The following is a 54,739-nucleotide window of genomic DNA, read 5'->3' as shown; positions in this document are numbered from 1 at the left end:
CGCTGGCCGAGAGGCCCGATCCCGGGCAGGGTCAGGTGCCGTGCGTAGCGTTCGAGCTCCTCCCGGCGCAGCTCGGGGCCGGGCTCCACGAGCGGGGGCAACGGGCTCACGGCCGCTCCCCCAGGGGGGCCCAGTCCCCGCGCGGGACGTCCGCCGGGCCGGAGGCCGGCGCGTCCGGATCGATCCGTCCGGCCATCGGCGAGGACGCCTGGGCGTGGCGGCGGGCGGGGATGCGCCCGGCACGGGCCGCGAGCCGGCCGGCGACCACGGCGTGGCGCATCGCGGTGGCCATCGCCACCGGGTCCTGGGCGCGGGTGACGGCGCTGGCCAGCAGCACGGCGTCGCAGCCCAGCTCCATGGCCAGGGCCGCCTCGGAGGCGGTGCCGATCCCGGCGTCGAGCACCACGGGCACCGACGCCCGGGCGGCGATGAGCTCGATGTTGTGCGGGTTGAGGATCCCCAGCCCCGTGCCGATGGGGGCGCCCAGGGGCATCACCGCCGCCGCGCCCAGGTCCTCGAGGCGGCGGGCCACGGCCGGGTCGTCGGAGGTGTAGGCGAAGACCTTGAAGCCGCGGGCCACGAGCTGCTCGGTGGCGTCGAGGAGCTCCACGACGTCGGGCAGCAGCGTGTCCTCGTCGGCGATGACCTCGACCTTGACCCAGTCGGTCTCGAGGGCCTCGCGGCCGAGCTCGGCGGTCAGGAGCGCGTCCCGGGCCGTGTAGCACCCGGCGGTGTTCGGCAGGATCCGGATGTCGTTGCGCTCGAGCAGCGCGAAGAGGGAGTCGCCCTGGCCGGGGGCGTAGCGGCGCAGCGCCACGGTGGTCAGCTCGGTGCCGGAGGCTGCCAGCGCCTGCTCGAGGATGTGCAGCGAGCTGAGGCCGCCGGTGCCCATGATCAGCCGGGAGGACAGCTCCGTGCCGTCGAGCACGAGCGGGTCGTGATCAGCGGTCGGCTCGGGGTGCGGTCCGGTCACGTCAGCCTCCTTGGACGGCGGTGATGATCTCGACGGCCTGGCCCTCCGCCACGGGGGTCCGCCGCCAGCGGCTGCGGGGCACGACCGCGGCGTCCACGGCCACGGCCACGCCGAGGCGCCCGCCGTCGAGCGGGGCGCCGTCGGGGCCCAGGGCCCGGCCGACGGTCTCGGCGACGAGGTCGACGACGGTCGCGTCCTCCGTCACGACGTGCGGACGGCCGTTGAGGGTGATGGCGGTCATCGGGTGCTCCTGCTCCGGGGGCCGGGTCCGGCGGTGGCCGGTTCGGGGTCCCCTCGACGGGCCTCGACAGGGCGGTCGAAGCGGTGCGGGTCGGTGCTGGCGAGGTGCTCGGCGTCGGCGGCCGGATCGGCTCCGGACCCGCCGGTCGCGAGCTGCGCGGCGAGCCGGGCGGCCAGCGGGGCGAGCAGGACGCCGTGGCGGAAGTAGCCGGTGGAGACCACGAGTCCCGGCACGAGCGAGCCGTCAGGGTTGCGGACCCGGCCCAGGTACGGGATGTCGTCCGGGGTGCCGGGCCGGGCGCGGGCCAGCACCTCGACGAGCTCGAGGTCGGCGACGCCGGGCACGAGCGCCTGGGCGTCGCGCAGCAGCCGGAACACGCCGCCGGCGCTGGGGCCGGTCAGGTCGTCCTCGCGGGAGGTCGCCCCGATCACCACGGTGCCGTCCGTCCGGGGCACCAGGTAGACGGGCACTCCGTGCACCAGGCCGCGGACGGTGCGCTCGAGCAGGTCGGGGGCCCCGGCGGGGACCCGGGCGCGCAGGACGTCCCCGTGCACGGGCCGCAGGGGCGGGTGCCAGTCCTCCGGCAGCCCGTCGAGGTCGCCGAGGCCCGTGCCGGGGGCGAGGACGGTCCAGGTCGCCGAGACCATCCCGCCGTCGGCCAGGCGCACGCCGGTCACGGCGCCCTCGGCGTTGCGGCGCAGTCCCGTGGCGAGGCAGTGGACGAGGTGGGCCGGTCCGCCGTCGCGCGCAGCCGAGAACTCGGGGAGTCCCGGGGGCTCCAGCGATTCCGGAGACTCCGCGGACTCCGGGGGCTCGGGGAGCTCCGGTGCGACGAGGGCGGCGAGCAGTCCGGCCACGAGGCGGCGCGGGTCCACCTGGTGGTCGTCGGGGATCCGGAACGCGGCGGACAGCCGCGGGCTCAGAGCGGGCTCGAGGGCCCGGGCGGCGCGCAGGGGCAGCTGCTCCACGGTCATGCCGTGGCGCCCCTGCAGCTCGCGGAGGTCCGCCAGGGCCTGCCGGTCGGCGGCGTCCACGCCGCAGACCAGGGTCTCGGTGGCACGGTGGCCCACCGTCCCGCCGGCGGCCTGCTCGAGGGCGGCCACGAACGCCGGGTACTCGGCGGCCGAGGCGATCATGAGGGGGTACAGGGGCTCCTGCTGGTACTGCACCTCGCTCACCGGGGCGAGCATCCCTGCCGCGGCGCGGCTGGCGCCGGAGCCCGGCTCGGGGTCCACCACGACCACGGAGCGGCCGCGCCGGCGCAGCTCCCAGGCGGTGGCCAGGCCGATCACCCCCGCGCCGACCACGGCGACGTCGGCCCGGACGTGCTCGGGCTGCTCGACCAGCGGGTGGGGCGCGGTCGCCGGGGCGGGGTGCGCGGAGATCACTCGGAGACGTCCTTTCCTACGGCGGCATGACCCGCATCAGGTGTGGCGGTCGGCGCTGGACGCCCTCTCAGCCCCCGGTGGGGCTCCCGCAGAACCGCTGACCTATCATCAGCGTGTGACCCAGTCTACCCATGACGCCTCCACCCCCGCCGAGTCCTCCCTGCGAGAGACCCGGGCCGCGAAGCTCCTCGCCGCCCGGCTGTACGTGTGCACGGACGCCCGCCGGGACCGGGGCGACCTCGAGGAGTTCCTGCACGCCGCGTACGCCGGTGGCGCGAACATCGTCCAGCTGCGGGACAAGAGCATCGACGCGGACGAGGAGATCGCCGCGCTGCGGCTGCTGGGCCGGGTCGCCGCCGAGTACGACGCCCTGTTCGCCGTCAACGACCGCGCCGACATCGCCGCGCTGGTGGGCGCCGACGTCTTCCACGTGGGACAGCACGACCTCTCCCCCGCGCAGGCCCGGCAGCTGCTGGGCCCCGACGTGCTGATCGGCCGCTCCACCCACGACCTCGACCAGGCCCGGACGGCGCTCGAGGACCCGGACGTCGACTACTTCTGCACGGGCCCCGTCTGGGCCACGCCCACCAAGCCCGGGCGCCCCGCCACCGGACCGGGGTTCGTCCGCGCGGTCGCCGAGCTCACGGAGGCCCGGCTCGCCGCGGACCCGGAGATCCTGCCCGTGCCGTGGTTCGCCATCGGCGGCATCGACGAGCCGCGGCTCCCGCAGGTCCTGGAGGCCGGGGCGCGCGGCGTCGTCGTCGTCCGCGCCGTCACCGAGGCCCCCGACCCGCGCGTCGCCGCGGGGCAGCTGCGCAGCCTGCTCCCCGCCTGAGCGCGGTCCGGTTCCCCTCCGGCTCCCCGCCGCCGCACAGCACGTTCTGAGAGCATGGACCCACGGACGACGACGGAGAGGTGGCCCATGGACCCCGAGCTCGACCCCCAGGTGCGGCACGCGGTGGAGCGTCCCGCGGAGACCGCTCGTGGCCCGGAGGACGTGCAACTGCGCGTCCGGCTGGCCGGTGAGCCCGCCCGCCGCGCGCTCGGCACCCATTGGGAGCAGGGCGCCCCGGAGGACGCCGCGCCGAGCGACGACCGGCTCGCCGCGGCCGTGCTGCTCGCCACCCTCTTCGGGGACACGTTCTGGCTGGAGCGCGCCGCCCGGCTGCCCAGCGACGTGCCGGGATGCCCGTCCGCCCCGCCGGGCGGGCTGCTGGAGCTGACCCGGGTGCCAGGTGCCCGGGCGGCCCTGGCCCCCGTGCTCGAGCGCCCGCTGCTGACCGGTCTCCTGGAGTGGGGCACCAACCCCCTGCCGGAGCAGCCCCCGCTCGCCGTGGCGCGGGCCGCCCGGGACCTGGGGATCCCCGACGACGGGCGCGTCTACCGGGTGGTGCGCCGCCGCGCCGAGCGTTTCCTGGCGCGGGAGCACGACGGGTCCGAGCCGCTCGAGCAGTTCGTGACCCTGCTGACCGAGGCGGAGCAGGGCCACCGCGAGGACGGGCCCGTACTCTCGGGCGAGACGCTGCCCCCGGCGCCTCCGCCGCCGGCCCCGCCCTACGCGCCGGGCCCGCCCGCGACCGGCGGCCCGGGCGCGCCGGCGACGGACACCTCTCAGCCGGACGTCCCTCCGCCGGGCGCACCCCAGGCCCCGCAGTGGGGCGTGAGCCCCGCGACACCGGCTCCCCCGCCGCCCGGGCAGTACCCGGGCCAGGGCGCCCCCGGTCAGGGCGCTCCCGGGTACGGTGCGGAGGAGCAGCCGCCCACGGGACCGGCAGCCGGTGGGCAGGGACCCTCCGGCCCGGTGTTCGGTCCCGGCCCGGGCGGGTGGCCGCCGCGCCCGGCCGAGCCCGAGGAGGACGACTCCGACAACCTCAAGGCGTGGGGCATCGTCTTCCTGGTGATCCTGGCCGTCATCGCCGCCCTGATCTTCATCCTCTGACCGCCGCGCAGCCCGGCACCTGCCCTCCGGGACAGCCCCCGGCCGACCAGCACCGCCGGCCCCGCGCGGCCGGCGGTGCTGGCCAGGAGGATCGCCGTGGGGAAGGATCGTGGTCATGGACATGCATCACGAACGGCTCGGCACCGGCAGGCCCTTGCTGCTGATCCACGGTCTCGGTTCGACGTGGCGGACCTGGGACCCGGTCCTCGCCGGCCTGGCCGCCCATCGCGAAGTGATCGCCGTGGACCTGCCCGGCTTCGGCGCCACTGCTCCGCTGGAGGGCGAGGTGACGATCGCCCGCCTCGCCGACGCGATCTCCGCCTTCATCGACACCCACGGGCTGGCGGGGGTCGACCTGCTGGGCAGCTCGGTCGGGGCCCGCCTCGTGCTCGAGCTCGCCCGGCGCGGGGTCGGGGGGACCGCCGTCGCCCTGTCCCCCGGGGGCTTCTGGAGTCCCCGGCAGCGCCTGATGTTCGGGCTCTCGATCGGCGCCTCCATCCGGCTCGTCCGGGTCCTGCGACCGGTGCTCCCGGCGCTGACCCGGAATCCGGCCGCCCGCACCGCGCTGCTCGCCCAGCTCAGTCCCCGGCCGTGGGCCCTGGACCAGGACATGGTCCTGCGCGAGCTGCGCTCGTGGGCGACCTCCCCCGCCTACGACGCCCTCCTGCGAGCCCTGGTGCACGGGCCCGATCAGGACGGGGCCACCCGGGCGCAGACACCGGGAGACGTCGTCATCGGCTGGGGTCGCCAGGACCGGGTGGTCACCCCCGGTCAGGCACGCCGCGCCCTCGAGCGGTATCCCGATGCCGAGCTGCACTGGTTCGACTCCTGCGGACACTTCCCGATGTGGGACCGGCCCGCGGAGACCGTCGAGCTCGTGCTGAGCCGGACGGGCGGAGTGCGCTGAGCCGCGGGCCCTCCCGGCCGAGAGGATTTGCTTGCACAGGAAAGCATCTGGGACTACTGTTGGGGACACATCAACCAATGCGCCGCCCCCGCCGACGGAGATTCCCGACATGCCGATCTTTCCCCAGAACCCAGCCCCCGAGACCCTGACGAAGCGCCCCGCCCAGGACCTGCTGGCCGCCGACACCCGTATGGGCGCCGTGGAGCTGCTGGTCTCCGACCTGGACGCGATGGTCGCCTACTACTCGGACGCCGTCACCCTCGACGTGTTGTCCCACGCCGGGGACACCGCGGTCCTGGGCCGGGACGGCCGGACGGTCGTGCGGCTGCGCCAGGTCAAGGAGCTCCCGCCGGCCCGCCGCGGCCAGGCCGGACTGTTCCACACCGCGGTCGTCTTCGAGGACGAGCCCGCACTCGCCGCGGCCCTCGCCTCCGTGGCGACCGTGGCGCCCCGCTCCTTCACCGGCAGTGCCGACCACCTCTACAGCCAGGCCTTCTACTTCGACGACCCCGAGGGCAACGGCGTGGAGCTCTACACCGACCGTCCCCGGGACACGTGGCGGCGGGAGTCCAACGGCCTCCTGACGCTGGCCTCCAACCCCCTGGACCCGAACGGCTTCCTGCAGGAGCACCTGCCCCAGCGGGACGACCGGCGCCCCGCGACGCCGCCCGCCACCCTGGGCCACGTCCACCTGCAGGTGGGCGACATCCCGCGGGGCCGGCAGTTCTACGTGGACGTCCTGGGCTTCGAGGTGATGAGCGACATCGGCTCCGCCCTGTTCATCGCCGCCGGCGGCTACCACCACCACATCGCGCTCAACACCTGGCAGAGCGCCGGGGCGGGCCCGCGCGCGGCCTCGCTGGGGCTGGGCCAGGTCAACATCGACCTGCCGAGCAGCGACGACGTCGCCGCCCTCGCATCGCGGCTCGCGGGCCACCGGATCCCCACCCGGCACGACGGCGCCGTGCTGCGCTTCGAGGACCCCTGGAACACCCTGATCCAGGTGGGCGTCGCGGCGTAGCCCCCACTCCCGGCTCCGCGACGAGAACGCCCGGGCTCTGCCGGAAGCGCACAGCGCCCGCAGGGTCCGGGGATTCTCGCACCGCCTTCGACCCTGCGGGCACCCGTTTCAATATTGCAGTTGTGCAAAAGATGCAGGAGTGCAAGAATATCGGGGTGAACGCCACCTCCCCTCCCACCCTGCGCGCCCGCAAGAAGGCCGAGACCTGGTCCGCCATCCACGAGGCGGCCGCCGCCCTCGCGGTCGAGCACGGGGTCGATCGCACCACCGTGGAGGCCGTCGCCGCCGCGGCCGGGGTCTCCCCGCGCACCTTCTTCAACTACTTCCCTGCCAAGGAGGACGCAGTCCTGGGCATGCGGGCCCCCTCGCTGGACCCGGAGCTGCTGGAGGACTTCTCCCTCGAGCACGACCTGCTCGGCCAGGTCTCGCGCCTGCTGCTGGCCGTGTCCCGCAGCGCCTACGCGGGCCCGGACGCCGAGCGGCGCCGGAGACTGCTGCAGGACCATCCGAGCCTGGGCCGCCGCCGGCACGAGCTGATGCTCGAGGCCGAGACCCTGGTGCGCCGCACCCTCGCGGAGCTGCTGGCCCGGGAGCCGGAGTGGTCGGCCGGGATCGGGGAGCACCGCGTGGACGAGGTCGCCCGGATGCTGGTCCTGCTCGCCGGCGTCCCGCTGCGCTTCGCCATCACCGCCGAGGGTTACTCCCCGGCGCAGGGGCTGCCGACCGAGGACCACGAGTCGGCCCTCACCCTCCTCCACCGCCTCCAGGGAAAGCTCTCATGAGCCGCGCCCCCGCGCACCGAGCCGCCCCGGCCACCGGCTCCCGGCACCTCGTGCTGCTCTTCGCCGGCCTGATGCTCTCCATGCTGCTGGCCGCCCTCAACCAGACCGTGCTCAGCACGGCCCTGCCCACGATCGTCGGCGAGCTCAACGGCGTGAACGAGATGCTGTGGGTGATCACGGCCTACATCCTCGCCTCGACGATCATGATGCCGGTCTACGGCAAGCTCGGGGACCTGATGGGCCGCAAGCCCCTGCTGCTGGGCGCGATCCTGGTGTTCATGGCCGGCTCCGTGGTCGGCGCGCTCGCGGGCACCATCGAGGTCCTCATCGCGGCCCGCGCGATCCAGGGCCTCGGCGGAGGCGGGCTGATCATCCTCTCCCAGGCCGCCATCGCCGACGTGGTTCCCGCCCGGGAGCGCGGCAAGTACATGGGCGTCATGGGCGGGGTCTTCGCGGTGGCCTCGGTGGCCGGGCCGCTGCTGGGCGGCTGGTTCACCGAGGGGCCCGGCTGGCGCTGGGTCTTCTGGATCAACATCCCGCTCGGACTGCTGGCCCTGGCCGGAGCCGTCCTGTTCCTCAAGCTCCCCCGGCACCGCGGCCGGCCGCGCCTGGACGTCGGCGGCATGGTGCTGCTGGCCACGGCCACCACCTGCCTGGTCCTGTTCGCCACCTGGGGCGGCGGCCGGTACGCCTGGTCCGACCCCGTGATCCTCGGCCTGATCGCCGGGACGCTCGTGACCGCCGCGGCGTTCGTGGCCGTGGAGCGGCGCACCGCCGAGCCGATCATCCCGATGCACCTGTTCCGCGAGCGCAACTTCGTGCTCACCACCGTCGCGGGCCTGCTCACCGGCGTGGCGATGTTCGGGGCCCTCGGCTACCTGCCGACCTACCTGCAGATGGTCTTCGGCGTCGACGCCACCGCGTCCGGGCTCCTGATGGTGCCGATGATGGGCACCCTGCTCGTGACCTCGGTGCTCGCCGGGCGGGCGGTGAGCCGGACCGGGCACTACAAGTGGCTGCCGGTGGCGGGCAGCGTGGTGGTGGCCGTGGCCATGGGTCTGCTCTCGACCCTGACCCCCGAGCAGGGCGTGTGGCATGTGTGCCTCTACATCGCGCTCCTGGGCCTGGGGCTGGGCCTGTCGATGCAGGTGCTCGTGCTCATCGTGCAGAACACCTTTCCGCTGCGGCAGGTCGGCACGGCCACCGCGGCGAACAACTTCTTCCGCCAGATCGGCGCCACCCTGGGCGCCGGCGTGGTGGGCAGCGTCTTCGCGGGCCGGCTGGCCGGCCTGCTGGCCGAGCGCCTCCCGGCGGCCGCGCTCGAGGGCGGCGCGGGTGGGGCCGACTCGCTCACCCCCGCCCTGGTCGCCTCCCTCCCGGAGTCGCTGCGGGACCCGATCGTGACCTCGTACAACGACGCCCTGACCCCCATCTACCTGTGGATCGTGCCCCTGGGGCTGCTGGCGGCCGCGCTGCTGTGCTTCGTCACCGAGAAGCCGCTGGCCACGACGATCGAGGAGGACGTCGAGCCCGAGGCGCCCGCCGAGGACCGCCTCGAGGTCACCGGCGACGCGCCGGCCGATCCGCGGAGCGGCAACGAGCCGGCCGATCTGCGGACCGGCGACGCGGGCCGGGACACTCGCGACCGGGGCACCGGTGAGCGGGGCACCGCCGCTCCGCACGGGGACCCGGCCGCCCGCGAACCGGCCGCCTCCGCTCGGTAGATGTGTCGCGGCCGTCGTTGCCCGGCCGTCTCGGCCCGGCAGCCGGGCCCACCCGCTCGCTGTGCCCGCGGATGCTCGCCAGGACCCCGATCCGTCGGTAGGTTGGGGCTCACGCTCGGGAGTGCCCGGGCACCGAGGGGCGCGCCGCGACTGCCGCGGCGGGCTCGAGGACGCGCGAGCACCGGGACGCGCGAGCACCGCAACGGACGAGCAGAGGAGCACCCGATGAGTCTGCGCAAGGGCACCAAGGTCACGTGGAACACCGCGCAGGGCACCACCGAGGGCACCGTGGTCGAGAAGAAGACCGAGGACTTCGAGCTCGACGGCCGCACGTACCGCGCGAGCGCGGACGATCCCCACTACATCGTGGAGTCCGACAGCTCCGGGGCCCGCGCGACCCACAAGGCGGACGCCCTCACCGAGGCCTAGCCGCGGGCCTGCTGGCAGGCGGGCGGGGCGCGCTGCTCAGCCGCGGACGCCGGGCGTGCCCCAGACGAACGGTCCGGAGGACGGCCCGACCGGTTCGAGGTACTCGACGGCGGACGCCGGGATCAGGGCACCCGGGGTGTGGCCGTCCGCCTCGCAGCGCACCAGCACGACCATGCCCAGCTCGACCGGTTCATAGGGGGCGCACAGCACCACCTCGCCGGCACGCAGGCTCAGCCCCGCACGGTCGGTGCGCATGCGGTACCGCGCCACGTGGGAGACGGTGATGGACGCGACCGGGTCGACGACCGGGCCCACGCCGATGCCCGGGAGGACCTCGAGGGGGCCCGTGTCATCGGGGGCGGACGTCAGTTCGGCAATGGTCATGGCGGGGATCTCCAGTCGGGTGAGCGCATCGGGACCTGCAGAAGGTCCCGGTGCCGGGCGGGGTGCTCGACCACGCTGTCCAGATCCATGATAGAGATCCAGATCACACAGGGGAAGCGCCCTTCTCATCGGTCCACGGCCCACCGCCCGGGGCGCACGAACTTTCACGCCCGCCCGTCATCCGGCGTCACAAGATCCCCGCTGTCCTGCTGCCGCCCCCCTTCCCACCAGGGGGTACGGGAGTGATGGCCCACTGTGACGCACGGTACGCGGTGATGGCGTCGGCGCGGCCCCGGACCCCCGCACGTCCTCGCCGTCATGAGCCACGCGGGGTCGACGCCGTGACCACGACCAACACGAACGACGCTGCGCCCTGCCGGGCGGAGCAGCAGGACCGGACACGGCCCGGCGCGCCGCCGGAACGGAAGGCGAGCGCCGGCGTGCTGACCGCCCGAGGCGATGCCCCGAGGCCCCAGGCAGCTCCCTCGGCAGCAGGGAACGCCAGGGGCTGATCTCCCCGGACCAGGTCAGCGGCTGCCGACGAGGCTGTTCGCCCGCACCACCCCGAGGTGGGCCTGGCGGCCTGCACCGACGATCCCGGCGGCGTTGCGCAGCTGCGCGGGGGCCACGCGGGCACGCAGCTGCAGGTGGGGCAGGAAGTCCTGGTGCCGCTCGCTGATGCCCCCGCCGAGGACGATCAGGTCCGGGGAGATCAGGCGTTCGAGGTGGGACAGATAGCGCTGGAGCCGGTCCGTGTAGGTGGGCCAGTCCAGGGCCTCCTCCGTCCGGGCGGAGGCGCCGGCCCAGCCGTCGACGTCCCGGCCGTCCAGCCACACGTGCCCGAACTCGCTGTTGGGGATCAGCTCCCCGTCCCGGAACAGCGCCGAGCCGATCCCGGTGCCCAGCGTGATCACCAGCACCGTGCCGTCGACCCCGCGGGCGGCGCCGAAGCGGACCTCGGCCAGCCCGGCGGCGTCGGCGTCGTTGAGCACCGCGACCTCGCGCCCCAGCCCGGTGGCGAGCAGCTCCCGGGCGTCCGTGCCGATCCAGGAGTCGTCGAGATGGGCGGCCGAGCGGGCCACGCCGTGGTCGATGATGGCCGGGACGCCCACACCGACGCCGGCCAGGGGCCCGCCCGCCTCCGGCGCGTCCTGGAGCCTCTCCAGTACCCCGCGCAGGGCGGCCACCACCGCCGCCGGGGTCGCCGGCGCGGGCGTGGGCACCCGGCGGACCGGGCCGACGGTGGCCCCGCGGACCGGATCCACCACCGCGTACTTGATGGTCGTCCCGCCGATGTCCACGCCGAGGCAGCGGGCGTCGTCGTCGCCCCCGCCGGAGACGGACGGGACGGTCGGGGGCGTCCGGACGGACGGCAGGGCACAGGTCATCTCACGGTCCTGGATCGAGGTGGGAGCGGCGCGCCCTCGAGCGGGCGGCGCCTGGTCGACTGTACAACCGGGCGGGGACGGCAATTATTCACAGTGTGCCCGCACCGGCCGCTCCCCGGAATCGGGAGGTCCCGGCCACCCAGGCGAGCGCCCCTGCCCCGCCCGGCGCCCCGGCGCCCCGGCGCCCCGGCGCCCCGGCGCACTCTACTCGGCCGGGTCGCGCTCGACGGCGCCGGAGTCCGGCCGCGCGGTCGAGGCCGCCTCCCGCCGGGCCCGGGCCGGATCGTCCGCGTGCAGATGGGCGCGCTCGCCGTCGTGGTCGAGCACGGTGAGGATCTCCACCGGCCCGCCCTGCGCCACGATGGCGTGCGGGACCATCGTGGAGAACTGCGCCGCCTGGCCCGCCTCGACCACGATGACCCGCTCCCCCAGGTGCAGGCGGGCGGTCCCGGTGAGCACGGTGAACCAGTCCCGGCCCGGGTGCACCGCCAACCGCTCCGGCGCGGGGGGCCTGCCCGGCAGGATGCGCATCTTGGCCACCGTCATCCCGTGCAGGGCCCGCTCGGAGGAGAGCAGCCACGTGGTCAGCCCCGGCGTGCTGCTGGGCTGCGGGCGGATCACCACGTCCTCGTCCTCGGGGGACTCGACGAGCTGGTCGAGCGAGGTGTCGAGCGCCCGCGCGATGGGCACGAGCTGGTCGAGCGCGATCCTGCGGTGCCCGGTCTCGAGTCGGCTCAGCGTGGACGGGCTGAGCCGGCAGCGAGCCGCGAGCGCGTCCAGGGACCAGCCGCGCGCCAGCCGCAGACCGCGGATGCGCCGGCGGATTACTGCGTCCAGGTCGACTTCTTGCGTCATGAGCAAGAGTGTATGCCAGACAGACATTCCCCGCCTACCGTGGAGGCATGACACCGCACGCCTCCTCGCACCCGACGACCGGGCACCACCCCGATCCCGGGCAGCACGACGACGACGGACTGGCCGAGCTGCTCGAGCTGGAGGCCGAGATCCTGGCCCCGCTGCTGGAGGAGGTGGTCGACTGGGTCGCCCAGCACGTCGACGGCGCTCCGCGCACGGTCGTGGACCTCGGCGCGGGAACGGGATCCGGCAGCCGGCTCCTGGCCCGCCGTTTCCCCTCGGCGCAGGTGGTCGCGATCGATCGGTCGGCGGCGAGGCTCGAGCGGCTCCGCGCCACGGCCGGTGCGCAGGGCCTGGCCGACCGGGTCCGCACGGTGCAGGCCGATCTGGACAGCGCCTGGCCGGAGGTCGGCGCGGTCGACCTCGGCTGGGCGGCCTCCTCGCTGCACGAGCTCGCCGCGCCGGACCGGCTGCTGCGCGAGCTCCACGCCGGGATGCGCCCCGGTGGGCTCCTCGCGGTCGTGGAGATGGACGCGCTGCCGCGGTTCCTGCCCGAGGACATCGGGGTCGGCCGCCCGGGCCTGGAGCGCCGCTGCCACGAGGTCCTCGCCCAGGCGCGCTGGAACGCCTTCCCCGGCTGGGGACCCCACCTGGAGGAGGCCGGCTTCCGGCTCGCGGGGCGGCGCCGGTTCGGCGTCGAGGCGCGGCCCGTCCCGCCCGGCACAGGACGCTGGGCGCACCGCACGCTGCGCCGCGCCCTGCCCGCCCTCGCCGACCGCCTGGCCGCCGACGATCTGCTCGTCCTCGAGCACCTGCTCGCGGACGACTCCCCTGGCGCGGTCCTGCACCGGGACGACCTGGTGCTGCGCGCCGGACGGATCGTCTGGGCGGCACGCCGGGCATGAACCACCAGTACGAGAGGACACGGACCATGAACAGCATTTCCGCGCACGACGTCGTCGTCGTCGGAGGCGGTGCCGCCGGCCTGAGCGCCGCCGTCGCCCTGGCGCGCTCCCTGCGCTCGGTCGTCGTGGTGGACGCGGGCGAGCCTCGCAACGCCCCGGCCGGCGGCGCGCACAACCTCCTCGGCCGCGAGGGGATCCCGCCGCTGGAGCTGCTGGCCGCCGGCCGGCGGGAGGCGGAGCAGTACGGGGCGCAGATCGTGCGGGACCGCGCTGTCACCGCACGGGCCGAGGGCGACGGGTTCACGGTCGGTCTCGCCGGCGGCGGTGCGCTGCGAGCGCGGCGGCTGCTGCTCGCGTCCGGGCTGGTCGACGAGCTCCCCGACGTGCCCGGCGTGGCCGAGCTGTGGGGGCGGAACGTGCTGCACTGCCCCTACTGCCACGGGTGGGAGGTCCGCGGGCAGCGCATCGGCGTGCTCGGCGCGGGGCCCATGAGCATCCACCAGACGCTGCTGTTCCGGCAGCTCAGCGAGGACGTCACCTTCTTCCCGCACCGGATGCCCGATCCCGGCGCCGAGGCGTGGGAGCAGCTCGCCGCCCTCGGGGTCCGGGTGGTCGAGGGGCCCGTCCGGCGGCTGCGGACCGAGGAGGACGCCCTGCGCGCGGTGGTCCTCGACGACGGGCAGGAGGTCCTGGTGGACGCCGTGGTCGTGGCGCCCCGGTTCGCGGCGCGGGCCGAGCTGTACGAGCAGCTCGGCGGCACTCTGACCGAGCACCCCGTGGGGGCGCTCATCGCCATGGGCCCGATGGGCAGCACCGAGGTCCCCGGGGTGTGGGCGGCCGGCAACGCCGGCGACCTCTCGGCCATGGTCTCCGCCGCGGCGGGAGAAGGGGTCGGCGCGGCCGCGGCGATCAACGCGGACCTCGTGGCCGAGGACGCAGCCGCCGCCGTCACCGGACATGGTCAGCCCGCGAAGACCTCGGTGCGGAAGGACATCTGCGGCCGCTCCTCGACGACCTCGAAGGTCAGCCATTCGGTGCTCTCGCGTCCGTGGCGGTCCGTGGCCGTCACCTCCGCGGTGTGCACGCCGGGCTCCAGGTCGACCGGGAGCTCGAGCTGCCAGAGATGGGTCGTGCTCTGGGCGACGTGGTAGCCCGGCCGCGGGGCCGCCGGGCCGGCCTGGATGCCGTAGAAGGCCTGGAAGCCCTGGGCGTCCTCGTTCCCGGAGGTGGACTCGAAGGCGTGGCGGGCGATCATCAGCTGTCGGGTGGCGGCATAGGGGTCTGCCACCTCGGCGCCCTCGATCTTCTCCTCACCGGCGCCGGGCTGGGTGTGGGTGGCCTCCAGCGGCTCCCCGCCGTCCAAGGACATGGTCACACGGGTCTCCCGGGTGCCGTTCCACACGTTGGCGGACAGCTGGGTGCCGCCCCGGAGGTCCTCGGCCGTGACCATGTTGGGGTCCCCGAGGTCGTTGATGTTCACCGGGGGCACGGCGTCCCAGTTGCCCAGATTGGCCTCGCCCCAGGTGAAGAGGGTGTTGTACCAGTCCCGCCAGTACGGGGAGTTCACGGCCAGCCCCATGTGGTCCTCCCCGCGGCCGATGGCGTGGAAGTTCTCCTGGTAGTCGGTCCCCTGGACGTCGAGCGTGAACCAGCCGGGCGGGGCGCCGTCGCGCTGCAGGGCCATGGGCACGCCGTCGAGGTCGAGGTCGCCGATGTACCAGTCACCGCTGGGGGCGCCGGCCACGATGTGGTGGAACGGCAGCTCGTGGACGCCCACCTCCCCCTGCCACCCGGCCATGGCGGTGCCGGCGGTCATGTTCTCGACCGAGTGGGTGTGCCCGGCGAAGGAGATCGCCTCACGACCCTCGAGCAGGGCGTAGAGCTCGGTGACGTCGTCGGTCTGGTGCATGTTGTCGGTGGAGTCGGCGTAGGAGACCAGCGGCACGTGCGTGGCGACGACCACGAGCTTGTCCTCGGGCACCGTGGCGAGGTCCGCCTCGATCCAGGCCAGGGTCTCCTCGCCCAGGAGACCGTTGTACTGGGGGTCGTTCTCCGGGTCGGTGCACTGGTCGTGCTTGCCGTCGGCGTTCTCCTCGGGCCGGCACGGGTAGGAGAGGTTGTTCAGTCCGACGATGTGCATGGCGCCCACGTCGTAGGAGAAGTTCTCCGGGCCGACATGCTGCTTGAAGGTGTCGAAGGACTCCTCCGGATCCGTGGAGTCGATGTCGTAGTCGTGGTTGCCCGGCACGGCGCGGAGAGGGGCCCCTGCTCCGGAGAGGATCTCCTTCAGCCGCGGGTACATCCCCAGGTCGCCGCCGGCCAGGTCGCCCAGCAGGAGCAGGCCGCAGTCCTCCAGGTCCTGGCGCGCGGCGAGGTCCCGCACCAGTCCGGTGCGGGCGAAGCTGATCTCCTGGTTGGAGTAGGTCTGCACGTCGCCCAGGAACCCGCAGGTCTGGTCCTGGCGAGCGCTGTCCCCGTCGCGCGCCAGCGGGAAGTTCAGCGAGTCCGGGGTCTCCCCCGTGGCCTCGAGACCGCCGAAACGCAGGTCCTGGGCGGTGCCCGCGGGCTCGTGGTGGTAGTGGAACTGGGCGAAGTTCGTCTCGTCCACCGGGGTGTCCCAACCGGCGGGCTTGGTGACGAACACCGTCTGGCCCTCGGCCAGCGGCAGTTCCCAGTACCCCTCGTGGTCGGTGAGCACCACGTCCCGGCCGTTGGAGACGGCGACGCCCGCCAAGCCCTCCTCACGGTCCTGCCGGACGCTGTCCTTGTTGCCGTCCTCGAAGACGTGGCCGCTGATCCTCTCGGGGGAGCCGTCCGCGTCCTCGCCGTCGCGCACCACCTGGGGCCCGCCCACGTAGGAGGTGGAATCGGTGTCGTCGGTGTGCTCCTCGGGTTTCTTCTCGCTGCTGCCCGCCGTGGCGGCAACGGGACGCTCCTCGGCTGCGGGGGCGCGGGCTGCGGTCTCCGGAAGAGCTGCCAGGACCGCCATGGCCAGCACGGCCAGGGCGGTGGTGCCGGACGGCAGGTGTCGGCGCAGGGCGAGGACGGACATGGTGCCACCTTCGGATTCGGTCGAGCACGACCCAGTCCACCCAGAGTAGGTGCTGAAGAACATGGCCGTCAGGGCATAAGCCCAGGTGAAGCGGGTGTGAAGGCTGCTCGATGCTCGCACTGAACGGGGCCTCGCCCCGGCTGGACCCGCAGCGGCGTCGACGGGACGGGCTCTACAGTGGGAGCACCGACCCTGAGGAGCCGAGGACCCGCATGCCCGAGCGCACCGTGAAGAGCACCGCCAAGAGCACCGCCACCCGGCAGCGCTTCGTGGACGAGGCGCTGCGCCTGTTCAAGGACCAGGGGTACGAGCAGACGTCCATGGCGCAGATCGCGGCCGCCGCCGGGGGCAGCCGCGCCAACCTGTACCTGTACTTCCGCAGCAAGCCGCAGCTCGTCATGGCCCGGATGCGCGAGATCGAGGCGGAGATCGCCGAGCTCTACGCGCTCCTGGACCGGATGCCGGCGCACACCCCGGAGGCCATGCGGGGATGGCTCGAGACCGCCCGGCAGATGTGGTTCCGCTACGCCACCGAGTTCGAGGCGATCGCCCAGGCCATGGCCACCGATCCGGAGGTGCTCGGCGAGTGGCTGGGCATGGTGCAGCGCGTGTCCTCCGCCCAGACGGCGCTCTACCGGGGGTGCCGCTCGGAGGACGAGCGGCTGGACCGGGAGGTGCACATGGTCACCCTCATGATGAGCCTGGAGCGCAACTTCTACTTCCTGTACCTGCGCGGCCACCGTGAGCGGGAGGACCGGGTCATCGCCTCGCTGGCCCGGCAGTGGGCGCAGCTGTTCGGCGAGTGACCCGGCCCGCCCGGGCCGTGGTCGGGGCTCAGCGGTCGGAGCTCACCGGTCGAGCACCAGCCGCGGGCAACCGGCCGCCGCCCGGGACACGCAGATCATCACGGTCGCCCCGGTCTCCTGCTCCGAGGTCGAGAGGATCGAGTCCCGGTGGTCGGCGCGGCCGGCCAGGAGGGGCGTCTCGCAGGTGCCGCACGTGCCGGTCTTGCACGAGGAGATCACCGGGAGCCCGGCCTGCTCGGCGGCCTCGAGGATCGTCTGCTCCGAGCCGACCTGGACGACCGTCCCGGACTCGGCGAACTCCACCTCGAAGGCGGTGTCCGGCACGGTGCGCTCCACGGCCTTGGGCGCGAAGCGCTCCAGGCGCAGGGAGTCCTTGGGCCAGTGCGCGGTGCACTCCTCGGCGGCGTGCAGCAGCGGCTCGGGCCCGCACGCGTAGACCAGGGTGTCCTCGCGGACCTGCCGGAACAGTCCGGGCAGGTCGATCAGCCCGCGCTCGTCCTGCGGGACCACCTCGACCCGATCGCCGTGGACGGCCAGCTCGGCCAGGAACGCCATCGACGAGCGGGTGCGCCCGCCGTAGACGAGCTCCCACTGGGCCCCAGCGCGCTCGGCCTCCCGGGTCATGGCGAGGATCGGGGTGATGCCGATCCCGCCCGCCACGAACAGGTACTTCGGCGAGGGCGCGAGCCGGAAGTTGTTGCGCGGCCAGGAGACGGTGACGCGGGAGCCGGGCACCAGGGCCTCGTGCACGGCCGCGGAGCCGCCGCGCCCGGAGACCTCCTTGAGCACGCCGATCCGGTAGGTGGTGCGCTCCGCGGGGTCCGAGGACAGGGAGTACTGCCGCACGAACGGCTCGAGCTCGCCGTTGGGCACGTGGACGTCCACGTGCGCCCCGGCCTTCCAGCGCGGCAGCTCACCGCCGTCGGGGTGGCCCAGGGTCAGGGCGACGACGCCGTCCGACGCCTCGGTCCGCGCCAGCACCTCGAGGCTGAGGGTGCGCACGGTCCGCTCCTTGGAGCGCTCGACGTCCGCCACGTCCCAGGACACCTGCAGCGATCGCCGCACGGGCAGCAGGGCCATGCGCAGGAAGTCCAGCTCCTCGGCCTCGTCCGGGCGCAGGGAGGGCAGCCGCTCGAAGAGCACCCTCAGGCCGGTGGCCCCCTGGACGCGGGCCAGCGGATTGCCCAGGCAGGTGTGGCGTCCCGCGGTGAAGGCCAGGTGGTCGGCCGGGTCCGGGCGGTGGATGTCGAACTCGAAGGGCCGCTCCACGTGCTCCGGGTCGGTGTTCGCCGAGGCCAGCGCGATCCAGATCATCTCCCCCGCCGCGATCCGCACCCCGGACAGCTCGACGTCGCGCGTGGCCCGCCGGGAGGTGAACGTGGAGGAGGGACGGCGGCGCACGGTCTCCTCGAAGGCCCGGGGCCACAGCTCGGGCTCGTCGATCGCGTCCTGGAGCACCTCGGGGTGCTGGGCCAGGAAGATCACGGCGTTGGTCATGGCCTGGGCGGTGGTGTCCGTGCCGGCGGCCGCGAACTCGGAGACGTGCAGCGCGATCTGCGGGGTGGGCAGGGCGTACGAGCCGTCCTCCGCCCGGGCGGAGGCCATCACGGAGATGATGTCGTCCGCGTCGGAGTCGCGGCGGGAGTCGATGATGTCCCGCAGCACGAGGTTGGCGGCGACGAACCGGTCCCACACCTCGGAGCGCCTCGGCTCGGGAAGCGGCTCGTGGGCGGAGGAGAGCACGGCGAAGAGGTCGTCGCGCAGCTGGCGCATCATGGCCTCGTGCTCGTAGCCCAGGCCCAGCAGCGCCATGATCGTCTGGGTGGTGAGCTCGAGCGAGTACTCCTCGAGCAGGTTCGCGGAGCCGTTGTTCTCGAAGCGGTCGATGATCCGGTGGGCGCGGGCCTCGATCTCGGGCTGGAGCCGGTCCATGCGCTCCTTGACGAAGCCCCGCTGGGCCACGGAGCGGGCCTCGGTGTGGCCGGGCGGGTCCTGCCCGACGATCATCTTCGCCACGAGCTCCGGCGGGTAGACCTCCCGGTACTTCTCGGGGACGTCGGCGGCGGAGTTGGCGGCGGAGGAGTAGGTCTGCCAGTCGGAGAGCACCGCGAGGCAGTCCTCCCGCTTCGTGACGATCCAGGCGTTGAGGTACGGGTAGAAGAACACCGGTGTCGCGTCGCGGACCTCGGCGAAGTGGCGCGCGGGGTCGCGGTAGTAGTCGTCCCCCATGGCGTCGAAGCCGTGGGCGACGGGGCAGCGGCCGGTGGGGCGGGCGTCGTCGTGAACTGCGGTCATGGCAGCGTCCTCACTCGCTGATCACGGCGGAGGCCGCGATCGTGGACAGTTTCTGGAAGCGCGCGACGTTGTCGCCCTCGTCCATCACCCCGGAGGAGAGGAAGCAGAAGGTGACGTCGGAGACGGGGTCCACCCACAGCAGGGAGGAGCCGGCGCCGTAGGAGCCGAAGGTGCGCGGGGAGACGAACGGCCCGAAGAAGCGGGCGTGCGTGCCGGTGCCGGCGAGCGCGTGGCCGAGGCCCATGTTCCCGGGCGGGAGGTCCCACTTCCGGGCGGTGGCGACCATGCCGTAGAGGTCGTTGATCTGCTCGCCGGTCTGGTTGATGGTGGCGAGGTCCAGCACGGACTCCCCGATCAGCTGCTCCCCCGCGGCGGTGCGCCCCTTGTTGCGCAGCATCTCGGTGAACGCGAAGACGTCGTCGATCGTGGAGACCGCGCCGACCCAGGGCATCTCGGCGTCGGGACGGTCGATGACGTCGTTGAGGCACTCGATATCCTCCGGCTTGAGCCAGGAGTCGTTGGCCACGATGACCTTGAGCGGCACGGCGCGGTCCTGCCACTCGTCCGGCATGCCGAACCGGGTGCGCTCCATGCCGATCGGCCCGAAGACCTTCTCCTGCATCAGGGCCCGGAAGGAGGCGGCGCCGTAGGCGCGGCGGGCCATCTCGCCCATGAGCGCGTGGTTGATGGCCGCGGAGTAGTTGAGGTTCGTGCCCGGCTCGTGCACCACGTCCACACCGCTCAGCGCCGAGATGACGTCGGCCAGCACCGCGAAACCCTCGGGGCCCAGGCCGGGGTTGGGGGTGGCAGGCATGCCGGCGCGGTGGGTGAGCAGGTGGGCGAGGTTGATCCGGTCCTTGCGGGCGGCTCGGAACGGCTCGGCGCCGAAGAACTCGGGGATGAGGTCGACGACGCGTGTGGAGAGCATGAGCTTGCCCTCGCTGAGTGCCCGGTGGATCAGGGCGTTGGTGAAGCCCTTGGACATCGACAGGATGCGGTAGACGTCGTCGGGCCGGGTGGGCCGGTCGGCGTCGAGGTCGGCGAGGCCGTAGCTGCCCCGCAGAGCGATCTCGCCGTGGCGGGCGACGACGACGTTGGCGCCGTGGTACTCGCCGCGCTCGATGTCCTCGCGGACGGTCTCGTCGAGGAGTTCGAGGAAACGGCCCTCGAGGCCGGGGACGTCGGTGATGGTGGTCTCCTGGACCGCGGTGTGCTGCACGGGTGCTCTCCGTTCGAAGGTGCTGGGTGGGTCTCAGAGCATGAGGGCGCCGCCGGAGGGCGACATCGTCTGGCCGGTGTAGTGCCCGGCCGCGTCCGAGGCGAGGAACAGGACGGTGCGGCCGATCTCCTCCGGCTCGGCCACGCGCTTGAGCGGCTGCAGGGCGAGCAGGGCGGCGACGTGGTCCTCGCCGGAAGCGGTGAACATCGGTGTGTTGATCCCGGCCGGCGCCAGGGCGTTGACGCGGATGTCGAACGGCGCGAGCTCCGCGGCCACCGCCTTGGTCAGGCCCACGACCGCGGCCTTGGACGCGGGGTAGTAGGCCGGCATCGGCAGGCCGATGAGCCCGGCCACGGAGGCGAAGTTGATGATGGAGCCGCGGCCGGCCTTCTTCAGCAGCGGGACGGCGGCGCGGATCGTGTAGAAGGTGCCGTTGAGGTTGATCGCGACCACGCGGTCGAAGTCCTCGTCGGTGATGCCGCCCAGGAACTCGGGGTGGTAGGGCTCCCCGGTCTTGAAGGACTCGATCATCCGGTTGTTGATCTCGTCCACCCACGCCTGCTTCTCCCTGTTCGGGGTGGAGACCCCGGCGGCGTTGACGAGGACGTCCAGCCGGCCGTGGTCGGCCTCGACCTGGGCGAAGACCCGGTCCACGGCGAGCGAGTCGGAGATGTCCACGGCGAAGCCGCGGGCTCGGTCCAGGCCGGTGAACTCCCGGTCGAGGGCCTCCTGCCGGAGGTCGATCCCGTAGACGGTGGCGCCCGCCTCGGTGAGCGCCTTGGCGGCGGCCAGGCCCATGCCCGAGGCCGCGCCGGTGACGACCGCGATCCTGCCGTCCAGTTCCATGTGGGGCTCCTGTCGTTCCCGAGGCCCGCAGTCTCGCGTCGATGCGGTGTCCGCTGCCTCACAGTGGTGGTGTGCGGCAATCCTGACAGAGAACTAGACACCTGTCTAGATCTGGTTCGATCGCGATGCGCCCGTTCCGGGGCACCGGCCATGAACCGCCCACAGGGCGGGCACACCGTGCGACCAGAAGGCCCGCCGCAGGACCGCGCCGCAGGTCTCCCCGTGCCCCGGGACCGGGGCGTGCCACGGACCGCAGGGGTACGGCTGAGCCACTGGCGCGCGAGGACGACCCCCGGCAGTGGTTCGAGGCCGCCGTGGCCCGCCGCAACTCCCTCACCGCCGCGATGCGGGCCGCGAACGTCTCGATGCTCGACGAGCTGGACTCGGTGCTGCTGGTCACCGGGCACACCTGCTTCCTCGGGCCTCGCCGGGTGGAGGTCATCGCTGGCGACGACGTGCTGCGGATCGCCGCGGCGACCGGCTCGTGGCCGGCGCGGGTGATGACGACCTCCTCGCGGTCGTCGACGACAGCGTCCAGGGTCGCGGGGTGGTCGGTCCGCGATCCCGACCAGGAGATGGTCCGCATGGCATCCCCCCTTTCGACGTGCACAAGAAGGCACCTGGGAACTGCGCAGGACCGGACAGGGCCCGGCGAACGCGGCCCGTGGCCTGCCCCTGCACGACGCACTCGGCGGTCGAGCACTCCTCCGCCCTCGGGACCGGGCTGACATGATGGGCCGAAAGGAGTGCGCCGGACACCGGCAGCGAGGAGCACCATGCACCGCATCCCCGAAGAGATCGACACCCCCGACGTCCTGATCGACCGGGACGTGCTCGAGCGGAACATCAAGCGGATGGCCGCGACCCTGCGTGGCCGCGGGTTGCGGCTGCGCCCGCACGTCAAGACGCACAAGGTCCCGGAGATCGCGGCGCTGCAGCTCGCCGCGGGCGCGGCCGGGCTGACCGTGGCCACGCTCGGGGAGGCCGAGGTCTTCGCCGCGCACGGGGCGGACGACCTCTTCGTCGCGTATCCGCTGTGGGTCGGCCCGCGCCAGGCGGAGCGCCTGCGCCGACTGAGCGCCACCGCCCGGATCAGCGTCGGGACGGACTCGGCCGAGGCCGCCGCCGCCCTGGGCGAGCAACTGGGGGACGCCGCGGGGGACATCGCCGTGCTGGTGGAGATCGACAGCGGCCACCACCGCAGCGGGGTCCACCCGGACGCCGCCGCGGACGTCGCCCGGGCGGCGGCCCGGGCCGGACTGCACGTCGAGGGCGTCTTCACCTTCCCCGGCCACAGCTACGCCCCGGGCATGCCGGTCGAGGCCGCCGCGCAGGAGCAGCAGGGCCTCGACCGGGCGGCTGGGCGGCTGGAGGCCGCGGGCTTCGAGGTGTCGCGCCGCAGCGGCGGATCCACGCCCAGCGCGCTGCTGACCGACAGCACCGCGGCCACGGAGGTGCGGCCGGGCGTCTACGTCTTCGGCGACGCCCAGCAGCTGGAACTCGGCCGGTGCGCCCTCGAGGACGTCGCCCTGACCGTGGCCTCGACCGTGGTCAGCCGGCACGAGGGCGGGCACGGGGTGCCGCGGCGGGTGGTCCTCGACGCCGGCAGCAAGGTCCTCGGCAGCGACCGGCCGGCCTGGGCCACCGGCTGCGGGCGGCTGATGGACCACCCGGACGCCCGGATCACGGCCCTGTCCGAGCACCACGCCACCGTCGTCTGGCCCGAGGACACCGCGCTGCCGGCCCTCGGCGAGCGCCTGCGTGTGATCCCCAACCACGTGTGCCTGACCATGAACCTCGTCGACGACGTGGCCGTGGTGCGCGGCGGGGAGCTGCTGGAGCGCTGGACCGTGGCCGCGCGGGGCCGCAACTCCTGAGTCCGCCCGCCTCCGGGGCGGAGGCGGCGACCCCGGCGCGGGAGGCCGCGGGCCTCAGCGCGGAGGCGGCGGTGGTGCGGGGGCGCCCTTCGGCGGAGCGATCTTGGGATGCGCGAGGGAGGGACCTGATGCGGCCACCTCCGTGGCCTCCCGACCGCCCGCGCCCCCGGGCCAGACGCGGCCCGGGGACGGATCCCACCGGGCGTCGACCACCTTGCGCTGCACGACGATCGCCAGCGTCAGCACCGCCAGTCCGATCAGCGCGATGACCACGATGCCGCCGACGGACCCGATCTTGGCGGCGGAGCCCACGGCGATCCCGAACCACCCGAAGTCGGCGTCCCCGAAGGTGGTGTTCTCCTCGCCGAATGTCCCCAGGACCGACAGCAGGAACGCGGGCAGGAACGTGATGAGCAGGCCGTTGACGAAACCGCCCGCGAGAGCACCACGGCGCCCGCCGGTCGCGTTGCCGTAGACGCCGGCGGCGCCGCCGGTGAAGAAGTGAGGAACGAGTCCCGGCAGGATCAGCGCGATGCCGATGGCGGGGTTCAGCCAGACGGAGAGGACGAACAGCCCGACCAGGCCGCCCACGAAACTGGAGATGAAGCCCAGCAGCACGGCGTTCTGCGCGTAGGGGAAGACGATCGGGGCGTCGAGCGCCGGGATGGCGCCGGGGACGACCTTCGCGGCGATGCCCTGGAAGGCGGGGACGAGCTCGCCCAGGATGGTGCGCACGCCGAAGAGGATGACGGCGACGGCCACGCCGAACTGCAGGCCCTGGGTGATCGACATCATGATGTAGTTGCCCACCCCGGTGGCGCCGCCGTCGAACGCGGTGAAGGCCTCCGCGGTCCCGGCCCGGACCAGGAAGAGCACGGCGAGGACCACGTACATCAGCGCCATGGACAGTGCGGTGGCCACCATGGAGTCGCGCAGGAAGCGCAGTCCTTCCGGCAGCTTCGTGTCCTCGGTGGACCGGCTCTTCTTGCCCACGGCCTGCCCCACCGCTCCGGCCGCGATGTATCCGGCCGTGCCGAAGTGCCCGATGGCCACGCTGTCGTCGCCGGTGATCCTGCGGGTCCACGGGTGGGCGAGCGCCGGGAGGGACACCATCAGGATGCCGAGGAGCAGGGCGCCGAGCAGGACGGTCACCCAGCTGTCGTAGCCGGCGGTGGCCAGGATGATGGTCAGCAGCGTGGCCATGAACAGGACGTGGTGCCCGGTCAGGAAGACGTAGCTCAGGGGGGTGAACCGGGCGAGCAGGAGGCTGACGGCGAAGCCGAGGATCATCAGCCACGCGACCTGGGCCCCGTACTGGGCCTGGGCGATCCCGGCGATGGCCTCGTTGGTGGGGATCACGCCCTGGGCGCCGGTGGCGCCCAGGATCATGGCGCCGAGGGGCTCCAGGGACGCGACGACGAGGGTGGCCCCGGCGCCGATGAGCAGGAAGCCGAGCGTCGCCTTGATGGCGCCGCCGACGATCTGGCCGACACCCTTGTGCAGTGCCGCGAGACCGACCGCGGTGATGATGCCGATGAGGAACGCCGGGACGGCCAGGATCTCGCTGACCAGGAACTCGGGGATGCTGACGAGCCAGTTCACGGGAGGCCTGCTCTCACACGTCGTAGAGCTCGCGCAGGGCGGCGTCGAGCTCGGTGGTGCTGGTGAAGTTCTCGATCACCTTCACGGGAACGCCGACGTCGCCCAGGGTGCGGGCGATCTCCCCGGAGGTGAGGATCAGGTCGGCCTCCTTGGCCTTGCCGCGGGCCGAGATGGTGTCGGTGGCCTCGACCGTGAGGTACCGGCTCCAGCCCCAGCGGTCGAGCACCTGCTCCAGGGTGTTCTTGAGGAACAGGCTGGTGCCGAGGCCGTTGCCGCAGACGGTGAGGATCTTGTTGCGGCTGTCCGTGGACGCCTCCGCCGCTGTCGTCGCCGCCGGTTCGGCGGGTGACGCCGGAGCCTCCTCCGCCGTCGACGGTGCCCCGGACGGCGCCGGGGCATCCTCCGTCAACAGGGCGAGCACCTCCTCGGGCGTGCTCGCCCGGTCCAGGGCGGTCCGGGTCTCCGGCGAGCCCAGCAGCGTGGCCAGCTTCCGCATGGCCTGCAGGTGCTCCTTCTGGTCCTTCGCGGAGAGGGCGACGACGAGGGTCACGGGGTCGTTCGACTCGTGCCCGAACTCCACCGGCCGGGCCAGCCGGACCCAGGACATCGCGGTGCGGTGGACCGCTTCCGAGGGCCGGGCGTGGGCGAAGGCGAAGCCCGGCGCCACCACGATGTACGGGCCGTTCTCCTCGACGCTGGTGATCATGGCCTGCGTGTACTCGCTGCTGGTGGCGCCCTGGCGCTCGAGCAGCTCACCGGCCAGCGCGATGGCGGCACGCCAGTCCTGTGCCGGTTCGTCCAGGCATATCGATCCGAGGTCCAACAACCGGCTGAGATCCGACATACCTGACATGGTATCCCGCGAGCGCCGATTTGTGTGAGGTGGATCACATTCATTTTTGGCCGACCCGGTGGGACCCAGGAGCGCCGGTCCCCGGGTCAGGCACGGATCTGGCAAGCTGGCGGAAGACTCTGCCCGTCGGCAGGAGGCCGCTGCACGCACGGGAGGACCGAGATGAGCACACGCTCCGTCCCGCCGCGCGCCCTGGCGTGGGTCGTCACCGGCATCGTGCTCGCCGCGCTGAGCCTGCGCGGGCCGATCATCGCCCCGACACCCGTCATCACGCAGATCCAATCCGATCTGGGGTTCTCGGCGGCGACCGCGGGCCTGCTCACGGGCCTGCCGGTGCTGCTCTTCGCCCTGATCACACCGCTGGCCTCGAAGCTGATCGGACGCTTCGGACCGGAGGCGGCGATCCTGGTGTGCCTGACGGGTGTCCTGGCCGGGACCGTGATCCGTTCGGCCGGGCCCGCAGCGGTGGTCCTGGCGGGCACCGTGGTCATCGGCGCCGCGATCGCCGTCGGCAACATCGTGGTCCCGGTGATCATCCGCCGCGACGTCTCCTGGCGGCGGATCCCCATGGTCACCGCCGCCTACACCGCCGCACTCAATGTCGGGTCGATGATCACCGCCCTGGGCACCGCGCCGCTGGCCGCGGTGGTCGGGTGGCGCTGGGCGCTGGTCGCCTGGGGCCTCCTGACAGTGGCGGCCCTCGTCTTCTGGCTGGCCGTGGCGCGCCGTCGGGCCGTCGCGCCGCCCGCCTCCCCCGCGTCCCGCACCGAACCGCCCACCACCACAGGGGCGTCCGGCACGGTCCGGGGCACCGGTCGGATCCGGCGCATCGGCTGGTGGCTGACCTTCGCCTTCTGCGGGCAGGCCTTCTCCTACTACTCCATCACCGCCTGGCTGCCCACCCTGCTGGCCGACACCCGCGGACTGAGCCTGGCCGCCTCCGGAGCCGGCGCCTCGTTGTTCCAGGTCGCCGCCATCGCCGGAGCCCTGGGCGTGCCCGCGCTGACCGCCCGCACCCCGGCGTGGGCGCCGGTGGCCGTCGTCGGCGCCCTGTGGATCACCCTGCCCCTCGGGCTGCTGATCGCACCCGAGGGCTATCTCGTCTGGTCCGCCATCGGCGGCATCGCCCAGGGCGGGGGCTTCACCGTGATCTTCTCGCTCGTCGCGCGCGTCGTGCGCACCGACGCCGAGGCCGCGGGGACCTCCGCCCGCATCCAGGGCAGCGGCTACCTGGCCGCGACCGTCGGCCCTCCCCTGGTCGGCGCACTGAACTCCGGCACCGGAGGCTGGACCGCCCCCCTGCTGGTCGTGCTGGGCGCGACCGCGGTGTTCCTGGCCGGTGGTCTCCTGGCCGTCCGGGAGACCCAGCGCCGCCCGTAGGGGCGCGTGCCCGTGGAGGCCCCGACGGCCCCCGGGAACCGGAGGACCTCGGGGCGGGCCAGCCGCCCCACCGCGCACGCCGGCCGGCTGCACCGGGGCAGCAGCGCGCTGCACGCCGCCGCGGAGCTCAGCTCAGTCGAGCTCCACCACGGTGACCGGCAGGGGCAGGGACTCCGCGGTGAACGTCGTCTGCTCGGAGAACGGCACGCCGGCCTCGTCCCGGCCGAAGCACAGGGCCAGCACCTCTCCCGGATCGGCGCCGGCCATCAGGGTCCAGTGCTGGCCGACGGCGTCCACGGCGTGGGCCTGGTGGTCGAGGTCGGCTTCTCCCTCGACGTCGGCGAAGCGGGCGCGGTAGGCCTCGAGCTCCTCGGGGGTCTGCAGCACCCCGGCGGAGACGATGGCCTCCTCGTCGCCGGTGACGGCCGGAGCCACCGGGTAGGCGATGCGGAACGGCGGCTCGAGGACCTCCAGCAGCTCCCGGGCGGGCGTCGCGTCGTCGCCGCGCAGCCAGAGCCGGCCCGTCGCGTCGACGAAGCCCGTGTACTCCTCGTCGTTGGGGTAGAAGCAGAGGAAGCCCGAGCCCGGGATGCGCGCGGCCAGCCCGGTGAGGTCCGCGGCGTGCTCCACGGTCAGGAAGCGGGTGAGGGGCTCCAGCGGCAGGGGTTCCACGGGCATCGACTCCTTGGGGGACGGCAGGGCGGTCCGGGCGCGACCTCCTGACCGTTCCCGGACGCCCTACGCTACGCCGCCGATGCCCGGCCGCTGACCGGGCACGCCACGGGCCGGATCAGGCGGCCTGGTAGGTCAGGCAGTCCGCCTCGTCGGTGCCCGCACCGACCTTCACGTCGTCCGCCGTGCACATCAGGTGCTCGTTGTGCACGCACTCCCTGCGCTGGCACGCCCCCACCTCCGCGTGCACGGTGGGCAGACCGCCGTCGGGGCCCAGCGAGATGAACGTGCCGCAGTGGGCGTGGCCCGAGGAACCGGTCACGGTGATCGCGTGGGCCGTGCACTCGTGGTCGTGGTTGAACGAGCACTGCCCCACGGTGCAGTCGGAGACGGGAACGAACTCGGTGGTGGCCATGACTTCTCCTCCGGGACGATCTCCGGGTCGGAGCCTGCTGCCCCGACCCTGTCGGACACCTCCAGGATGCGCCTCACCAGGGACGATGGATAGCGAATTTTTTCGTGCCCCAATTCCCGCGGGGCCGGCCGGAGGTCAGTCCGCGGCGACCCGGGCCAGCGGGATGACGTGCGGCCGGCCGTCGACCGGCTCCGGCACGATCAGCGCCCGCAGTCCGAAGACCTCGGCGAGCAGCTCCGCCGTCACGACCTCCTCGGGAGTTCCCTGGGCGACGACGCGCCCGGCGGCCATGGCCACGATGTGGTCGGAGAACCGGGCGGCCAGGGAGATGTCGTGCAGCACCATGACCACGGTCCGGCCCTGGTCCCGGTTGAGCCGGTGGACGAGCTCCAGGATCTCCACCTGGTGGGCCAGGTCCAAGTACGTGGTCGGTTCGTCCAGCAGCACGATGTCGGTGTCCTGCACGAGCGTCATCGAGATCCAGGCCCGTTGGCGCTGCCCGCCGGAGAGCTCGTCGACCGGGATCTCGGCGAGCTCGGCGATGCCGGTGGCCTCCAGCGCCCGGTGCACGGCGTCCTCGTCGGTGTGCGAGAACTGCTGGTACCAGCGCTGCCGCGGGTGGCGTCCGCGGGAGACGAGGTCGGCCACGGTGAGGCCCTCCGGTGCCGTGGGCCCCTGGGGCAGGACGGCCAGCCGCTGGGCGATCCGCCGGGTGGACAGCCGGGCGAGCGGTTCGCCGTCGAGGGTCACGGCCCCGCCGAGCGGGCGCAGCAGGCGCGCCATCCCGCGCAGCAGGGTGGACTTCCCGCACCCGTTGGGGCCGACGATCGTGGTGACGCGGCCGTCCGGGACGGCCAGGGACAGGTGCTCGACGACGGGCGTCCCGTCGTAGCCCAGCGTCAGGTCCCGGGCTTCCAGGCGGGCGGTGGCGGGCAGGGGGCTCATGTGGTCCTCCGTTGGGATCGCAGGACGAGGTGGATGAGGTAGGGAGCGCCCAGCACGGCGGTGGCGACCCCCACCGGCAGGGGCACGGCCAGCAGGTTGGCGGCGGCGGTGTCGGCGACCAGCACGAACAGCGCCCCGACCAGGGCCGAGACGGTCACGGGCGGCACCGGGGCCCGTGCGAGCAGGCGGGCGATCTGCGGGGAGGCCAGCGCCACGAACACCAGCGGGCCGCCGACCACGGTGGCGACCGAGGCCAGCAGCACGGCCAGGCTCAGTGCCACCACCCGCACCCGTCCCAGTCGCAGGCCCAGGCCCACCGCGGTGTCCTCGTTGAGGGAGGTGACGAGCAGCGACCGCCCGGACAGCACCGCGGCGGCCACCAGGACGGCCGCGACGGCGGCCATGGGGCGCACCAGGGGCCAGTCCTTGCCGTTGAGCGAGCCCGTCATCCAGGTGAGGGCCTGGGCGGCGCTGGTGACGTCGCCCAGCGTGAGCATCCAGGTGGTGACCGCGGTGGTGAACCCGGAGATCCCGAGCCCCACCAGGATCAGCCGGTAGCTGTCGACCCCGTGCCGGTAGGCCAGCAGGTAGACGGCCACGCCGCTGGCCGTGCCGGCGACGAAGGCCGCGGCGGGCATCCCCACGGTCGCGGCCGCACCGCTGAGCCCGGCGGCTCCGCCCTGGCCGAGGATCAGCACAGCGACGGCACCCGCCGAGGCACCGGAGGTCACCCCGAGGATGTCGGGGCTGGCCAGCGGATTGCGGGCGACCGTCTGGGTGATGGCGCCCGCGGCGGCCAGGCAGGCGCCCACCAGCACCGCGGCCACCGTGCGCGGGGCGCGGAACTCGACGACCGCCAGCTGCACGGCGGCGTCGGGGGCCCGGCCGGCGAGCGCGGCCAGGACCTGCGGGTACGGGATGGGAGTGCCGCCCACGGCCACGTGGACGGCCGCGGCCGCGCTCACCAGCACCACCAGCACCGCCGAGATCACCAGCGCCCGGGGGTGCACCCGCACGGAGACGGGTCCGGCGCGCAGCGCCCGGACGGAGCGGAACGGCCGCTGCGGCGAACTTCCCGGCGCGGCGGACGGCGTGCGGGACCGGGTCGGGGCGGTGGGTGCCGAGGTCATACGGTGGCCGGCTTCCGGCGGCGGGCGAGGTGGACGAAGAACGGTGCGCCGACGGCGGCCAGCACCACGCCGACCGACAGCTCCCCGGGGCGGGCGACCACCCGGCCGGCGGTGTCGGCCAGCAGCAGCATGGCCGCCCCGGCCAGCGCGCCCGCGGGGACGAGCCACCGGTAGTCCGTGCCCATGACGGCCCGGGCCACGTGCGGGACCACGAGTCCGGCGAAGGCGATCGGCCCGGCCAGGGTCACCGCCGCCCCGGCGAGGAGCGTGATCGCCGCGATGCCGGCGATGCGGGCCCGCAGCACCGAGACCCCGAGGCCCCGGGCGACGTCCTCGCCCAGGGACAGACTGTTCAGCGCGCCGACGTTGGTGACGGCCAGCACGAGCCCCAGGGCCAGGAAGGGCCACAGCACCTCGAGGGAGCCGTTGCGGACCGCGACGGAGCCCACCTGCCAGAAGCGCAGGGTGTCCAGGGCCTGGTCGTTCAGGAGCACGATGCCTGAGACCAGCCCGGTGCACAGGGCCGAGACCGCCGCTCCGGCCAGCACCAGGGTGATGGGCGTGGCCCCGTGCCGGGCGGCGGAGCCGATGAGGAAGACCGCCACCACGGCCACCAGCGCACCGGCAAAGGCGAGCAGGGCCTGGGTCAGCGGGGCCACGGTGCCGACCGCGGCGGTCACCCCGACGATCGCCAGGGCCGCGCCCTGGTTGATCCCCAGCAGACCCGGGTCGGCGATCGGGTTGCGCGTGTGGCCCTGGACCAGCACTCCGGCCAGGCCGAGACAGGCTCCCACCACCACGGCGGTGACGGTGCGCGGCCAGCGCAGCTCGCGGATGGTCACGTCCATGACGGTGCCCGTGGGGGTGAGGACAGCGTGCCAGGCCTCGGCCGGGGTGGAGGGCCGCCCGCCCACGCACATGCTCAGCACCACGGCACCCAGAGCCACCGCGAGCAGCACGGCCAGCCGCTGCCCCCGGTGCAAGACCGGGGCACGCGGAGGCCGGGTTGCCAGGGACGGGACCATGCCACCTCGATTACGTCAGAGAAGTGTGAGCTAATGCCGAGCGGACTGCTACAGTCTGCCACAGTGAGGTAAGCCTCACCTCATCTTCCGTCCGATCCGCCCAACAGAAGGCCCTCCCCATGAACCGTGGAAAGACCCTCTCCGCCGCCGCCCTCGGCCTGTCCCTGCTCACCCTCACGGCGTGCGGCGGCACCGGGCCGAGCGCCGAGTCCGCCGTCGAGTCCTCCGCCGAGCCCAGCGCTGGGTCCTCAGCGCCGGCCGAGGCCGGCGCAACGGCCGCCGGGTACCCGCTGACGATGACGCACGCGATGGGCGAGACCGTCATCGAGGAGCAGCCCCAGCGCGTGGTCGCGCTGGATCCCAGCTACGTGGACGCGGCGCTGCTGCTCGACGCGGAGCTGGTCGGCTACGCCGAGTACCGCCAGGACCCGGAGGACCCGTTCGCCGACTACCTGGGGGACGTCTCTGCAGAGACGGCAGAGGCCGTGAACGTCGGCACGATCGCCGAGCCGGACCTGGAGCAGATCGCGGGGCTGGAACCGGACCTCATCGTCTCGGCCAAGGTCCGGCAGGAGGCTCTGTACCCGCAGCTGGAGAAGATCGCCCCCACGGTGTTCTCGGAGTCCACGGGACCGACGTGGAAGGAGAACGTGGTCCTCCTCGGGGAGGCGCTGGGCAAGCAGGAGCAGGCCGAGCAGGAGGTCGCCGACTACGAGGCGCGCGCCGCCGCGGTGGGCGAGGCGATCCTGGAGCAGGACCCCGACGCCACCTACTCGCTGCTGCGCTTCGCGGGCGAGGACACCGCCCGCCTGTACTCCTCGGACTCCTTCATCGGCGAGATCATGGCCGACATGGGCATCCCCCGCCCCGAGGGGGCACCCGACACGACCGAGAGCATCTTCGTCCCCCTGTCCCAGGAGCAGATCCTCGAGGCCGACGCCGACCTGGTCATGGTCAGCACGTGGGCCCCGGACGGCGCCGAGGGCGAGGCCTCCCGGGAGCAGGAGGAGCGCTTCACCACCAACCCGCTCTGGGAGCGGCTCGAGGGCGAGGTCCTGCCGGTCGACGACGAGACCTTCGTGGCCTCCGTGAGCGTCCAGGGCGCCCACGCGGTGATCACGCAGCTGGCAGAGCACTACGGCGTGGACCCGCAGCTGCCCTGACCCGCCCGCCACTCGGTCGCGACGGAGCGGCAGCCGGGGTGCGCCGGCCCTCGCCACCCGGCGCGCCCTCGCTGTCGTTCCGTCGCGACCGCATCACCCACTCCGGCGATCCACGGGAAGGCGCCCCCATGATGAGCATCCCCGACCTCTTCGACGACCCCTCCACGGAGTCGCGCGTGGTGATCGACGGCCACGGCCGGGCGTGCCTGTGGCCCGCGTGCTGCCCGGTGCCGCTGGGCTGGACGACGGCGCTGTGCCCGGCGCCGCACGACGAGGCCGTGGCCTTCCTCAACGGTCACCACGACAGGTCGTCCCCCGCTCGGTGAGCCGGATGCTCAGGCCTGCTGCAGCACCGGCAGCACCAGTCCCAGGAGCACGAGGCCTGCTCCGCAGAACGCCAGGGCCCAGGCCGGGCGATGCGGGGTGCTCAGTCTCCACTGCTCCGGGTGCCGGGAGTGGTAGTGGACGATCACGTCGGCCCCGGGCGCCGGGGCCGACGCCGGCGGAGGATGCCACACCTCCTCGTGGATCTCGTAGCGGGTGGTGTGCCAGCGCAGCCAGTGCGCCCCGTCCCGGGGCACATGGATGGCCTCCACCCGGTGCCACCGGGCGTGCAGGCCGCGGATGATCAGGGCCGCCGTCACCAGGGCCAGACCGGCGTTGGTGGCGGCGGCGCTGAGAACTTCGAGCAGAGCCGCTCCGCTGAGTCCGGTCACGCCCCGAGCTTAGCGGCGGATCGCCCGGCGACTCACGCGGCTCTCCTGGTTCTCAGGCTTCTCCCGGCTGGTGCTCCTGCACTCCGTGCTTGCTGCGGCCCTGCTGGGGAGGGCCGCCCGGGTCGTGAGCCCGCTCACCGACGCCGAGCTGTTCCCGAGGGCGGCCCGTCCCACCTCCGTCGTCCTGGCCCTGAGGCGGAATTCCGGGGCCCGCCTCGGCCTCGTGCTCGACGAGTGGAGCGGCGTCGAGGGCACCGTCACCCTGGAGGACGTGCTCGAGGAGCTCGTCCGGCAGGTCCGCGACGACAGCCACAAGCTCAGGACCGCCTGAGCCCCGTCGGCCGAGGTCCCGGGCGCCTCAGGCCGAGATCCCCGGCTCCCGCGGTCGAGCCGGGAGAACTCGTGCGCGGGGCGGTGTCCCGCTCAGTGCGACCGGGCGCGTGCGCGGCCGATGCGCACCGTCTGGGTGAGCACCAGCGGCAACGGTGCCAGGGCGGCCGCGACCCACCAGCCGCCGGCCGGCAGCAGCTCCAGTCCCAGCACCTCCCGCAGCGGGGCGATGCCCAGGGCAGCTGCCTCCAGTGCCACGGTGATGCCCAGTGCCGCCCAGAGGTAGAGGTTGCGGGTGGCTCCGGTGAAACCGGAGCCGTGCTCGGAACGGGCGTTGAACACAGCCAGCAGCTGCGCGGTGGTCACGGCGACGAACGTGGTGGTCTGGGCCTGGGCCAGGGGCAGCCCCAGCGGGCCCAGTGCCAGGAAGTAGGCGCTCAGCCCCACCGAGGCGATCAGCACGCCCTGGACGATGATGCGGGCCAGGGTGCCCCGGCCGAGCACCGGTTCGTCCTTGGGCCGGGGCCGGTCCTCCATCGCGTCCTCTCGTCCGGGTTCCAGGGCGAGGGCGAAGGAGGGGATGACGTCGATGACCAGGTTGTTCCACAGGATCATCAGCCCCGCCAGCGGAGCACTGAACCCGGCGGTGAGACTGGTGGCGATCAGCAGCACGATGCCCAGGTGCCAGCTGAAGAGGAACTGCCCGAACCGGCGGATGTTGGCCACGATCCGCCGGCCCTCCTCCACCGCGGCCTCGATGGTGGCGAAATCGTCATCCATCAGCACGATGTCGGCGGCCTCGCGGGCCACGTCGGTGCCGGATCGGCCCATGGCGACGCCGACGTCGGCCTGGCGCAGGGCGGGAGCGTCGTTGACCCCGTCACCGGTGACGGCCACGACCTCCCCGGCGCCCTGCAGGGCCCGCACGATGCGCAGCTTCTGCTCCGGGGCGACCCGGGCGAAGACGTCCACGTCCCCGGCGATCTCGGCGAACCGGTCGGCGTCGAGGGCGGCGAGCTCCTTGCCGGTCAGCACCTGTGCGGCGTCCATCCCGATCTGCCGGGCCACCGCCTGGGCGGTGCGGGGCTGGTCACCGGTGACCATCACCACCCGTATCCCGGCGCCCCGGAAGGTGGCGACCGCCTGCACGGCCTCCTGGCGGGGCGGGTCCTGGATGCCGACCACCCCCAGCAGCTCGAGTCCCTCGTAGGCGCTCGGCCCGGGGTCCGTGCCGTCGGCGATCTCCCCCTCGGCGACCGTGCGGCGGGCGATGGCGAGGGTGCGCAGCGCCCGGTGTCCCATGTCCTCGGCGGCCCTCGCCAGCCGCGCGTGCTCCTGCCCGGACAGCAGCACCTCGGGGGCGCCCTTGGCGTGGACGGTGCGGTCGACGACCACGGCCATCCGCTTGCTCTCGGAGTCGAACGGGTCCTCCGCCCGTCGCTCACAGCCGGCGCGGAGCGCTCGCCAGTCCGTCCCGGCGGCGTCGGCCGCACGCAGCAGGGCGGTCTCGGTCGGATCGCCCACCTCGTCGCCGTCCTCGGCCAGGTCGGCGTCGTTGGCCAGCACCGCGGACTCCCACAGGACGTGCTCCTCGACGCCGTCCGCCAGGACGAGGTCGACGACCTCCATCACGTTGGTGGTCAGCGTCCCGGTCTTGTCCGAGGCGATGACGGTGGTCGAGCCCAGCGTCTCGACCGTCGGCAGTCGCCGGACCAGGGCGTGGCGCTGAGCCATCCGCCGCATCCCCACCGTCAGGGTCAGCGTTGCGACCGCGGGCAGGCCCTCCGGGACGACCGCCACGGCCAGGGCGATGGCCACTTCCAGGACCTCCTCGACCTCCAGGCCCCGCCACAGTCCGATCGCGATCAGCACTCCCGTCAGGCCGACGACCACGATCGACAGGGTTCGGCCCAGCCGGTCGAGGCCCTCCTGCAGCGGGGCGCGCCCGGATTCGGCCTGGTCCACCATCGAGGCGATCTGACCGACCTCGGTGGCCAGTCCGGTGGCCACCACCACCCCGCGGGCCCGGCCGGACTGCACCGTGGTGCCCATGAACACCATGCTGAGACGGTCCCCGATTCCTGCCTCGGTGTCGACGGGTTCCAGGGACTTCTCCACCGGATCGCTCTCCCCGGTCAGGGCCGACTCGACCACGGTCAGCTCCGAGACCTCCACCAGACGCAGGTCCGCCGGCACCCGGTCGCCGGCCTCCAGGCTCACCATGTCCCCCGGTACCAGCTCGACGGCGTCGATCTCGTCACGAGTGTCCTCACGCTCCACGTCGGCGATGGCCGAGGCCAGGCCGCGCAACCCCTCGACGGAGCGCACCGCCCGCAGCTCGGTGACGAAGCCGACGACGGTGTTCACGATCAGCACGACGGCGATGGCGGCCGCCTCGATGTACTCCCCGATCAGCACCCCGGCCACGGCGGCGACGCCCAGCAGCACGACCACGGTGCTGCGCACCTGGTCCAGCAGGATGCGGGCGGTGGGGACCTTCTGCTGAGCGCCGAGTTCGTTGCGGCCGTGGCGCTCACGGCGGCGGAGGACGTCGGGGTGGGACAGCCCCGTGTCCGGGTCCACGGACAAGGCCGCCAGCACGTCGTCGACGCCGGTGGCGTGCGGGTCCTCCACCCGCAGGCTGTCGCCCCCGGACGCCATCACAGGCCCCTGGTCCTGCTCGGACAGGGGCTGCGGCCCGCGTCACCCACCATGGCGTCAGTCTATGAGCGGCCTCCCGCCCGGACCAGGAACCGGGCACGCCGGCGCAGGGTTCGCGGGCAAGCCCCTCCGCCGCACACGAGGGTTCTTCCACGACGGCCGGAGAAGCTTCACAGAATCTTGAGGATCCCGCGAGGTCAGCGCCGAACGGGCCGGACACCCTGGAGTCAGATCGGTTCCGGATGCCCCGGGACCATGGACGTGGCCCCACGGGCCGCACGCTTCGCCGGCCCTGACGGGACGGCTCGATCAGGGGGAGTCATGAGCGCGATGTCACAGGCGGAGGGAACCGCCCCGGTGGGACCGGGCGATGCACTGGTACGACCGACACGCCGGTTAGTGGGCATCGACGCGGCCCGGGGGCTGGCGCTGATCGGGTTGATGGCCATCCACATCCTGCCGGCCTGGAACGAGGAGACCGGGGAGGCCAGCTTGACCTGGCGCCTGTTCTCCGGTGACTCCGCGGCGCTGTTCGCGCTGCTGGCCGGGGTCGGGCTGGGGCTGACCTCCGGGGGGCGCCACCCGCACGAGGGCAGGACCATGACCGCCGACCGGATCGGCCTGGCGGTGCGAGCCGTGCTGATCGCGATCGTGGGGCTCTGGATCGGCACGCTGATGTCGGAGGACCCGCCCGTCTACAACATCCTGATCTACTACGGGGTGTTCTTCCTGCTGGCCATCCCGTTGCTGCACGCCGGTCCGAAGGTGCTCTTCGCCTCCGCGGCGGTCTTCGGGCTCGTGTCCCCGCTGCTGATGCAGGGGCTGCTCAACGAGCTGCCCGAGTGGAGCTCCTACAACCCCACCCTCACCACCGTCCTCACCGAGCCGGGGGCCACGGCCTCCCAGCTGCTGCTCACCGGGTCCTATCCGGCCCTGCCGTACATGACCTACCTGCTGGTCGGAATGGGTCTGGGCCGGTTGAACCTGCGCAGGTCCGAGGTGCAGATCCGGCTGCTGGTCGTCGGCATCGGGGTGGCGATCCTCGCCCGGACCACTTCCTACTTCCTGCTCTACGCCCTCGGCGGCTACCAGCGGCTGCTGGACGCCTCCTCGATGGGCGAGGAGGAACTGGCCGAGGTCCTGGTGTGGGGACCGGACTCGCTGCCGACCTCCACGGTGTGGTGGCTGGCGATCGCCACCCCGCACGCCAACACCCCGCTGGCGATCGCGGCGAGCCTGGGCGTGAGCCTGGCCGTGCTGGGCGCCCTGCTGCTGATCGCCCGCAAGGCCGAGGCGTGGCTGCTCCCGCTCTCGGCGATGGGACTGATGACCCTGACCCTCTACACCGCCCACCTGGTGGCCCTCTCCTTCGAGGTGCACTACGGCCAGCCCTACCTGTGGTACGTGGTCCACCTGGCGATCGCAGCACTGTTCGCGGTGGCCTGGCACCGTGCCCTGGGCCAGGGCCCGCTGGAGCGGGTGATCGGCCTCGGCGTGAAGGGCACCCGCCGACTCGTGCCGGGCGGGACCTCCGGGACCTCGCGCGGGTAGGTGCCGCCGCACCCCACGCGGGCCGTGCCCACCGCCCGGCTGATCGGCTGTGGCGGCGGGCGCGCCCGGTCGTTCCCGCGCCGGCCGCAGAGGTGCCGTCAGGGGGCTCAGCCGGTGGGCCGGTGGCGGGGCAGGTGGATCCGGAAGCTGGCCCCGCGTCCAGGGCCGTCGCTGGTGACCTCCAGGGTCCCGCCCTGGGCCTCGACCAGGGCCTTGCTGATGGTCAGACCCAGTCCGGAGCCACCGCGGTGGGCCTCCCTGCCGACGTGGGCGCGGTAGAAGCGTTCGAAGACGTGCGGGAGGTTCTCGCCGCTGATGCCCTCCCCGGAATCGGTCACGGTGTAGGTGACCGTCTCCGGGGCGTGATCGGTGTGCACGGTGATGCTGCCCCCGGGCGGGGTGTGCCGCAGGGCGTTCTCCAGCAGGTTGCTCAGCACCTGGCCCATCCGCTCCGGGTCCAGCGGCAGCGGGGTGACCTCCATGCCGGTGCTCACGGAGGTGATCGACACGCCCTTGCCGACGGCGTCGGGCTCGATGGCCGCGACCGCCTGGGCCGCCAGGTGCTGGGGGTCCTGGGGCGTGACCTGCAGGCGGGTCGTGCCCTCCTCTGCGGCCGTGAGCTGCCGGATGTCGCGGGCCAGTCGCTCCAGGCGGGCGATCTGGGCGTAGAGGATCCCGGTGGTGTGCTCGTCGAGTTCGACCACCCCGTCCTCGATGCCTTCCAGGTGCCCTTTGAGACTGGCCAGCGGGGTGCGCATCTCGTGCGCCAGATCGGCGAGCATCTGGCGGCGGGTGGTGTCCACGGTGGCCAGCTTGGCCGCCATCTCGTTGAAGGAACCGGCCAGGGAGTCGAACTCCGGGCCCAGCTTCGCGGAGGTGACGCGCACGTCGTAGTTGCCCGACGCCACCTCCTGGGCGGCGGTGCTGAAGGAGGCCAGGGACCGTCTGATGGTGCGGTAGAGGTAGTAGGTGAGCAGCCCGGCGATGTAGAGGGCCGGCAGCCCGCCGATGGCCAGGGCGGTCAGGCTCACCGAGCGGAAGGCGTCCTCCAGGTGCACCAGACCGGTGGCCTCATCGGCGTGACCGGCCTCGAGGAGCTCGTGGTAGAACATGGTCGGCCCGATCAGCACCGCGGCGACGACCACGATCACCAGACCGACCAGCAGCACCGCGGTCTGGGCGAGCATCAGCCGGACGGTCAGCGGCCCCCAGGGCCGGGTGCGGCTGGTGACGGTGGTGCTCATCGCCCGGTGCCCATCCGGTAGCCGATGCCGCGGATGGTGTGGATGAACCTCGGGCTGGCGGCCTCGTCGCCGAGCTTCTTGCGGATCCGCCCGATGTGCACGTCCACCAGGTGCGCGTCACCGGTCCAGGCGGTGTCCCAGACCATCTCCACCAGCTGGCGGCGGGAGAGCACCAGCTGCGGGCGGGCCGCCAGGGCGGCCAGCAGGTCGAACTCGATCCGGGTCAGCACCACCGGTTCCCCGGCCAGGTGCACCTGGCGGGAGTCCTCGTCCACCACCAGGTCACCGATCACCAGCCTGTGCCCTGCAGGAGGCGCGGACCCGGGCTGCGTGCGGGCCCGGCGCAGCATGGCCTGGACCCGGGCCACGAGCTCGCGCGGGCTGAAGGGCTTGGTCACGTAGTCGTCAGCGCCCACCGACAGGCCCACGATCTTGTCGACCTCGTCGTCCCGGGCGGTGAGCATCAGCACGTGGCAGTCCGAGAAGGTCCGCACCTGACGGCACACCTCGATCCCGTCGATCCCGGGCAGACCCAGGTCGAGCACCAGCACGTCCGGGGCGAAGTCCCGCACCACGGCCACGGCCTCGGCGCCGTCGTGCCGCACGGCGACCTCCAGCCCCGCCTTGCTCAGATAGCCCGCCACCAGCTGGGCCAGGTCGACCTCGTCGTCGACCACCAGGACGCGGCCGGTCGGAGGTGAGGACATGATGGCTCCTTCGTCGTGGCGCCCGCTCGGGACCGGGCGGCTGGGCACGGGTCAGTCGTGGACGGGTTCGCCGGTGATCCGGTGGTCGGCGTGGTTGAAGATCTCGCGGATCAGACGGACCAGGTGCCCGTCGGGCACGGAGTAGATCACGTGCCGGCCGGCCTTGTGCGTCTCGACCATCCCGGACAGCCGCAGCTTGGCCAGATGCTGACTCACCACGGTGCGCGGCGCCCCCGTGGCCCGGGTGAGCTCGGTGACGCTGCGCGGTTCGTGGGCGAGCAGCCACAGCAGGTGCAGGCGGGTCGGCTCGGCCAGCATCCGCAGCGTCGCGCTCGCGGCCGCCAGGTGCTCCGGGTCCGGGGCCACCTCGTGACGCAGGGAGGTGTCGCCCGTGGTGGTCTCAGTCGCGGTGTTCACGGTTCCCATCCTCCCCCACCGCGCTGGTGCGCGCTGGGTCGCCGGGCCAGGAGACGATCGCGGCCCCGGCGCCGGCCACGGCGATCGCCGTCAGGACCGCCGCCGACCAGCCCAGCCCGGCGGAGGCACCGATCCATCCGGCCACCGGATAGGTGAGCACGAAGCAGGCGTGGGAGAGCGAGAACTGGGCGGTGAACACGCAGGGCCGGGTGGTCTCGTCCGAGGCGTCCCGCAACAGGCGGGCCGAGGGCGTGAGCACCGCCGAGGTGGCCGCGCCCAGAAGCACCCACACGCCCAGCAGCGCCCACCACCCGGTGCCCGTGCCGGCCCGGAAGGACAGCAGCGTGGTGGCCAGCAGTGCGGGAGGGATGATCCCGGCGCCGGAGAGCATCACCACCCGGTTGCCGAACTGCTCCAGCGCCGCAGGGGCGGACAGCGCCACCGCCATGGACCCGATGCCGAACGCAGCCAGGGCGACCGCGAGGTCCGTCTCGGGGCGGCCCATCACCTCGCGGACGTAGACCACCGTGTTCACCAGCACCAGGGCGGTCGGGGCCGCCACCACGAGGTCCAGGGCCAGCAAGGAGCGCAACCGGGGCGTGCCCCAGAAGATCCGGGTTCCCAGAGCGGTCCGGTACCACACGGACCCGTGGCCCCCGGAGCGAGCTGCTCCTGCCGGCAGCGCCGCGGCGAGGACCAGCACGGCAGAGGCCACGAACCCGGCCGCGGTGCCCAGGAACAGGTCGTGGTAGCTGAGCACGCTCAGTGCCACCGCCGCCAGGACCGGGCTGACCAGGGCCTCCACGTCGTAGGCCAGACGCGACAGGGACAACGCCCGTGTGTAGTCGCGCTCTCGCGGCAGCACCCCCGGGATCACCGACTGGAACGCCGGCGTGAAGGTGGCCGAGGCCGCCTGCAGGACGAAGACCACCGCGTAGACCTGCCACGCCTCGGTGAGCACCGGCAGGCACAGTGCCATCGTCGCCCGGACGACATCGGCCCCGCCCAGCACCGGCTTCGCAGGCAGGCGGGCCACCACGGCGTTGACCACCGGGGCCACGCCCACGTAGGCGATCATCTTGATCATCAACGCCGTGCCCAGCACTGCGCCGGCGCGCGCTCCGGCCAGGTCGAAGGCCAGCAGACCCAGCGCCACGGTCAGCACCCCGGTGCCGAGCAGGGCGACCACCTGAGCGGTGAACAGCCGGCGATAGACCCGGTTCCGCAGAACGGTCAGCACGAGAGCTCCTCATGTGCACATGTGCGCTTTCTTGCACATATACGGTAGCAGGTCTTCGCCGGCCGGGTCCTGGAGAGGTGGGGTCCTCTGCTGCGCCGGCCTCCTGGCCCGCCGCAGCAGTGCAGGGTGCCGGTCCGGAGCCGAGGCGGGGGCCGCCGTGGCGGAGGCCTGCTGGTGCAGGAACACGCCGGGCACGGCGCAGTGCCCGGATGACCGGCCCACCGGGCCGCTCCGGGGTCTCCGCGCGCTGCCGGGTGACCCGCCGGACCTCACACCGGCTCTGCCGCCTGTGCGGCAGCCACGGGCTCCGTCTCCACCGGGGCCGCCCGGCGGGTCAGGACGGGTGGGACCGCGGGTGCGACCACAGCCACGAGGAGGTAGAGGCCGATGGCCGGCACCACGATGGTCGCCCCCGGGGAGAGCGGGTGGAACCAGGTGATGGCCAGTCCGGTCACGCACACCGTCGCCCCGATGCCCATGGCCAGGTGCATGGTGGTGGCGGAGGATCGGGTGAGCAGCTGGGCGGTGGCGACCGGCACGATCATCACCGCCGAGACCAGCAGCACTCCGACCACGAGCATGGACACCGACACGGTCAGGGCGGCGACCACGGCCGCGGCCAGGTTCAGGGCGCGCACCGGCAGTCCTGCGGTGGCGGCGTACTCCTCGTCGTGGCACAGGACGAACAGGGCCGACCGCAGCCCGAGCCCCACGGCCAGGACCAGCGCTCCGAGCCCCACGGTGAGCCAGACGTCCAGGGGCGTGACGGTGGCGATGGAGCCGAAGAGGTAACCGGTGAGGTTCGCCGAGGTGCCTCCGGCGATCCCGATCAGCAGCACCCCGCCGGCGATCCCGCCGTAGAAGAGCAGGGCCAGCGCCACGTCCCCGGCGGTCCTGCCCCGGGTGCGGACGGCGTCCACGAGCACGGCCCCGGCCAGCGAGGCCACGATCGCTCCGGGCACGGCCAGGAGGTCGTTCGAGCTGACCCCGGTCGCGGAGCCGGCCAGCCAGCCCATGGCGACCCCGGTGAGGGCCATGTGCCCGATCCCGTCGCCCAGCAGGGCCATCCGGCGCTGGACCAGGTAGGTGCCGACCACGGGAGCAGTGAGCCCGATCAGCAGCGCCGCGACGAGCCCCCGCTGCATCAGCGGGCTGGCCAGCATCGCGACCAGGGAGTCGAGAGCGGCCATCACCACTGCCTCTGCAGATCGGGAACGGTCGGGATGGACAGGGGCACGGCCGGGTGCGGGTGGGGATCGAGGACGTCGGCGTCCCGCGAGTGCCGGGGCGAGGCGGGTCCATCATGGACGACCCGCCCGCCGTGCAGCACCACGGTGCGGGTGATCAACGGCGCCAGGGGTCCCAGCTCGTGCAGGACCACCACCACCGTCACCCCCCGCTGTCGGAGCCCGGCGAGAGTGGCGGCCAGAGCCTCCAGGGAGTCCCGGTCCATCCCCGTCAGCGGCTCGTCGAGGATCAGCAGGTCCGGCTCGCGGACCAGCGCCCGGGCGATGAGCACCCGCTGCTGCTGGCCACCGGAGAAGACCTGCACGCTCTCGTGCGCCCGTGCACCGCGGCGGACCTGGCCCAGGGCCTCCAGGCACCGGCGACGCGCGTCACGGCCCGGGCGCAGGCGACGGCGGCGCAGCAGCCCGGACGCCACCACCTCGGCCGCGGTGGCCGGCACACCGCTGGTGGCACCGACCCGCTGGGGGACGTAGCCGACCCTCTGCCACGGCACGGCCCGGGCCGCCCCTGTCACATCGACCCCGTAGAGCCGCACCTCTCCGGCGGTGGGGGTCAGCAGACCGACAGCGGCTCTGACGAGCGTGGACTTGCCCGCACCGTTGGACCCGAGCACGGCCACGACCTCTCCGGCGGCGATCTCCAGACTCACGTCCCGGAGCACGGGCGCGCCCCCCAGGACCACCCCCAGGTGGTGCGTCCGCAGGACCGGCGGAGACGGCTTCATCACCTCATGCGCAGTCCAGCGCGGTGCGCAGCGCCTCGAGGTTGCCGCGCATGACCTGCTGGTAGTCGGCGCTCTCGTCGACCTGGATCTCCACCGGGTCCAGCACGGCCGTCTCGATCCCGTGCTCGGCCGCCAGGGTCTCGGCGACCTTGGGGTTGACCAGGGACTCCGAGAACACCGTGGTGACACCCTCGGCCTCGACGACCTCGCCGATCTCGGCCAGCCGGGCCGGGGAGGGCTCGGTGTCGGGATCGATCCCGGCCACGGCCACCTGCTCGAGGTCGTACTTGTCCGCCAGGTACCCGTAGGCGTCGTGGGAGACCACGATGGTGCGCCGCTCACACGTGGCCAGCCCCTCGGTGAACTCCTCGTCCAGGGCGGCCAGCTCCGTGGTCAGCTGCTCGGCGTTCGACTCGTAGGCCGCGGCGTTGTCCGGGTCGACCTCGGCCAGCTCGTGGGAGACCTCCGTGGCCACCGCGGCGAGCCGCTCCGGGTCCAGCCAGAAGTGCGGGTCCTCCCCGTCGTGGCCGTGGTCGTCCTCCCCGGCCCCCTCCGCCGGGGCCGGTTCGGCGGCCCCTTCGGTGTGGGCGTCCTTGCTGTGGGACGCCTCGGCCGCCTCGTGCTCCTCGGCCGAGTGCGCCCCCTCCCCCTCGACGCCGGCGTGCACCGCGTCCAGGACGTTCTCGGGAGCCGCCTGGGCCACGGCGTCGTCGACCGCCGGCTGGAACCCGGAGAGGTACACCACGGCGTCCGCGGTGCGCAGTCCGTCGACCGCCGCCGGTGACAGCTCCAGGTCGTGCGGCTCCGCCCCGGCCGGGGTCAGCGACTCCACCTGCACGCGATCCCCACCGACACGTTCGGTGACGTACTGCAGGGGATAGAAGGAGGCCTGCACGGTCAGGGCCTCCCCCGAGCCGGCCCCGGCGGTGGCGGCAGGGTCCGGCTCGGCCGGGGAGGACGCGCAGGAGGACAGGGCGAGAGCGGACAGGGACAGGGGGAGGAGCAGAGCACGAGACAGATTCATGAGAATCATTCTCAGGTCATGTGAGAACCGTTGTCAATTCTGCCGCGGTGGGCGACAGCGGGCCTACGTGCCGCCCTGCCGGCAGGAGGCGCAGACCCCGTGCAGTTCGATCGCGTGGGAGACCTCCGTGAACCCGTGCCGGCGGGCCGTCTGGGTGGCCCATCGCTCGACCGAGGTCTCGGCGACCTCCACCGTGCGGCCGCAGCGACGGCACACCAGGTGATGGTGGTGCTCGGTGCGCCGGCACCGGCGGTACCGGGTCTCCCCTCCCGGAGCGGCGAGGGCGTCGACCTCCCCGGCCTCGGCCAGGGCATTGAGATTCCGATAGACGGTGGCGAGGGAGACGGACTCCCCCTGCTCCTCCAGCATGGCGTGGAGCTGCTGGGCGGAGCGGAACTCAGGGGTCCGCTCGAGCAGCTCGCTCAGGGCGGAGCGCTGCCGGGTGATCCGGGACATGGTCATGCTCCTCGCAGCTGGAGGTCGTCCTCGACGCCGTGGAGACGATCGACGCCGTGCGATCCGCCGTGGCGCCGAGCGCCACCCAGGAGGGGGCGGGCGATCAGTGCCAGCACGTAGCAGGCGATGGCCAGCACCACGATGGTCGCCCCCGGGGACAGCGGGTGGAAGTAGGTGATGGACAGGCCGGTCACGCAGACCCCGGTCCCGACAGCCATGGCCGCCCCCATGGTCCCGGCGAAGGAGCGGGTGACCAGCTGGGCCACGGCCACCGGGACGATCATCACGGCCGAGACGAGGAGGACGCCGACCACGCGCATCGACACGGACACGGTCAGGGCCGCCATCACGGCCACCAGGATGTTCAGCGCCCGCACCGGCAGCCCGGTGGCGAGGGCGAACTCCTCGTCGTGGCACAGGGAGAACAGGGCCGGGCGCAGCCCGAGCCCGACACCGAGGACCACCGCGGCCAGCCCGGCGGTGAGCCAGACGTCGAGAGGGGTGACGGTGGCGATGGACCCGAAGAGGTAGCCGGTGAGGTTCGCCGAGGTGCCGCCGGCCAGCCCGATCAGCAGCACTCCGCCGGCGATGCCACCGTAGAACAGCAGGGCCAGTGCGACGTCGCCGCTGGTGCGCCCCTTGGTGCGCATCACCTCGATGAGCACCGCGCCGATGATCGCCGCGATGACCGCCCCGGGCACGGCTAGGGCGTCGTGCGGGGTGAGCCCGGCCGCGGAGCCGGCCAGCCAGCCCATGGCCACCCCGGTCAGGGCCACGTGGCCGATGCCGTCCCCGAGCAGGGCCAGGCGCCGCTGGACGAGGTAGGTCCCGATCACCGGCGCGGAGACGCCCACCAGGGCGGCGATCAGCAGGCCGCGCTGCATCAGCGGACTGGCCAGCATGGCGGCGAGGGTCTCGATCATGGTCACTGCGGCTTTCCGTGGAGATCGGGGGCCGTCGGAACGGCGGAGGGCTCGTCCCCGTGGGGGTGCAGGTGCTCGTGATCCGGGGCGTCGTGCCCCGGCGCGGGCAGCGGGGGGCTGCCGTCGTGGACGATGCGTCCGTGCCGCAGCACCACGGCGCGGTCCAGCAGGGGGGCCAGCTCGCCGAGCTCGTGGAGCACGACCAGGAGCGTGGTGCCGTCGGCCTGGAGCTGCGCCAGGATGCGGGCCACGGCCTCCTTGGAGACCCGGTCCACCCCCGACAGGGGCTCGTCCAGCAGCAGCAGTCGGGGCCGCCGCACCAGCGCTCGGGCGATCAGCACCCGTTGCTGCTGGCCGCCGGAGAAGATCGCCACGCTCTCGCGCGCCCGGTCGGCCAGCCCGACCTGCTCCAGGGCGTCGAGGCACGCGCGCCGGGCACCGGCACCCGGGCGCAGGCGCCGGTGTCCGGTCATCCCCGAGGCGACGACCTCCAGCGCCGTGGCCGGCACCCCGGCGCCGACGCCGAGGCGCTGGGGGACGTACCCGATGCGCGACCACGGCACGGCACGGCGCGCGCCGGTGACGTCGGCGCCGAACAGCCGGGCGTGGCCGGAAGCAATGGGCACGATGCCGAGCAGGGACTTGATGAGGGTCGACTTCCCGGAGCCGTTGCCTCCCATCAGGGCCACGGCCTCGCCGTCGGCCACGGCCAGGTCCACCCCGCGCAGCACCGGAGCGGCGCCGAGGACCACGGAGAGGTCTTCCGTGCGGATCACCGAACTGTCCACCGGTGACGGCCCTGGCGGAGCGGATCGAAGTTTCATGAGATCCATTCTCAAGAAAATGAGAACCGTGGTCAATTCTGCTCCGATCCGGTTCTCCACCGCGGCCGGGGCACGGCCGAACACGATCGGTGGCCGGTCCGGCAGGCGGACGTCGTCGAGCACGCCGCCGAGGTCCGCCCGGGGCGGCACCGCCCCGCCGAGGCCCTGCACCGCGCGGCCCCCGGGTGCCTGGAGCCGCCCCGGGGCGCGCAGTCCTCTCCGTTCACCACCGGGGTGCACCGGGTGGAGCGTCCGCTGTGCCCGGGAGGATCCGCACAGGAAGGCCCGCCAGGGCTGAACCCGGGTCCCCCAGGCGGACCCGTGCGTCCTCCGGGGAGGCGGAACGCGTGCACCCCCTGGCGGTGCGGAGCCCGTGCGGAGGGCACGGGCTCCGCTCCGTACCGGCGGGTTCAGCCTCGCAGCGGCCCCGCCGGCGCGGCGGATCCCACGAGCTCCGACCCGGGGCCGGGAACGGGGACCGCCGCGGGAGGTCCCGTCCGGGCACGGGGCCGCCGCCGCGCTCCGTCGGCGCTGGAGAGGGAGACGGCCAGGACGGAGGCGAGCACCAGGGCCCCGGCGGGACCGAGCACGGTCCACGGGGCCCGTTCGACGTAGCCGATGCCCTCGGCCAGGAGCAGCCCCCACTCCGGGGCCGGCGGTTGCTGCCCCAGTCCCAGGAAGCCGAGCGCGGCGATGGCCAGGGCAGTCCCGGGCAGGCGCAGGACCGCGTGCCGGGTCACCTCCGGCAGCAGGGCTGGCAGGACGGTCCCGGCCAGGATGCGGGCCCGGCCCACGCCGAGCAGGGGCAGCACCCGGACGTAGGGCCGGGCCGAGACCTCGGCGACGAGGGCGGCGGTGTGGGCGGCCAGGGGCGCCCAGCTCACCAGGGCGACGGCCAGGGCGGCCCCGGCCGCCGAGGGGCCGGCCACCGCGACGACGAGGATGCCGGCGATGATCGGCGGTGCCGCGTTGGTGACCTCCACCGGGCCGGTGGACCACGTCCCGGTCATCCCGACGGCCAGGCCGAGCAGCAGGCACGCGGCGACCACGACCAGGGCCAGGGCCAGGGTGTCCAGCGCCCCGTGGCCCACGCGGGCCAGCACGTCGCGGCCGGCGGCGTCGGCCCCCAGCGGCAGCACCCAGGAGGGCGCCTCGAGCCGGGCGTGGGCGGAGGTGTGGGGATCGCGGAACAGTCCCGCCACGATCAGGGTGAGCAGCGCCGCGCCCGAGACGGCCGGCACCGCCCACCACGACCGGCGCCGCCCCGGCGACGGCCCGGGGACGGGCAGGTCACCGGACCGGGCAGCCGGCCCCAGCAGCGACCGGCGGACCAGGGCGGCCAGGACCCCGCAGAGTGCGGCCAGGAGGAGCAGCAGGAGGACCCCGGCCTGCAGGACGGGGATGTCCTGGGACGCGGCGGCCCCGAGCAGGGTCCGGCCCAGTCCGGGGATCGCGAAGACCTCCTCGACCGGCACCGCTCCCCCCGTGAGCCCGACGACGACCAGCGCGATCTGCCCGATCACCCCGGGCAGGGCCCGGTGCAGGGCCGCGACGGTGATCCGGGTCCGGGAGTGCCCGGCCACGGCCCAGGTGTGCACCCAGCGCTCGGTGAAGGCCCCGGCGAGCGCGGTGCTGAGCAGGCGTCCGATCAGTCCGCCCGCGGGCAGCCCGAGCGCCAGCGCGGGCAGCACCAGGTGCTCGGGGCCGCGCCACCCGTAGGGGGGCAGCCAGCCCCACCAGACCGCCACGACGATCAGCAGCACGGCCGCCAGCAGGAACTCCGGCAGCGCGGTCAGCGCGGCGGCGGCCGCGCCGGCCCCCCGGGAGGGGCGCCCGGCCAGCCCGTGCAGGACGACGGGGAGGCAGACCAGGGCGGCCACGAGGAGGGCGACGGCCAGGGCGGCGCCCATCAGGGTCAGGGACACCCCCAGGGCGTCCAGGACACCGGACAGGACCGGGCGTCCGCTGATCCAGGAAGTGCCGAAGTCCCCGGTGAGCACCCCGGACGCCCAGTCGGCGAAGACGGCGACGGGACCCCGGTCCAGGCCGAGCTCGGTGCGGACCTGGGCCAGCACCTCGGGGGTGGCCGGCCGGTCCGCGTAGCGGGCGCGCAGGACCGTGTACTCGGGGCTGTTGCCGGACAGCCACGGCAGGGCTCCGATGAGCACGACCACGGCGGTGAACGCCAGGGCGCGCGAGATCAGGGCCGCCACCCCTCCCCGGCCCGTCACTCGACCCTTCACTCGGCGACGGTGGTCTCGGCGGTGATCAGCTCGCGTTCCCGCGGATCGCGGGCGGCGCCCTCCACACCGTCCTGCTCGCCCTGGATGACGCGCTCGTGCAGCATCGGGACGGCGGCGTCCTCGGCCAGGATCGCCGCTTCGGCGGCCATGATCGCCTGGCGTCGCTCCTCGCCGGGAGGGGCCTGCTCCGCCGCGGCCAGGGCGGCGTCAACGGTCTCGGAGCAGAACCGGGAGAGGTTGAACGAGCCCGCGCAGCCGAAGTCACTGACCATGTAGGCCACCGGGTCCCCGGAGTCCAGCACCGTGGCCCGGGAGAGGATGAAGGCGTCGAAGTCGCCCTCGAGGGCGTCGGCCTCGATGTACTGGTACTCGCGGACGTCGAGCTCCACCTCGAAGCCGGCGGCCTCCAGCTGCTGCTGGAGCTGGACGGCGACCTCGGGCAGCTCGGCCCGGTCGGTGAAGGTGCCGATGGTGATCTTCTCCCCGGCGGGGTCCCCGGCCGCGGCGCGGTCGGCGAGCAGCCGGCGGTAGGCGTCGGTGTCCCGGCCCTCCGCGGCGTAGGGGATCGCCGGGCCCAGCAGGCCGGCGGCCGTGTCGGCACGGCCCTCGTAGACCCCGTCCACGAGGCTCTGCGGGTCGAGGGCCTCGCGGGCGGCGGCGCGCAGGGCGGGGTCGGTGAACGGGCCGTCCTCGGTGTTGAGGTAGAGCGTGTTGGTGCGCGGCATCGGCACCTCCGTCAGCAGTTCCTCGTCGACCTGGGCGGCCTGTCCGACCGGGACGGACTCGACGACGTCGGCCTCCCCGGTGCGCAGCGCGGCGGCCCGGGCGGTGCCGTCGGGCACGAAGGACACGTCGATGCCCGCGACAGCGGCCGCCCCGCCCCAGTAGTCCTCGTAGCGCTCCAGAGTGGCCCCGGAGGTGCCGTCCAGGGAGGTGAGCTCGAAAGGACCGGTGCCGTGGCCCACCGGGGACACGGCCGCCTCCTCGTAGGCGGCCGGGGCCAGGATCGACAGCTGCGGGCTGGACAGCCGCTGCGGGACCAGCGGGTCGACCTCGGCGGTGGTGACCCGCACGGTGTCGCCCTCGGCCGCCACGTCCATCTCCACTCCGTCGAGGATGCGCGGGGCCGGCTCGGCCGCCACCGCCCGGGCGAGGGACGCGGCGGCGTTCTCGGCGGTCAGGGCCGTGCCGTCGTGGAAGGTGACGCCGTCGCGGATGGTGAAGGACCAGGTGGTCTCGTCGACCTGCTCCCACTCGGTGGCCAGCATCGGCTGGGCATCACCGGCCTCGTCCAGGCGGATCAGGGTCTCTCCGGTCGACCAGCGGGAGAGCTTGAAGGCGTCGTCGCTGAACGGGGACAGTCCTGACCGGGGCGGCTGCATCATGGCCGCCTGGATCCGGGCATCGGTCGCGCCGTCGGCTCCCTCGGCGGAGGAGGTGCCGGAGCCCTCGGCGAAGCAGCCGGTGAGCAGCAGCAGGCCGGCTGCGGCCAGGCCGGTGACGGTGCCGCGGCGGGCGAGGCGGAGAGCGGAGGGGCAGGGGGGCATCAGAGGGCCCTTTCGGTGTGGTGATCGGTGGAGGGTGACGAGGGAGTCCGGGGGGCGGACCGGCGACGGGCAGCTGCGGGGCGAGGGGGAGCACCGCGCCGAGCGGGGACATGCCCTGCCGGCTGAAGGTGCGCCCAGCAGGGTCCGGGTCTCACACGGACAGGCGCGGAACAGCATCCACCAGCTCCTGCGTCGTCGGGTGGCGGGGGGTCTCGAGCAGCCGCTCGGCGGGGCCCTCCTCCACCACCCGACCGTGGTCCAGCACCAGCGCGCGGTCGCACAGGAAGCGGACCGCGGCGAGGTCGTGGGAGATGAACAGCAGCCCCAGGCCTCCCCGGACGTGCTGCTCCTTCAGCAGTTCCAGCACCTGGTGGCGCAGCGGCAGGTCGAGTCCGCTGACCGCTTCGTCGGCCAGCAGCAGACGGGGCCTGGTCACCAGCGCCCGGGCGATCGCCACGCGCTGGGCCTGGCCGCCGGAGAGCTCGTGGGCGCGCCGGCCCAGGTGGTCGGCGCCGAGTCCGACCTTCTCCAGGGCCTCCAGGACCAGGGAGGCGTGGTCGCCCGGGATGCGGAAGCGCCGCAGCGGCTCCCGCAGCTGGCGTTCGACGCTGCGCCGCGGGTCCAGGCTGGATGCCGGGTCCTGCGGGATGTACTGCACGGCCTGCCGCACTCGCCGGATCTGCTGCCGGCCGGTCAGGGGCGCGCCGTCGAAGAGGACCGCGCCCCGGTCCGGGCGCTCCACGCCCAGCAGCAGGGACAGCAGCGTGGACTTGCCCGACCCGGAGGGGCCCACCAGTCCCAGCGCCTCCCCCTCGCGCACCGCGAGGTCGATCCCGCGCACCGCGGCCACGGCGCCGGAGCGGGTTCCGTAGGTCCGGGTGAGTCCGGCACCGCGCAGCGTGGCGGGTTCCGCCGGCAGGGTCACGACGCCACGCCCAGCGGGGCCGCGGCGGGCCGGAGGCCGGCGCGGGCGGCATCGACCAGGGACGCGGTGAACGGCGCCTGCGGCGAGCCGACCACCTGCTGGATCGGACCGGCCTCGACCACCCGTCCCCGTTCCAGGACGACGACGTCGTCGCACAGGTCAGCGGCGACCGCCAGGTCGTGGGTGACGAACAACAGCCCGCCGCGGCCCTCGCCGGTGCACCGGCGCAGGGCCTCGACGACATGGCGCTGGCTGACCATGTCCAGGGCGGTGGTCGGCTCGTCGGCCACCAACAGGTCCGGAGCGGCGGCCATGGCGAGCGCCAGGCACACCCGTTGGCGCTGCCCGCCCGACAGCTGGGAGGGATGGGCGCGCAGTATCCGCTCCGGGTCCTCGAAGCCGACCTCGCGGAGCAGCTCCTCCACCACCCGGCCGGCAGCCGCCGCCCCCAGCTGGCGTCGACGGGCCACGGCGGGCAGGAGCTGCCGGTCCAGCCGCACCACGGGGTTCAGCGCGGCCTGGGAGTCCTGGAAGACCGCCGCCATCCCCGGGCGCCGCCCTGGTGCCTGGCGCCAGGGCAGTTCACGGCCGGCGACCCGCAGCGAGCCCTGCACGTCGAACTGGTGCCCGAGCAGTCCCAGCAGGGCCAGCACCGTCAGGGACTTCCCCGACCCCGAGGCACCGAGCAGGGCCACCCGCCGTCCGGGCGCCACCCGGAGGGCCACCCCCTGCAGCAACGCCCGACCTGCCACGGAGACACCCAGACCCCGCACGTCCACTCCGGTCGCACCGCGCATGCTCACCCCTTGCCATGATCCACCTCAACAGGCTCTCATGGTAATGAGTTTCATTCTCATGAACCAATTCGGCGGAAGCCTCGTGCGGGGCCCGCCGGTCCACGACATCGTCCATCGACCCAGGAGGCACCCCCATGACCCGCAAGAGCGCTCCGAACCGGGCCACCACCGACACCACCGACACCAGCGGTCCGCTGGTCGCGGTGTGCCAGGGTCACCGGTGCGCCGGCCTGCGCCGGCTGACCGGGACCGCCGAGCAGGTGGAGCAACTGCAGGAGGTGGTCAGGGGCACGTCCGGAGCCGTCCTGATCACCGCCCCGTGCATGGGGCGGTGCGAGATGGCCTCCCTGGTCGCCGTCGCGCGGCGGGACGGGCCGAGCGGGCAGGTGGGCCCCACCGTGTGGCTGAGTGGGCTCGAGGACACGGACCGCGCGGAGGCCCTGAACCGCTGGGTCGCCTCCGGCGGGCCCCAGCGGATCCACCAGCCCGAGCACGGCGCACCGGAGTCCCTGAGGGACGCCGTGAGCGGATTCGGCCCGCCCCCCACGGTCTCCCGCCGCCCCCGCTGACGCATCACCGCCCGGAGGGCGGGTCAGTGGGCCGGAGCGGCCGGGGCGCCCTCAAGCTCCACCGCGTGGGCGATCGCGTCGGCCACGATGTGGGAGACGTGGGTGTCGGCCAGCGCGTGCACCGCTTCGCGGCCGGCCCGGGTCAGCGTCACCAGTCCGGTCTCGCGCAGGATGCGCAGATGCTGGGACACCAGGGGCTGCGACAGTCCGGAGAGGTCCACCAGCCGAGAGACCGTCGCAGGCCCCTCGGCGAGCAGGCACAGCAGCTGCAGCCGGGACGGAGTGGCCAGGGCCCTGAACAGGCGGGCCGCCGCCTCGAGCTCAGCACGCTGGGCGAGCATCACGTCCCCCGATCAGGCGAAAGAAAAGGAACGAGAAGCCCCTGCGCGGAGCAGAGGCTTCTCGGTACGAACAGGATCGAGCGGCTCAGTGCTCGTCGTAGTGGTCCTCGTGCAGGGCGTGCTTGTGACCGTCGTGCAGATAGTCCACGTGGTCGTCGTGCTGCACGGCCTCGTGCCCACAGCCCTCACCGTGGGCGTGGTCCTGCACGGTGTGCTCGGCCTGCTTCTCGTGTTCGGCCATGACGGCCTCCTCAGTCCCAGGGTGCTCCGGAGAGCCTGCCGTTCCAGTTCACCAAAAACATCAATTCATAGCAATACATTGATGTGAAGGGTTCTCGCCTTCCCCCGGTCCTGCGCTGCCCGCCGGACGACGGACGCAGCGACCGCGGCGTGACCAGCAGGTTCGTCCGGTGCGACCCGGCTCATCGCCCCGCCCTCCATCCTCCGCAGGAGGACGCGGAATTCCAGCGGCAGCGCCCCGGTGACATGCCGCTCACTCCTGGAAATGGTGGAGGGCCTGCCCGGGAGGAGGCGGAGAACTGTCCTTCCCCCTGGGGGACTTCTTCACGGAATCTACAAGAACCAGGGGTTCACTCCGTCGAACCAGCAGTTTACTGTCGATTGCATGGCGGGCCGGCTCCGACCGGTCCACCCCATGGAAGAACGGACGAAGGAGCGAGACCATGACCCACGTGACCTCGATGCTCGAGACCTACCCGAAGGACCTGGGGAACATCGACCGGCAGAAGCTGGCCGAGTGCATCGCCGCCTGCTTCGAGTGCGCCCAGACCTGCACCGCCTGCGCCGACGCCTGCCTGGCCGAGGACAAGGTTGCGGATCTGACCACGTGCATCCGCAAGAACCTCGACTGCGCCGACGTCTGCGCGAGCACCGGCAACGTGCTCTCCCGCCAGACCGGCAACAACGTGGAGGTGACCCGCGCGGCGCTCGAGGCGTGCCGGGCCGCGTGCAAGGCCTGCGGCGACGAGTGCGAGCAGCACGCGAGCATGCACGAGCACTGCCGGGTCTGCGCCGAGGCCTGCCGCCGCTGCGAGCAGGCCTGCGCCGACCTCCTCACTGCGCTGGGCTGAGCCCGGCGGAGCACTGACCTGACGGCCCGGTGGCCGCCGCATCGGTCGTTGCGGCGGCCACCGTGCCGACCCGACGATCGGTCACAGCCTTCGAGGTGCCGGCCGCGCGAGAGGAGGAGACCGTCGTGTACTCCGGGATCGTGGCCATGGCCCTGGTGGCGATGTCGGTCGTCGTTCTGCTCTACGCGCTGCACCGCATGACCGTCATCACGGCCGATCCGCTGACGGTTCTGCCCGCCCAGTCCGGGTGGGTGCCCCAGGAGCACGCGCTGTCCCGGTTCCACGCGCGCTGGTACCTCGCCTCGATCATTTTCCTGGCCTTCGACGTCGAGATGCTCTTCATGTACCCGTGGGCGGTGGTCGTGATCGAGAAGGGGATCTCCGCGGTGGTGGAGATGTTCCTGTTCCTCGGGGCCCTGCTCGTAGCCGTGGCCTGGGCCTGGCGAGAGGGAGCCTTCCGATGGGCCTGAGCGATGCTCTCGCCCGGCTCGCGGTCCGGGCCACCCAGGTCCTCGTCGTCGAGGTCCCGGGGCACTGGGCGACCCGCATGGAGCTCGAGCACCAGCTGCTCCGCCGTGGGTGGCGACCGGCGTGGACACCGGCCGATGCGGACGTGCTCGCGGTGTGCGGCGCGCCCGGCCCGGAGCTCTCGGAGCTGGTGGACCGCCTCTGGGAGCAGATGCCCGGGCCCCGCGTCCGTGCCGACATCACCTCGCCCGGAGCGGTGGGTTCCGCCCTCGACGACGCCGCGGCCCTCCTTCTCGACACCCCGCACCACCGGACGGACGCCCAGGAGCGGGCCCAGGAGCCCGAGCTCCCTGAAGAGCCGGATCATGGGGGTCACGGGGGCATGGACCACGGCGAGATGGACCACGGCGAGATGGACCACGGCGAGATGGACCACGGCGAGATGGACCACGGCGAGATGGACCACGGCGAGATGGA

Annotated in this window: 54 protein-coding genes, 2 pseudogenes and 1 riboswitch (1 of these 57 cut by a window edge); of the genes and pseudogenes, 20 read left to right on the top strand and 36 right to left on the bottom strand. The window is 73.5% G+C overall.

Annotation, left to right across the window (positions count from 1 at the left end; all coding sequences use genetic code 11):
- From moeB to ACH9D2_RS02815, 4 genes are all read right to left on the bottom strand, one after another.
- Positions 1-110 carry the start of a molybdopterin-synthase adenylyltransferase MoeB gene (gene moeB, locus ACH9D2_RS02830; protein ID WP_396361235.1) on the bottom strand. 1,066 nt of this gene lie to the left of the window's left edge, so only the first 110 of its 1,176 coding nucleotides appear in the window; it begins with the start codon at positions 108-110; its stop codon lies beyond the left edge, outside the window.
- Complete coding sequence (locus ACH9D2_RS02825; protein ID WP_396361234.1) at positions 107-973, bottom strand: thiazole synthase; 867 nt, start codon at positions 971-973, stop codon at positions 107-109. The genes moeB and ACH9D2_RS02825 overlap by 4 nt, the downstream gene beginning before the upstream one ends.
- A gap of 1 nt (position 974) precedes the next feature.
- Positions 975-1,214 (bottom strand): sulfur carrier protein ThiS, encoded by a 240-nt coding sequence (thiS, locus tag ACH9D2_RS02820; protein WP_396361233.1) that lies wholly within the window; start codon positions 1,212-1,214, stop codon positions 975-977.
- Positions 1,211-2,602 carry an FAD-dependent oxidoreductase gene (locus tag ACH9D2_RS02815; RefSeq protein ID WP_396361232.1) on the bottom strand — a complete coding sequence of 464 codons (1,392 nt, stop codon included), beginning with the start codon at positions 2,600-2,602 and terminating at the stop codon, positions 1,211-1,213. The genes thiS and ACH9D2_RS02815 overlap by 4 nt, the downstream gene beginning before the upstream one ends.
- A riboswitch (TPP riboswitch) is annotated at positions 2,599-2,702 on the bottom strand. It overlaps the preceding gene by 4 nt.
- 15 nt (positions 2,703-2,717) lie before the next feature.
- On the opposite strand from ACH9D2_RS02815, the gene thiE reads away from it, so the two are divergent.
- The 7 genes from thiE to ACH9D2_RS02780 all read left to right on the top strand — a co-directional run bounded on the left by thiE (position 2,718) and on the right by ACH9D2_RS02780 (position 9,404).
- Positions 2,718-3,437 (top strand): thiamine phosphate synthase, encoded by a 720-nt coding sequence (thiE, locus tag ACH9D2_RS02810; RefSeq protein WP_396361231.1) that lies wholly within the window; start codon positions 2,718-2,720, stop codon positions 3,435-3,437.
- Between the two features lie 87 nt (positions 3,438-3,524).
- On the top strand, positions 3,525-4,541 hold the full coding sequence (locus tag ACH9D2_RS02805) for a hypothetical protein (RefSeq protein WP_396361230.1): 1,017 nt from the start codon (positions 3,525-3,527) through the stop codon (positions 4,539-4,541).
- A gap of 115 nt (positions 4,542-4,656) precedes the next feature.
- Entirely contained in the window at positions 4,657-5,448 is a 792-nt protein-coding gene (locus tag ACH9D2_RS02800; protein ID WP_396361229.1) for an alpha/beta fold hydrolase, read from the top strand.
- A gap of 109 nt (positions 5,449-5,557) precedes the next feature.
- The gene (locus ACH9D2_RS02795; RefSeq protein ID WP_396361228.1) at positions 5,558-6,469 is read left to right on the top strand and encodes a VOC family protein; all 912 of its coding nucleotides are present in this window, start codon (positions 5,558-5,560) and stop codon (positions 6,467-6,469) included.
- A 155-nt stretch (positions 6,470-6,624) separates the two neighbouring features.
- Positions 6,625-7,251 carry a TetR family transcriptional regulator gene (locus ACH9D2_RS02790; protein WP_396361227.1) on the top strand — a complete coding sequence of 209 codons (627 nt, stop codon included), beginning with the start codon at positions 6,625-6,627 and terminating at the stop codon, positions 7,249-7,251.
- Positions 7,248-8,975: a DHA2 family efflux MFS transporter permease subunit gene (locus ACH9D2_RS02785; RefSeq protein ID WP_396361226.1), complete on the top strand. Its 1,728-nt coding sequence runs from the start codon at positions 7,248-7,250 to the stop codon at positions 8,973-8,975. Before ACH9D2_RS02790 ends, ACH9D2_RS02785 begins: the two co-directional genes overlap by 4 nt.
- Positions 8,976-9,200: 225 nt before the next feature.
- Positions 9,201-9,404: an HVA1 family protein gene (locus tag ACH9D2_RS02780; protein ID WP_396361225.1), complete on the top strand. Its 204-nt coding sequence runs from the start codon at positions 9,201-9,203 to the stop codon at positions 9,402-9,404.
- Positions 9,405-9,440: 36 nt separating this feature from the next.
- On the opposite strand, the gene ACH9D2_RS02775 is transcribed toward ACH9D2_RS02780, so the two are convergent.
- The 3 genes from ACH9D2_RS02775 to ACH9D2_RS02765 all read right to left on the bottom strand — a co-directional run bounded on the left by ACH9D2_RS02775 (position 9,441) and on the right by ACH9D2_RS02765 (position 12,031).
- Entirely contained in the window at positions 9,441-9,788 is a 348-nt protein-coding gene (locus tag ACH9D2_RS02775) for a hypothetical protein (RefSeq protein WP_396361224.1), read from the bottom strand.
- 527 nt (positions 9,789-10,315) lie between these two features.
- Positions 10,316-11,176, bottom strand: a complete 861-nt coding sequence (gene ppgK / locus ACH9D2_RS02770) for a polyphosphate--glucose phosphotransferase (protein WP_396361223.1) — start codon at positions 11,174-11,176, stop codon at positions 10,316-10,318.
- A 204-nt stretch (positions 11,177-11,380) separates the two neighbouring features.
- Positions 11,381-12,031 carry a helix-turn-helix domain-containing protein gene (locus ACH9D2_RS02765; protein WP_396361222.1) on the bottom strand — a complete coding sequence of 217 codons (651 nt, stop codon included), beginning with the start codon at positions 12,029-12,031 and terminating at the stop codon, positions 11,381-11,383.
- A gap of 47 nt (positions 12,032-12,078) precedes the next feature.
- Between ACH9D2_RS02765 and ACH9D2_RS02760 the strand changes: the two genes are divergently transcribed.
- Positions 12,079-12,936 carry a methyltransferase domain-containing protein gene (locus ACH9D2_RS02760; RefSeq protein WP_396361221.1) on the top strand — a complete coding sequence of 286 codons (858 nt, stop codon included), beginning with the start codon at positions 12,079-12,081 and terminating at the stop codon, positions 12,934-12,936.
- Between the two features lie 26 nt (positions 12,937-12,962).
- Positions 12,963-14,087 carry an FAD-dependent oxidoreductase gene (locus ACH9D2_RS02755; protein WP_396361220.1) on the top strand — a complete coding sequence of 375 codons (1,125 nt, stop codon included), beginning with the start codon at positions 12,963-12,965 and terminating at the stop codon, positions 14,085-14,087.
- Positions 14,088-14,203: 116 nt separating this feature from the next.
- Here ACH9D2_RS02755 and ACH9D2_RS02750 read toward each other — a convergent pair.
- Positions 14,204-15,925, bottom strand: a pseudogene (locus ACH9D2_RS02750) (calcineurin-like phosphoesterase C-terminal domain-containing protein); the annotation flags it as partial.
- Between the two features lie 275 nt (positions 15,926-16,200).
- Here ACH9D2_RS02750 and ACH9D2_RS02745 point away from each other — a divergent pair.
- Positions 16,201-16,794 (top strand): TetR/AcrR family transcriptional regulator, encoded by a 594-nt coding sequence (locus tag ACH9D2_RS02745; RefSeq protein WP_396361219.1) that lies wholly within the window; start codon positions 16,201-16,203, stop codon positions 16,792-16,794.
- Between the two features lie 42 nt (positions 16,795-16,836).
- Here ACH9D2_RS02745 and ACH9D2_RS02740 read toward each other — a convergent pair whose 3' ends face one another.
- Genes ACH9D2_RS02740 through ACH9D2_RS02730 form a run of 3 tightly spaced genes read right to left on the bottom strand, consistent with a single transcriptional unit; the run spans position 16,837 to position 21,154 of the window.
- Positions 16,837-19,089: a cytochrome P450 gene (locus ACH9D2_RS02740; RefSeq protein WP_396361218.1), complete on the bottom strand. Its 2,253-nt coding sequence runs from the start codon at positions 19,087-19,089 to the stop codon at positions 16,837-16,839.
- Positions 19,090-19,099: 10 nt separating this feature from the next.
- Positions 19,100-20,308, bottom strand: coding sequence for a serine hydrolase domain-containing protein (locus ACH9D2_RS02735; protein WP_396361217.1), 1,209 nt, complete (start codon positions 20,306-20,308; stop codon positions 19,100-19,102).
- Positions 20,309-20,341: 33 nt separating this feature from the next.
- Positions 20,342-21,154, bottom strand: coding sequence for an SDR family NAD(P)-dependent oxidoreductase (locus ACH9D2_RS02730; protein WP_396361216.1), 813 nt, complete (start codon positions 21,152-21,154; stop codon positions 20,342-20,344).
- 776 nt (positions 21,155-21,930) lie between these two features.
- Here ACH9D2_RS02730 and ACH9D2_RS02725 point away from each other — a divergent pair.
- Positions 21,931-23,031 carry an alanine racemase gene (locus tag ACH9D2_RS02725; protein ID WP_396361215.1) on the top strand — a complete coding sequence of 367 codons (1,101 nt, stop codon included), beginning with the start codon at positions 21,931-21,933 and terminating at the stop codon, positions 23,029-23,031.
- Between the two features lie 54 nt (positions 23,032-23,085).
- Here the strand turns inward: ACH9D2_RS02725 and ACH9D2_RS02720 are convergent, their stop codons facing one another.
- Together ACH9D2_RS02720 and ACH9D2_RS02715 are read right to left on the bottom strand one after the other, a co-directional pair.
- Entirely contained in the window at positions 23,086-24,633 is a 1,548-nt protein-coding gene (locus ACH9D2_RS02720) for a PTS ascorbate transporter subunit IIC (RefSeq protein ID WP_396361214.1), read from the bottom strand.
- Between the two features lie 13 nt (positions 24,634-24,646).
- Positions 24,647-25,477: a PTS sugar transporter subunit IIA gene (locus ACH9D2_RS02715; RefSeq protein WP_396361213.1), complete on the bottom strand. Its 831-nt coding sequence runs from the start codon at positions 25,475-25,477 to the stop codon at positions 24,647-24,649.
- A 171-nt stretch (positions 25,478-25,648) separates the two neighbouring features.
- Here ACH9D2_RS02715 and ACH9D2_RS02710 point away from each other — a divergent pair, with 171 nt between their 5' ends.
- Positions 25,649-26,866, top strand: a complete 1,218-nt coding sequence (locus tag ACH9D2_RS02710; RefSeq protein ID WP_396361212.1) for an MFS transporter — start codon at positions 25,649-25,651, stop codon at positions 26,864-26,866.
- 132 nt (positions 26,867-26,998) lie between these two features.
- Here ACH9D2_RS02710 and ACH9D2_RS02705 read toward each other — a convergent pair whose 3' ends face one another.
- The 5 genes from ACH9D2_RS02705 to ACH9D2_RS02685 all read right to left on the bottom strand — a co-directional run bounded on the left by ACH9D2_RS02705 (position 26,999) and on the right by ACH9D2_RS02685 (position 31,053).
- Positions 26,999-27,544 carry a hypothetical protein gene (locus tag ACH9D2_RS02705; protein WP_396361211.1) on the bottom strand — a complete coding sequence of 182 codons (546 nt, stop codon included), beginning with the start codon at positions 27,542-27,544 and terminating at the stop codon, positions 26,999-27,001.
- Positions 27,545-27,656: 112 nt separating this feature from the next.
- Positions 27,657-27,953, bottom strand: a complete 297-nt coding sequence (locus ACH9D2_RS02700) for a DUF1540 domain-containing protein (protein ID WP_396361210.1) — start codon at positions 27,951-27,953, stop codon at positions 27,657-27,659.
- Positions 27,954-28,088: 135 nt separating this feature from the next.
- Positions 28,089-28,898, bottom strand: a complete 810-nt coding sequence (locus ACH9D2_RS02695) for an ABC transporter ATP-binding protein (RefSeq protein WP_396361209.1) — start codon at positions 28,896-28,898, stop codon at positions 28,089-28,091.
- On the bottom strand, positions 28,895-30,028 hold the full coding sequence (locus ACH9D2_RS02690) for an iron chelate uptake ABC transporter family permease subunit (RefSeq protein ID WP_396361208.1): 1,134 nt from the start codon (positions 30,026-30,028) through the stop codon (positions 28,895-28,897). Before ACH9D2_RS02690 ends, ACH9D2_RS02695 begins: the two co-directional genes overlap by 4 nt.
- Positions 30,025-31,053 (bottom strand): iron chelate uptake ABC transporter family permease subunit, encoded by a 1,029-nt coding sequence (locus tag ACH9D2_RS02685; protein ID WP_396361207.1) that lies wholly within the window; start codon positions 31,051-31,053, stop codon positions 30,025-30,027. The genes ACH9D2_RS02690 and ACH9D2_RS02685 overlap by 4 nt, the downstream gene beginning before the upstream one ends.
- Positions 31,054-31,172: 119 nt before the next feature.
- Here ACH9D2_RS02685 and ACH9D2_RS02680 point away from each other — a divergent pair, with 119 nt between their 5' ends.
- Both ACH9D2_RS02680 and ACH9D2_RS02675 read left to right on the top strand, forming a co-directional pair.
- Positions 31,173-32,216 carry an ABC transporter substrate-binding protein gene (locus ACH9D2_RS02680; RefSeq protein ID WP_396361206.1) on the top strand — a complete coding sequence of 348 codons (1,044 nt, stop codon included), beginning with the start codon at positions 31,173-31,175 and terminating at the stop codon, positions 32,214-32,216.
- A gap of 128 nt (positions 32,217-32,344) precedes the next feature.
- A complete protein-coding gene (locus ACH9D2_RS02675; RefSeq protein ID WP_396361205.1) occupies positions 32,345-32,542 on the top strand; it encodes an MbtH family NRPS accessory protein in 198 nt (65 codons plus the stop codon).
- A 9-nt stretch (positions 32,543-32,551) separates the two neighbouring features.
- Here the strand turns inward: ACH9D2_RS02675 and ACH9D2_RS02670 are convergent, their stop codons facing one another.
- A complete protein-coding gene (locus tag ACH9D2_RS02670; RefSeq protein ID WP_396361204.1) occupies positions 32,552-32,932 on the bottom strand; it encodes a hypothetical protein in 381 nt (126 codons plus the stop codon).
- 70 nt (positions 32,933-33,002) lie between these two features.
- Here ACH9D2_RS02670 and ACH9D2_RS02665 point away from each other — a divergent pair, with 70 nt between their 5' ends.
- Entirely contained in the window at positions 33,003-33,263 is a 261-nt protein-coding gene (locus ACH9D2_RS02665) for a hypothetical protein (RefSeq protein ID WP_396361203.1), read from the top strand.
- Positions 33,264-33,355: 92 nt separating this feature from the next.
- Here ACH9D2_RS02665 and ACH9D2_RS02660 read toward each other — a convergent pair whose 3' ends face one another.
- A complete protein-coding gene (locus ACH9D2_RS02660; RefSeq protein WP_396361258.1) occupies positions 33,356-35,923 on the bottom strand; it encodes a cation-translocating P-type ATPase in 2,568 nt (855 codons plus the stop codon).
- A gap of 399 nt (positions 35,924-36,322) precedes the next feature.
- Between ACH9D2_RS02660 and ACH9D2_RS02655 the strand changes: the two genes are divergently transcribed.
- Entirely contained in the window at positions 36,323-37,474 is a 1,152-nt protein-coding gene (locus ACH9D2_RS02655) for a heparan-alpha-glucosaminide N-acetyltransferase domain-containing protein (protein WP_396361202.1), read from the top strand.
- A gap of 107 nt (positions 37,475-37,581) precedes the next feature.
- On the opposite strand, the gene ACH9D2_RS02650 is transcribed toward ACH9D2_RS02655, so the two are convergent.
- The 14 genes from ACH9D2_RS02650 to ACH9D2_RS02585 all read right to left on the bottom strand — a co-directional run bounded on the left by ACH9D2_RS02650 (position 37,582) and on the right by ACH9D2_RS02585 (position 51,793).
- On the bottom strand, positions 37,582-38,718 hold the full coding sequence (locus ACH9D2_RS02650) for an ATP-binding protein (RefSeq protein ID WP_396361201.1): 1,137 nt from the start codon (positions 38,716-38,718) through the stop codon (positions 37,582-37,584).
- On the bottom strand, positions 38,715-39,425 hold the full coding sequence (locus ACH9D2_RS02645) for a response regulator (RefSeq protein ID WP_396361200.1): 711 nt from the start codon (positions 39,423-39,425) through the stop codon (positions 38,715-38,717). The genes ACH9D2_RS02650 and ACH9D2_RS02645 overlap by 4 nt, the downstream gene beginning before the upstream one ends.
- A 51-nt stretch (positions 39,426-39,476) precedes the next feature.
- Positions 39,477-39,842 carry an ArsR/SmtB family transcription factor gene (locus tag ACH9D2_RS02640; RefSeq protein WP_396361199.1) on the bottom strand — a complete coding sequence of 122 codons (366 nt, stop codon included), beginning with the start codon at positions 39,840-39,842 and terminating at the stop codon, positions 39,477-39,479.
- The gene (locus ACH9D2_RS02635; protein ID WP_396361197.1) at positions 39,826-41,082 is read right to left on the bottom strand and encodes an MFS transporter; all 1,257 of its coding nucleotides are present in this window, start codon (positions 41,080-41,082) and stop codon (positions 39,826-39,828) included. The genes ACH9D2_RS02640 and ACH9D2_RS02635 overlap by 17 nt, the downstream gene beginning before the upstream one ends.
- A 269-nt stretch (positions 41,083-41,351) precedes the next feature.
- Positions 41,352-42,272: a metal ABC transporter permease gene (locus tag ACH9D2_RS02630; RefSeq protein ID WP_396361196.1), complete on the bottom strand. Its 921-nt coding sequence runs from the start codon at positions 42,270-42,272 to the stop codon at positions 41,352-41,354.
- A complete protein-coding gene (locus ACH9D2_RS02625) occupies positions 42,272-43,054 on the bottom strand; it encodes an ATP-binding cassette domain-containing protein (RefSeq protein ID WP_396361195.1) in 783 nt (260 codons plus the stop codon). The genes ACH9D2_RS02630 and ACH9D2_RS02625 overlap by 1 nt, the downstream gene beginning before the upstream one ends.
- A gap of 4 nt (positions 43,055-43,058) precedes the next feature.
- On the bottom strand, positions 43,059-44,078 hold the full coding sequence (locus tag ACH9D2_RS02620) for a metal ABC transporter substrate-binding protein (RefSeq protein ID WP_396361194.1): 1,020 nt from the start codon (positions 44,076-44,078) through the stop codon (positions 43,059-43,061).
- Positions 44,079-44,141: 63 nt separating this feature from the next.
- A complete protein-coding gene (locus ACH9D2_RS02615; RefSeq protein WP_396361193.1) occupies positions 44,142-44,540 on the bottom strand; it encodes a Fur family transcriptional regulator in 399 nt (132 codons plus the stop codon).
- Complete coding sequence (locus ACH9D2_RS02610; protein WP_449555783.1) at positions 44,537-45,463, bottom strand: metal ABC transporter permease; 927 nt, start codon at positions 45,461-45,463, stop codon at positions 44,537-44,539. Before ACH9D2_RS02610 ends, ACH9D2_RS02615 begins: the two co-directional genes overlap by 4 nt.
- Positions 45,460-46,233: an ATP-binding cassette domain-containing protein gene (locus tag ACH9D2_RS02605; RefSeq protein ID WP_396361192.1), complete on the bottom strand. Its 774-nt coding sequence runs from the start codon at positions 46,231-46,233 to the stop codon at positions 45,460-45,462. Before ACH9D2_RS02605 ends, ACH9D2_RS02610 begins: the two co-directional genes overlap by 4 nt.
- A gap of 458 nt (positions 46,234-46,691) precedes the next feature.
- Positions 46,692-48,494, bottom strand: coding sequence for an ABC transporter permease subunit (locus ACH9D2_RS02600; RefSeq protein WP_396361191.1), 1,803 nt, complete (start codon positions 48,492-48,494; stop codon positions 46,692-46,694).
- Positions 48,495-48,520: 26 nt separating this feature from the next.
- Positions 48,521-50,071 carry an ABC transporter substrate-binding protein gene (locus ACH9D2_RS02595; protein WP_396361190.1) on the bottom strand — a complete coding sequence of 517 codons (1,551 nt, stop codon included), beginning with the start codon at positions 50,069-50,071 and terminating at the stop codon, positions 48,521-48,523.
- A 151-nt stretch (positions 50,072-50,222) separates the two neighbouring features.
- The gene (locus ACH9D2_RS02590) at positions 50,223-50,996 is read right to left on the bottom strand and encodes an ATP-binding cassette domain-containing protein (RefSeq protein WP_396361189.1); all 774 of its coding nucleotides are present in this window, start codon (positions 50,994-50,996) and stop codon (positions 50,223-50,225) included.
- On the bottom strand, positions 50,993-51,793 hold the full coding sequence (locus ACH9D2_RS02585; RefSeq protein WP_396361188.1) for an ATP-binding cassette domain-containing protein: 801 nt from the start codon (positions 51,791-51,793) through the stop codon (positions 50,993-50,995). The genes ACH9D2_RS02590 and ACH9D2_RS02585 overlap by 4 nt, the downstream gene beginning before the upstream one ends.
- Positions 51,794-51,927: 134 nt before the next feature.
- Here ACH9D2_RS02585 and ACH9D2_RS02580 point away from each other — a divergent pair, with 134 nt between their 5' ends.
- A complete protein-coding gene (locus tag ACH9D2_RS02580; RefSeq protein WP_396361187.1) occupies positions 51,928-52,362 on the top strand; it encodes a hypothetical protein in 435 nt (144 codons plus the stop codon).
- Between the two features lie 23 nt (positions 52,363-52,385).
- Here ACH9D2_RS02580 and ACH9D2_RS02575 read toward each other — a convergent pair whose 3' ends face one another.
- Together ACH9D2_RS02575 and ACH9D2_RS02570 are read right to left on the bottom strand one after the other, a co-directional pair.
- Positions 52,386-52,703, bottom strand: a complete 318-nt coding sequence (locus tag ACH9D2_RS02575) for a metalloregulator ArsR/SmtB family transcription factor (protein ID WP_396361186.1) — start codon at positions 52,701-52,703, stop codon at positions 52,386-52,388.
- Positions 52,704-52,788: 85 nt separating this feature from the next.
- Positions 52,789-52,944: a zinc transporter permease gene (locus ACH9D2_RS02570; RefSeq protein ID WP_396361185.1), complete on the bottom strand. Its 156-nt coding sequence runs from the start codon at positions 52,942-52,944 to the stop codon at positions 52,789-52,791.
- Positions 52,945-53,386: 442 nt separating this feature from the next.
- Between ACH9D2_RS02570 and ACH9D2_RS02565 the strand changes: the two genes are divergently transcribed.
- The 3 genes and pseudogenes from ACH9D2_RS02565 to ACH9D2_RS02555 all read left to right on the top strand — a co-directional run.
- Positions 53,387-53,794 (top strand): four-helix bundle copper-binding protein, encoded by a 408-nt coding sequence (locus tag ACH9D2_RS02565; RefSeq protein WP_396361184.1) that lies wholly within the window; start codon positions 53,387-53,389, stop codon positions 53,792-53,794.
- Positions 53,795-53,889: 95 nt separating this feature from the next.
- A complete protein-coding gene (locus tag ACH9D2_RS02560) occupies positions 53,890-54,264 on the top strand; it encodes an NADH-quinone oxidoreductase subunit A (RefSeq protein ID WP_396361183.1) in 375 nt (124 codons plus the stop codon).
- Positions 54,255-54,739: pseudogene (locus tag ACH9D2_RS02555) on the top strand (hypothetical protein); the annotation flags it as partial. The gene ACH9D2_RS02560 and the pseudogene ACH9D2_RS02555, both read left to right, overlap by 10 nt.

Origin of the sequence: Kocuria rhizosphaericola, from assembly GCF_044462205.1 — a bacterium.
GTDB lineage: Bacteria > Actinomycetota > Actinomycetes > Actinomycetales > Micrococcaceae > Kocuria > Kocuria rhizosphaericola.
The sequence above is the reverse complement of the archived record's forward strand: the minus strand, read 5'-3'. Positions and strand labels throughout refer to the sequence as shown.

What these genes read in the sequence shown, in the direction of transcription:
- thiS (WP_396361233.1), bottom strand. Translation starts at nt 1,214, where the DNA reads ATGACCGCCATCACCCTCAACGGCCGTCCGCACGTCGTGACGGAGGAC.
- ACH9D2_RS02805 (WP_396361230.1), top strand. Translation starts at nt 3,525, where the DNA reads ATGGACCCCGAGCTCGACCCCCAGGTGCGGCACGCGGTGGAGCGTCCC.
- ACH9D2_RS02800 (WP_396361229.1), top strand. Translation starts at nt 4,657, where the DNA reads ATGGACATGCATCACGAACGGCTCGGCACCGGCAGGCCCTTGCTGCTG.
- ACH9D2_RS02795 (WP_396361228.1), top strand. Translation starts at nt 5,558, where the DNA reads ATGCCGATCTTTCCCCAGAACCCAGCCCCCGAGACCCTGACGAAGCGC.
- ACH9D2_RS02785 (WP_396361226.1), top strand. Translation starts at nt 7,248, where the DNA reads ATGAGCCGCGCCCCCGCGCACCGAGCCGCCCCGGCCACCGGCTCCCGG.
- ACH9D2_RS02780 (WP_396361225.1), top strand. Translation starts at nt 9,201, where the DNA reads ATGAGTCTGCGCAAGGGCACCAAGGTCACGTGGAACACCGCGCAGGGC.
- ACH9D2_RS02775 (WP_396361224.1), bottom strand. Translation starts at nt 9,788, where the DNA reads ATGACCATTGCCGAACTGACGTCCGCCCCCGATGACACGGGCCCCCTC.
- ppgK (WP_396361223.1), bottom strand. Translation starts at nt 11,176, where the DNA reads ATGACCTGTGCCCTGCCGTCCGTCCGGACGCCCCCGACCGTCCCGTCC.
- ACH9D2_RS02765 (WP_396361222.1), bottom strand. Translation starts at nt 12,031, where the DNA reads ATGACGCAAGAAGTCGACCTGGACGCAGTAATCCGCCGGCGCATCCGC.
- ACH9D2_RS02760 (WP_396361221.1), top strand. Translation starts at nt 12,079, where the DNA reads ATGACACCGCACGCCTCCTCGCACCCGACGACCGGGCACCACCCCGAT.
- ACH9D2_RS02755 (WP_396361220.1), top strand. Translation starts at nt 12,963, where the DNA reads ATGAACAGCATTTCCGCGCACGACGTCGTCGTCGTCGGAGGCGGTGCC.
- ACH9D2_RS02745 (WP_396361219.1), top strand. Translation starts at nt 16,201, where the DNA reads ATGCCCGAGCGCACCGTGAAGAGCACCGCCAAGAGCACCGCCACCCGG.
- ACH9D2_RS02740 (WP_396361218.1), bottom strand. Translation starts at nt 19,089, where the DNA reads ATGACCGCAGTTCACGACGACGCCCGCCCCACCGGCCGCTGCCCCGTC.
- ACH9D2_RS02730 (WP_396361216.1), bottom strand. Translation starts at nt 21,154, where the DNA reads ATGGAACTGGACGGCAGGATCGCGGTCGTCACCGGCGCGGCCTCGGGC.
- ACH9D2_RS02725 (WP_396361215.1), top strand. Translation starts at nt 21,931, where the DNA reads ATGCACCGCATCCCCGAAGAGATCGACACCCCCGACGTCCTGATCGAC.
- ACH9D2_RS02715 (WP_396361213.1), bottom strand. Translation starts at nt 25,477, where the DNA reads ATGTCGGATCTCAGCCGGTTGTTGGACCTCGGATCGATATGCCTGGAC.
- ACH9D2_RS02710 (WP_396361212.1), top strand. Translation starts at nt 25,649, where the DNA reads ATGAGCACACGCTCCGTCCCGCCGCGCGCCCTGGCGTGGGTCGTCACC.
- ACH9D2_RS02705 (WP_396361211.1), bottom strand. Translation starts at nt 27,544, where the DNA reads ATGCCCGTGGAACCCCTGCCGCTGGAGCCCCTCACCCGCTTCCTGACC.
- ACH9D2_RS02700 (WP_396361210.1), bottom strand. Translation starts at nt 27,953, where the DNA reads ATGGCCACCACCGAGTTCGTTCCCGTCTCCGACTGCACCGTGGGGCAG.
- ACH9D2_RS02695 (WP_396361209.1), bottom strand. Translation starts at nt 28,898, where the DNA reads ATGAGCCCCCTGCCCGCCACCGCCCGCCTGGAAGCCCGGGACCTGACG.
- ACH9D2_RS02690 (WP_396361208.1), bottom strand. Translation starts at nt 30,028, where the DNA reads ATGACCTCGGCACCCACCGCCCCGACCCGGTCCCGCACGCCGTCCGCC.
- ACH9D2_RS02685 (WP_396361207.1), bottom strand. Translation starts at nt 31,053, where the DNA reads ATGGTCCCGTCCCTGGCAACCCGGCCTCCGCGTGCCCCGGTCTTGCAC.
- ACH9D2_RS02680 (WP_396361206.1), top strand. Translation starts at nt 31,173, where the DNA reads ATGAACCGTGGAAAGACCCTCTCCGCCGCCGCCCTCGGCCTGTCCCTG.
- ACH9D2_RS02675 (WP_396361205.1), top strand. Translation starts at nt 32,345, where the DNA reads ATGATGAGCATCCCCGACCTCTTCGACGACCCCTCCACGGAGTCGCGC.
- ACH9D2_RS02660 (WP_396361258.1), bottom strand. Translation starts at nt 35,923, where the DNA reads ATGGCGTCCGGGGGCGACAGCCTGCGGGTGGAGGACCCGCACGCCACC.
- ACH9D2_RS02650 (WP_396361201.1), bottom strand. Translation starts at nt 38,718, where the DNA reads ATGAGCACCACCGTCACCAGCCGCACCCGGCCCTGGGGGCCGCTGACC.
- ACH9D2_RS02645 (WP_396361200.1), bottom strand. Translation starts at nt 39,425, where the DNA reads ATGTCCTCACCTCCGACCGGCCGCGTCCTGGTGGTCGACGACGAGGTC.
- ACH9D2_RS02630 (WP_396361196.1), bottom strand. Translation starts at nt 42,272, where the DNA reads ATGGCCGCTCTCGACTCCCTGGTCGCGATGCTGGCCAGCCCGCTGATG.
- ACH9D2_RS02625 (WP_396361195.1), bottom strand. Translation starts at nt 43,054, where the DNA reads ATGAAGCCGTCTCCGCCGGTCCTGCGGACGCACCACCTGGGGGTGGTC.
- ACH9D2_RS02620 (WP_396361194.1), bottom strand. Translation starts at nt 44,078, where the DNA reads ATGAATCTGTCTCGTGCTCTGCTCCTCCCCCTGTCCCTGTCCGCTCTC.
- ACH9D2_RS02615 (WP_396361193.1), bottom strand. Translation starts at nt 44,540, where the DNA reads ATGACCATGTCCCGGATCACCCGGCAGCGCTCCGCCCTGAGCGAGCTG.
- ACH9D2_RS02595 (WP_396361190.1), bottom strand. Translation starts at nt 50,071, where the DNA reads ATGCCCCCCTGCCCCTCCGCTCTCCGCCTCGCCCGCCGCGGCACCGTC.
- ACH9D2_RS02585 (WP_396361188.1), bottom strand. Translation starts at nt 51,793, where the DNA reads ATGCGCGGTGCGACCGGAGTGGACGTGCGGGGTCTGGGTGTCTCCGTG.
- ACH9D2_RS02580 (WP_396361187.1), top strand. Translation starts at nt 51,928, where the DNA reads ATGACCCGCAAGAGCGCTCCGAACCGGGCCACCACCGACACCACCGAC.
- ACH9D2_RS02575 (WP_396361186.1), bottom strand. Translation starts at nt 52,703, where the DNA reads ATGCTCGCCCAGCGTGCTGAGCTCGAGGCGGCGGCCCGCCTGTTCAGG.
- ACH9D2_RS02570 (WP_396361185.1), bottom strand. Translation starts at nt 52,944, where the DNA reads ATGGCCGAACACGAGAAGCAGGCCGAGCACACCGTGCAGGACCACGCC.
- ACH9D2_RS02565 (WP_396361184.1), top strand. Translation starts at nt 53,387, where the DNA reads ATGACCCACGTGACCTCGATGCTCGAGACCTACCCGAAGGACCTGGGG.